The sequence below is a fragment of the Pseudomonas sp. PARCl1 genome (assembly GCF_947311875.1).
GTDB classification, from domain to species: domain Bacteria; phylum Pseudomonadota; class Gammaproteobacteria; order Pseudomonadales; family Pseudomonadaceae; genus Aquipseudomonas; species Aquipseudomonas juntendi.
This window is the reverse complement of record NZ_CAMZMX010000001.1, coordinates 169,911-226,026: the sequence shown is the minus strand read 5'-3', so window position 1 is coordinate 226,026 and position 56,116 is coordinate 169,911. Positions and strand designations below refer to the sequence as shown.

Here is a 56,116-nt window from a genome sequence, read left to right as displayed (position 1 = left end):
CCATCAAGGACAAGCACCTGATCGGCGCTGCCATCGACGTGTTCCCGGTCGAGCCACGCTCCAACGACGAAGAGTTCGAGAGCCCGCTGCGCGGCCTGGACAACGTGATCCTCACCCCGCACATCGGTGGTTCCACTGCCGAAGCCCAGGCCAACATCGGCCTGGAAGTGGCCGAGAAGCTGGTCAAGTACAGCGATAACGGTACTTCGGTGTCTTCGGTCAACTTCCCTGAGGTGGCACTGCCAGCGCACCCAGGCAAGCACCGCCTGCTGCACATTCACGAAAACATCCCGGGCGTACTCAGCGAGATCAACAAGGTATTCGCCGAGAACGGTATCAACATCTCCGGTCAGTTCCTGCAGACCAACGAGAAAGTCGGTTACGTGGTAATCGACGTAGACGCCGAGTACTCCGACCTGGCGCAAGAAAAACTGCAACAGGTCAAAGGCACCATCCGTTCCCGCGTACTGTTCTGAGTTTGCTTGCAGCATGAAAAAGGGAGGCCCTGGTGGCCTCCCTTTTTTTTGCCGGTGGAAGCGGCGTCGCCTGCTCTCACAGGATCACCGCAAACCCGAAGCTTGCGGCCCCCCCTGTGGGAGCGGGCGAGCCCGCGAAAAGCCCAACACCTATTTCACGTCGACAGTAATCTTCTGCGACTCGACGCTCGGCTTGAACGGCACGTGATACTGGTCACCCAGCACCAGTTGCAGGGTGTGCTTGCCCGGGGTCAGGGTAATGCTGGTTTCGGTCTGTGCCTTGCCGAAATGCAGCACCTGCGGCCCGGCTGGCAGTGCGGTGCCGGCCTCTGGCATCAGGCTGGTCGGCAGCGGCATGTCGGCGACGGGCTCTTTGTCCACATCCACCAGCAAGTGGTGGTGGCCGGTGTGCGGGGTCTGGTCACCAGCAGGCTTCAGGCCCATGCCTTCAATGCCGAACTTGACGGTAAAGGTCTTGTCGACGGTGGCACCATCGGCGGGGGAAACGATGAAGACCTTGGCATCCTTGGGCGGCTCCTGGCTCTTCAGGGCGTCTGCGGCACTGGCCAACACCGACGCTCCCATCAGCAAACCGGCAACGGCAGCACGCGAAAATAGGCTGTTCATTCACTTCTCCTGTGATTCACTCATTGACCGCAGCTTGTCATCCAACAGCGGCGGTAGTTCACCTTAGTTGAAATATGCGCCAAGGTGTTCACGTTGCCTGACAGAAAAATTTGAGTCAGGGTTAAACAATGCCGAGGCGCCAAGGTCTTAGGCTGCGTTCGATCATGGCGAGGAATAAAGCCATGACGAAAGTTATTCACCTGTAAAAGAAAAAGGGGCCTTCAATGCGTTCGACCATAGGGGTACTGCTGGCAGTACTGATCAGTCCATTGGCCCAGGCGGAGCTGATCGACGAAATCGCCGACCGGGGCGAACTGCGCATTGCCGTACAAGCCGACAACCCGCCTTATGCGTTCAAGCAAGACGAGCGGCTGAGCGGTTTCGATGTGGAATTTGGCCAGGACCTGGCCCGCGAACTGGACCTGCGTGCCGAATTTGTCGAGGCGCCTGCGGACGAGGTACTGCCAGGTGTGGAAAGCGGCAAGTATGATGTCGCGCTGACCCCAGCGAGCGAAGCACTCAAGAGTGACGGTCCGCTTGACGCGAGCCTGCCGTTTGGCGAGAAGAAGCTGGTGATCCCGTTCCAGAAGGACAACCCGGCGTTTGAAAGTGCCGTTAACAATGCGCTGCAGCGGTTGAAGGACAGTGGCCGCACGGCCGAGCTCGAACAGAAGTGGTTCAAGGGTGTGCAGGAGACTGCGGCCGGGCAATGAGGTTTGTGCGGTCTGTGCCGCCCTCATCGCACTACGTGGCTTATTGATTTGGCAGGCAAGCGCTGACCAGCATCTTGGGCAAATCAGAACGGGTCATTGCCACGCCGCCGGAACCAGCCCGTCAACGACAAGCGCTCACGCCCGGCGGGCAGCACTTCGTGAGGCACCTCACCCGACAGGAACACCACCAGGCAACCTGCCAGCGGCTCGACCAGGGGCTCGGCACCGTCGGCGAGGAACATGCGCAGCTGCCCACCATCCTGCGGCTGCCAGTCTTCGTTCAGGTAAAACACCGCCGAGACCATGCGCCGATCATCGTCACGAAAGCGGTCCAGATGCCGGCGATAAAATGCACCGGGTGGGTACAGGGCAAAATGGCACTCGAAATCCTGCAGGCCGAGAAACAGGCCCTGGTTGATGGCCAGCCGTAACTGGTCCATGGCCGCCAGGTACCGGTCGCAAGCCTCGGCCTGGCCAGGGTCGATCCACTGGATCTGGTCGCCGCGAATGGTTTCGCGTACTTCCTGGGCATCACCGCGCCCCACCCCGGCCGGGTTGAGTTCGCCTTCGGCATAACGGCGCCGGCACTCGACCGCCAACGCGCGCGCAAGGTCGACAGGCAGAAACAGCGCCTGTTGGGACCAGCCATGGGTGGCCAGATCGTCAACGACGGCCGCGAGCATCGGGTTTTCGGGGGAAGTATGCATGGCGCGCATCATATCCATTCGCCCTGGCGGCGCACAGCGCCACTTGGCCGAGAAACACGCACATATCTCGACAAACCGGCGCCGGGCCAAGGACAATGGTCGCCTGCCGACAGGAGTCCTGAATGCGCCGTCTGTTTTCCCTGATTCTGCTGATGATCTGCACCACGCCTGTCTGGGCAGATAACCTGGATCAACTGTACAAGGCTGCCGGCTGGCCCGACCAGCGCGCCCACTTCAACGATGCCCTCACCGCCGCCCAGGCGCGCTACCGCAACAGTTTACCGCCCGCCGTGTACCAGGCGCTGGTCGACAACAGCAACCAGCGCTTCCAGGCCCAGGCGGTAGACCGTCGTGCCCAGGCAAAGCTGCGCGCCAGCCTGGCCAACCCGGCACCGGCCCTGGCGTTCTTCCAGTCGCCGCTGGGGCGCAAGGTGGTAGCCGCCGAGCTCAAGGCCACGCGCAAGGATGAACTGGCCAGAAACGCCAAGGGCTTGCCGAAAATGCAGGCCAGCGATGACCGCCTGCTGATCATTGGCCACCTGGCTCAGGCCTTGCCAGCACGCGAAGCCGGCGCCGAAGTCAGCCTGGCCATCGCCGGCGTGGCGGCCGACAGCCTCAGCTCGATGATCCCCGGCCTGTTGGGCGGCGGCCAGGCGCAAGGCCTGCTCGACGGTCAGCGCCAGCGGCTCATGGGGCAAATTGGCGAAGACCTCAACAATACGTTGCTGTACGTGTACCGCGACCTGTCCGACGCCGAGCTGGAAGAGTTCGCCACCTTTGCCGAGTCGCCCGACGGCAAGGCCTACTACCAGGCGGCACTGGCCGCGGTGCGTGCCGGCCTGGCAGTGGGCCAGAGCAGCAACGAGCTGAGGTGATCAGCCCAGGCGCTGGTCGATGAAATCGAAGTAGCGCTGGCGAATGCCTGGCAGCTCGTTGGCCAGGTGGTGACGCGCGTCGGGCAGCATCAGGATCTGCGGCTCAGCGAACTTGGCCTTCAGCACCTCCAGGTTGTATGGCCAATCCACCGTGCCGTCGGCCTCTCCCTGTACGATCAATGGCCGCCGTGTACTTTTGGGCGCAGCCTCGATGCGTTTGACCCAGGCGATCAGGGCACCCACCCAGGCAGTGGGCAGCCGGCGCGGTTGCAGGGGGTCGGCCTGGAGAAACGGCAGGAAGGCAGGGTCGTTGGTATTCTCACTGAAGCGCCGCTCGATACCATTGACGAAATGGCGCAGCACGCGATAGCTGAACTTGGACCAACGCCAGGCACATGGCCGCACCAGTGGCGCCAGCAGAATGACCTGGCCATCCACAGGGCTATGGGCACCTTGGTACAGCAAATGGTCCACCGCGATCGCCCCACCCGTGCTCTGCCCGCACAAATGCCATGGCCGCGGCAGCTGCAACGCACGCGCCTGTTCGAACAGCGCCTGCAGCACCTGCTGGTACACCGCGAAGTCGCTGATGCTCGCCCGCTCGCCGCTGGACAGCCCATGGCCGGGCAGGTCGCAGCTGATGACCGCAAAACCTTGCCCGAGCGCCCACTCGATCACATGCCGATAGAGGCCCATGTGGTCGTAATAGCCATGCAGCAGGAACAGCGTCGCGCTTGGCTGCTCGGGTAGCCAAGCCTGCCCGGCCAACTCGAACCCCGCGGCCTGGAAACCGCCCAGCCAGCTGTGGGCCGACAGGTTCAGGCCATAGAAACGCTGGTAATCCTGCGCTTGAGTCGACAGCGGATGGCGCGCGGTGAACGGCGCCAGGCTGGCACGCAGGCGGTCGGGCTGAAAGTCAGGGGGCATCGGGTACATCCACAGTGAAGCAAGTATTGATCTGGGATATTCAGCTCTGGCCGGCATCGTGGCAAGCTTCGGCCATGCATTACCTGTACTGGCGCTATCGCCGGCAAGCCAGCTCCCATAGGGATATCACCAGGCCTCAGGCCGTTGACAACCTGTGGGGGCTGCCTTGCGGGCGACAGGGCCAGTGAACCCACCACAAAAATACCAGCAGATATCCATGCAAACCCGCCTCGCCAAACCTGCCCTAATGAGCCTCGCCCTGCTGCTCTGCGCCGCCACCCTTTGGCAGGTCTACACCACCTTCCAGGCCCGCTACCTGCGCCCGTTCGACAACCAGGCCACGCTGTTCGACGGCAGCCAGTTGCAGCTCCCCGCCGAGCTGGCCGGCCCGGGCCCGATCCGCGTGGTGCACTTCTGGGACCCGGCCTGCCCGTGCAACGTCGGCAACCAGCAACACCTAGGCGACCTGGTCAGCCAGTTCGCCAAACAGGGCGTGGCCTTCCACGTGCTGCAAAAGCCCGGCAGCCATGGCCAGCTGCCAGCCAACCTCACCGGGCTGCAACCGCTGGGCAGCCTGCCCGGTAGCGAACACCTGCCCGCCTCGCCGGCCGTGGCTATCTGGGATCGGCGAGGTCACTTGGCCTATTTCGGCCCCTACAGCGAAGGCGCTGTCTGCAATGCCAGCAACAGCTTCATCGAACCTATTCTCAAGGCACTGCTCGACGACCGCCAGGTCAGTGCCTCCAATACCCTGGCGGTTGGCTGCTATTGCCCTTGGGCAGGTTGACGCACCCGTGCAGGGTTACCCACCACCGTGGCACCGGCCGGCACATCCCGGGTCACCACGCTGCCGGCACCAACCACCGCGTTATCGCCAATGGTCACACCCGGCAGAATGACCGCCGCACCGCCGATCCACACATTGTTGCCAATGGTCACGGGGCGCCCGCTTTCCAGCCCGCTGCGCCGCACGTCGGGGTCCAGCGGGTGGTCGGCGGCGTAGATCTGCACATTGGGGCCGACCTGGCAGTCATCACCGATAGACACCGGCACCACGTCGAGCATCACGCAATTGAAATTGATGAAGGTGTTGCGGCCGACGCGGATGTTGTAGCCATAGTCGCAGTAGAAGGGTGGGCGGATCACGGTGCCCTCGCCCACATGGCAAAAATGCTCGCGCAGCAAGCCATGACGGGCGTCGTTAAGCAGTTCCACGCTGTTATTGTAGCGGTGCATCCAGTGCTTGCTGGCGATCTGCTCGGCCTGCAATTCAGGGCAGCCAGCGTGGTAGAGCTGGCCGGTAAGCATCTTCTGTTTTTCGCTGAGTGCCATGGAAACTCCTTCCTGGGGCAGTGCTCGTTCGCGCATCCACCCAAGGTCGGACCCTTTTTTTTCGTAGATTGCTCAAGGAGTCTGCATGAAGCGCAGCCTGACCCTACTGGCCGTGGTTGTTGCCGTGGCCGCTGGCGCTGGTTACTGGTATGCACAGGGCAAGCTGCCACAGCGTGAAGGCGAAGTGGCGATGGCCGGCCTGCAGGCGCCGGTCAGCGTGCGCTACGACAGCCGCGGGGTGCCGCACCTGCAAGCGCAGAACGAGGCGGACCTGTACCGTGCGCTGGGCTATGTGCATGCCCAGGACCGGCTGTTTCAAATGGAGATCATGCGCCGCCTGGCACGTGGCGAACTGGCCGAGGTGCTGGGCGACAAGCTGCTGCCCACCGACACGCTGTTCCGCAGCCTGCGCATACGCGAGCAAGCCGCCCTGATGGCCAGGCGCCAGGACCCGCAATCGCCGGCCGCCCTGGCTTTGCAAGCCTACCTCGACGGGGTCAACCGCTGGCAGGCCAGCCACCCCAAGCCGGTGGAGTTCGACCTGCTCGGTATCACCCCACGCCCGTTCACCGCCGAAGACACCCTGAGTATCGCCGGCTACCTGGCGTACAGTTTTGCCGCAGCGTTTCGCACCGAACCGGCGCTGACCTACATCCGCGACCAGTTGGGCCCTGACTACCTGAACATTTTCGACCTGGGCTGGCAGCCCGAGGGGGCCCTGGGCAAACCGCTGGCGGCGGCCGACTGGCGCAGCCTCGAAGGCCTGGCCCGGCTCAGCCACGAAGCACTGGGCGATGCCGGCATTCCGCAGTTCGAGGGCAGCAATGCCTGGGCCGTCGCCGGTAGCCGCACACGCAGTGGCAGGCCGTTGCTGGCAGGCGACCCGCACATCAGTTTTGCAGTACCGGCGGTGTGGTACGAGGCCGAACTGTCGGCACCCGGCTTCAACCTGTACGGCTACTTTCAGGCGCTCAACCCGTTCGCCCTGCTCGGCCACAACCGCGACTTCGGCTGGAGCCTGACCATGTTCCAGAACGATGATGTCGACCTGATCGCCGAACGCACCAACCCGGCCGACAGCAACCAGGTCATGGTCGATGGCCGGTGGCACACACTGGAAACCACCCAGCAGCAGATTGCGGTAAAGGGTGAAGCGCCAGTCACCCTCAACCTGCGTCGCTCGCCCCATGGCCCCATCGTCAACGATGTACTGGGCAATATCGCCGGCACCACGCCAGTAGCCCTGTGGTGGGCGTTTCTCGAAACCGAAAACCCGATCCTCGAGGGTTTCTACCAGCTCAACCGCGCCGACTCCCTGGGCAAGATGCGCGAAGCCACAGCCAAGGTCCATGCGCCGGGGCTGAACTTTGTCTGGGCCAACGCCCGCGGTGATATCGGCTGGTGGGCGGCAGCGAAGTTGCCGATACGCCCAGCCGGCGTCGACCCGGCGTTCATCCTCGACGGCGCCAGCAGCCAGGCCGACAAGCTCGGTTTCTACCCCTTCAGCGCCAACCCGCAGCAGGAGAACCCGGCCCGCGGCTATATCGTCTCGGCCAATTACCAACCACCGGCGGCGGTGCCGATACCGGGGTACTACAACCTGCCCGATCGTGGCCGCCAGCTCGATCGCCAGCTGGCCAACCCTGAGGTGAAGTGGGACACCCAGAACAGCCAGGCGCTACAGCTGGACACCACCAGCGGCTATGGCCCGCGCACGCTGGCCCCGCTGCTGGCGACCCTGCGCGCCATAGCCGAAGGTGATGAGGAAAAGGAACTGGTGGAACAACTGGCCGCCTGGGCGGGCGATTACCCGCTGGACTCGACCAGCGCCACCCTGTTCAACCAGTTCCTTTACGAGCTGGCCTACTCGGCCCTGCATGATGAACTGGGCGATACCTGGTTCCCGGTACTGATCAGTACCCGCGCCATCGACGCGGCCTTGCCACGGCTGGCGGCGGATGCCGATTCGCCCTGGTGGAATACCCGGGGTGGCAGCCAGCGCACCGACAGGACCCAAGTGGTGCGTACGGCATGGCACAACAGCCTGAAGCACCTGCGCGACACCCTGGGCGACGACCCGTCGCGCTGGCAGTGGGGCAAGGCCCATACCTTGACCCACAACCACCCCCTGGGGGTGAAAAAGCCGCTGAACCTGCTGTTCAACGTTGGGCCATTCGCCGCCCCCGGTACACATGAAGTACCGAACAACCTGTCGGCGAAAATCGGCCCGGCGCCATGGCCGGTCACCTACGGCCCCTCGACGCGGCGGCTGATCGACTTTGCCGATGCCGGGCAGGCGCTGACCAGCAACCCGGTAGGGCAGAGTGGCGTGCCCTTCGACCGGCATTACGCAGACCAGGCCGAGGGGTATGTGCAAGGGCGGTATCAGAAGGCGCAGATGGGGGTGATTCCGGCGCAGAGCACGCTCAGGCTGGTGCCGGCGCAGTGATTGCTCTGGTTGGTATGTCGCTTTGAGATTGCCGGGGCTGCTTTGCAGCCCATCGCGACACAAGGCCGCTCCTACAAGATGGCGCTTTGGTAGGGGCGCTGCGGCCGGAAGCAAAAACGCCGACACATGGGGGTCGGCGTTTTTTCGTTGACTGCTGGCGGATCAGAACGCCGGCAGTACGGCGCCCTGGTACTTCTTGGCGATGAATTCCTTCACTTGCGGGCTGGTCAGGGCCTTGGCCAGTTTCTGCATGGCATCACTGTCCTTGTTGTCCGGGCGCGCGACCAGGAAGTTCACGTACGGCGAGTCGGCACCTTCGATCACCAGCGCATCCTTGGCCGGGTTCAAGCCGGCTTCGAGGGCGTAGTTGGTGTTGATCATGTCCAGGTCCACCTGGTCCAGCACGCGTGGCAGCATGGCCGACTCAAGCTCGCGGAACTTCAGGTTCTTCGGGTTCTCGGCAATGTCCTTGGGGGTGGCCAGGGCGTTCTTCGGGTCCTTCAGGGTGATCAGGCCGGCCTTCTGCAGCAGGATCAGAGCACGCCCGCTGTTGCTCCCTTCGTTCGGAATGGCAACGGTGGCGCCCTCTTTCAGCTCGCTCAGGCTCTTGACCTTCTTCGAATAGCCACCGAACGGCTCGACGTGCACGCCCACCACGGTTACCAGGTGGGTGCCCTTGCCTTCGTTGAAGCTCTTCAGGTAAGGCAGCGTCTGGAAGTAGTTGGCGTCCAGGCGCTTCTGGTCCACCTGCACGTTCGGCTGCACGTAGTCGGTGAAGACCTTGATCTGCAAGTCCACCCCTTCTTTGGCCAGGGTAGGCTTGATCAGCTCGAGGATTTCGGCGTGCGGTACCGGGGTAGCGGCAACCACCAGTTTCTCGGCAGCGGCGGCCAGGCCGGAAAACGCGAGGGCGGCGGCCAGGGCGGTGGTCAGCAGGGTCTTCTTCATGGTGGTCCTTATTCTGAATCTGGGCCATCGGCGATGGCGAATCGGCTGCCCAACCGCTTCACCAGTGGGCGTGAAGCGGACAATACCTAGAATTTTTATTCCGTAACAATATCTTTTATTTCGCTAGTTATTCCAAAAAATACAGTCACTACGGGTTTTGCTTATGAGCCATGGCTAGCCAGGGGTCTTGGCAGGTCGAGGTCATGGGGCAACAGCTCGTCGCTATCATTTACCAGCAGGGCAAAGTGAATGACATTCTCCAGCTCGCGGGTATTGCCCGGCCACGGGTGGGCTTCCAGCACCTGCTGCGCGGCCTCGCTCACCAGGGGCACCGGGCGCTGCAGCCGGGCACTGTAGATACCCACGAAATACTCGGCCAACGGCAGGATATCGCCTGGCCGCTCGCGCAAGGGCGGCAGCTCCAGCGCGCCTTCATGCAGGTAGTGGTAGAGCCGCTCGTGGAAGCGACCGGCACGCACCACCCGAGCCAAGTCGATACTGCTGGCGGCTACCAGCCGTACATCCACCGGCTGTGGCTGTTGCGCCCCAACACGCATCACCTCACGGTTCTCCAGCGCTGCCAGCAGCTTGCCCTGGATGGCCAGCGGCAAGTCGGCGATTTCGTCCAGGTAAAGCGTGCCGCCGTTGGCCGAGCCAAACCAGCCGGCGCGGCTGCTGGCCGTACCGCCATGGCTGCCAGCGCTATAGCCGAACAACTCGGCGTCGGCATAGGTCGGGCTGATGGCCGCGCAGTTGACCGACACGAACAGCCCGCTACGGTCGCTGGTACGGTGGATTTGCCGCGCCAGCAGCTCCTTGCCGGTACCGGTCTCGCCACGAATCAGCACCGGCAAGGGTTGCGGCGCCAGGAGCTCAAGCTCATCGCGCAGCCGCTGCGAGCGTGGGTCGATGAACACCAATGCCTTGGCACGGATGCTCAAGGGGCTTTTGTCCAGTTCAGGAAAGGTCAGCAGCGGCTGGCCAAACGGGTTTTGAAAAGTCATGAAGAAACTCCCGCCCCAGGCCTGAGGTGGCCGGGCGTACAGGGGCCAATCAGGCGCGGCGCAGTGCGCGCTGCTCGACCCGGCTTTGCAAGCGATACAAGTAGGCGAAGCCTTGTTCCCAGCGCTCATGCCCGGACTTGACGTTGATGTGCCCGGCGTTGCTCAGCAACCCCGCTTCGGCACCCCAGGCCTGGGCCAGGTATAACGCCCGCGGCACGCTCACGGCAGGGTCGTTGTCCGAGCTGACAACCTGGCTGGGAAATGGCAACACCCCGAGCGGAATCGGCGCAAAGTTGCGCAGGGCCGACGCACAGGCGGGCCGCTCGACGTCCGCAGGCGCCACCAGCAACGCCCCCCTCACCCGCCGCAGCAACGCCGGGCTGGCCTGCGCGGCCCAATGGGCGACGGTGATGCAGCCTAGGCTATGGGCGATCAGGATGACTGGCGAGGGCTCGGCGGCAATCGCCTGTTCCAGCGCCTGCACCCAGTCCTGGCGTTGCGGGGTCAACCAGTCATGCTGCTCGACCCGCGCGCTGTTGGGCAGGGTGCGCTGCCAGTGGCTTTGCCAGTGGTTGTCTGGCGATCCTTGCCAGCCCGGCACAATCAGGTATCGAATCGACTCATTGCGCATGGGACGCCTCCAGTAAGTTTGCGTGCTTGGAGGCCAGTATAAAGACGGGGTTATATTCGTAAAGGAATAAGAAGCTATTTATTAATAACCAAAATACCAGTATTGGCGTTGCGTTGCGGTGGGCTGCAAAGCAGCCGCGGCAATCTCACAGGTACAAAAAAGCCCGGGACCAACCCCGGGCTTTGCATCAGCCACCGCGACTCAGATATCCGCCACCTTCTCCCAAACCTTCGGCCGGAAGAACAGCGTCTCCCCACGCGCCAGGCCGGTCAGGCTATCGTGGTCCTTGACCACTTCGGCTTCGATCAACTCGCTCTGCCCTTCCACCTTCAGGGTCACCCGGGTAGTCGCGCCCAACGGCCGAATGTCGCGCACTTCGGCCGCATGGTGGCCTTCGGTTTCATGGCGCGACAAAGACACCTCGTGCGGCCGGAACAGCACATGGTGCCCTTCGCTCAACGCCAGGCGGTTGGAGTCACCGAGGAAGTGGTAGACGAAATCGTTGGCCGGTTGCTCATACACCTCGCCCGGCGAACCGATCTGCTCGATCACGCCTTTGTTCATCACCACGATGCGGTCTGCCACCTCCATGGCTTCTTCCTGGTCGTGGGTGACGAATACCGAGGTCAGGTTGATGTCCTCGTGCAGCCGCGCCAGCCAGCGGCGCAGCTCTTTGCGCACCTTGGCATCCAGCGCACCGAACGGCTCATCCAGCAGCAGCACCTTGGGCTCCACCGCCAATGCCCGGGCCAGGGCGATGCGCTGGCGCTGGCCACCCGACAACTGCTCAGGGTAGCGGTCGGACAACCAGTCCAGTTGCACCATGTTCAGCAGCTCATGCACTTTCTCGGCGATCCTGCTTTCGCTGGGGCGCTCGCCTTTGGGCTTCATGCGCAGGCCGAACGCCACGTTGTCGAACACGCTCATGTGGCGGAACAGTGCATAGTGCTGGAACACGAACCCCACGTTGCGGTCGCGCACGTCGCGGCCCGACACGTCCTCGCCATGGAACACGATGTTGCCCTGGTCCGGGGTTTCCAGGCCGGCGATGATGCGCAGCAGGGTGGTCTTGCCGCAGCCGGACGGGCCGAGCAAGGCCACCAGCTCGCCGCTGTTGATGTCCAGGGTGATGTTGTCCAGGGCCTGGAAGCTGTTGAAGCGCTTGCTGACGTTACGAACTTCGATCGACATGAGTCATTCCTCCGCGGCGCCGTGGCGCAGGCGGTTAATACGGTTCTCGCTCCACTGCTTGAGCAGCAGGATGAAGAGCGCCAGGATCAGCAACAGGCTGGCCACGCTGAAGGCTGCGACGTGGTTGTACTCGTTGTAGAGAATTTCCACGTGCAGCGGCAGGGTGTTGGTCACGCCACGAATGTGGCCGGACACCACCGACACCGCGCCAAACTCGCCCATGGCCCGCGCAGTACACAGCACCACGCCGTAGATCAGCCCCCACTTGATGTTCGGCAGGGTCACGTGCCAGAACATCTGCCAGCCGTTGGCGCCGAGCAGCCGCGCGGCCTCCTCCTCTTGCGTGCCCTGCTCCTGCATCAGCGGGATCAGCTCACGGGCCACGAACGGTACGGTGACGAAAATGGTCGCCAGGACGATGCCCGGCAGGGCGAAGACGATCTGGATATCGTGGTCTTGCAGCCACGGCCCGAACAGGCCCTGCGCGCCGAACATCAGCACGTAGACCAGGCCGGCGATCACCGGCGACACCGAGAACGGCAAGTCGATCAGGGTGACCAGGATGCTCTTGCCGCGGAAGGTGTACTTGCTCACGCACCAGGCGGCGCTTACCCCGAACACCAGGTTCAGCGGCACCGAGATGGCCACGGCGAGCAGGGTCAGTTTCAGCGCCGACAAGGCGTCGGGTTCGAGGATCGCCTCGAAGAAGGTGCCAAAACCGTTCTTCAGCGCCTGCGATACCACAATGACCAGGGGCAGCAGCAAAAACAGCACGAACACCAGCCAACCAAGGCCGATCAGGATACGCCGCGAAGTGGCGCTGCCACGGCGGGCGGCGTTGGCGGCCGCGCTTGCACTCAGGGATGAACTGGACATGCCGGCCTCCTTCAAGGGGTTTCGATACGGCGCTGCAGCAGGTTGATCAGCAGCAGCAGGATGAAGGAAACCACCAGCATCAGCACGCCAATGGCGGTGGCCCCGGTGTAGTCGTACTGGTCGAGCTTGACCATGATCAGCAGCGGCAGGATCTCGGTCTTCATTGGCATGTTGCCAGCAATGAAAATCACCGAACCGTACTCGCCCACGCCACGGGCGAAGGCCAGGGCAAAGCCGGTCAGCCAGGCGGGCAGCAGGGCCGGCGCCAGGATGTGGCGGAACACCTGCAGCGGCTTGGCACCCAGGCAGGCCGCAGCCTCTTCCACTTCACGCGGGATGTCGGCCAGAACCGGCTGCACGGTGCGGACCACGAACGGCAGGGTGACGAACGTCAGCGCCAGGGTGATGCCCAGTGGGGTGTAGGCGATCTTGAAGCCCAGGTCGGTGGCGAACTGACCGACCCAGCCCTGGGGGGCGTAAAGCGCGGTCAGGGCAATACCGGCAACGGCCGTGGGCAGGGCGAACGGCAGGTCGATCATCGCATCGATGACCTTACGCCCCGGGAAGGTGTAGCGCACCAGCACCCAGGCCAGCAGGGTGCCAATCACACCATTGATGATGGCCGCGAACAGGGCAGTGCCGAAACTCAGTTTGAGCGCGGCGATTACCCGCGGCGCACTGATGATGTTCCAGAACTGCTCGAAGGTCAGCTGCGAGGCATGGATGAACATGGCCGCCAGCGGTATCAGCACGATCAGGCTGAGGTACACCAAGGTGTAGCCCAGCGTCAGCCCGAAGCCGGGTATGACGGGGGAAATGCGGCGTGACATAAATATCCCTGGTTGAATGCACTCGGCCCAGTATCGATCCGGGGCCGGTACAGGCTTTTGAAGCGAGGTCCTTGTGGGAGCGGGCATGCCCGCGAACACCGGCGTAGCCGGTGCCGGCCACCGCGCTGGATTCTTCGCGGGCACGCCCGCTCCCACAGAGACCGCGTCGCCGTTACTGTGCCTGATAGATCTGGTCGAACACACCGCCATCATTGAAGAATTTCGGTTGTGCAGTCTTCCAGCCACCAAAGTCCTTGTCGATGGTCACCAGGTCCAGTTTCGGGAACTGCTTGCCAAACTCGGCCGCGACCTTTTCATCACGCGGGCGGTAGAAGTTCTCGGCGGCAATTTTTTGCCCGGCTGGGCTGTACAGGTGTTTGAGGTATTCGGTGGCAATCTCGGTATTGCCTTTCTTCTCGGCGTTCTTGTCCACCACCGCCACCGGCGGCTCGGCAAGAATCGACAGCGACGGCACGACGATCTCGAACTTGTCGGCACCGCCGTCTTCCTTCAGTGCCAGGAACGCTTCGTTTTCCCAGGCCAACAACACATCGCCCTGGCCATTGTTGACGAAGGTGATGGTAGAGCCGCGCGCGCCGGTATCCAGCACCGGTACGTGCTTGAACAGTTCCTGCACGTAGGCCTTGGCCTTGTCTTCACTGCCGCCGGCCTTCAGGCCGTAAGCCCAGGCGGCAAGGAAGTTCCAGCGTGCGCCGCCAGATGTTTTCGGGTTGGGGGTAATCACCGACACGTCGTTCTTGATCAGGTCGCCCCAGTCCTTGATGCCTTTCGGGTTGCCCTTGCGCACCAGGAACACGATGGTCGAGGTATAGGGGGTGCTGGCGTCCGGCAGGCGGCTTTGCCAGTTCTCCGGCAAGCTCTTGCCCAGCTTGGCGATTTCGTCGATATCACCGGCCAGCGCCAGGGTCACCACGTCAGCGCGCAGGCCGTCGATCACCGCCCGGCCCTGCTTGCCCGAGCCACCGTGGGATTGCTGGATCTTCACCGTGTCGCCCGGGTGCGCCTGCTGCCAATGCTGGATGAACTCGGCGTTGTATTGCTGGTACAGCTCACGGGTGGGGTCGTATGACACGTTCAGCAGTTCGTAATCCTTGGCGATGGCGGAACCGGCAAAAACGGCACTGGCCAGGGCGGCGAGCGCATAACGGCGGATGGACATGGTGAAGCTCCCGATGGCACTTGTTCTAGTTTTGAAAGGGTGTGGGCTCAGCCGGCCTTGTTTCCCGGCTGTTGCAGACGGAACTTCTCCTTGCGCTCGATCTGCACGACCTGGGCGTTATGCACCGTGATCTCCACCGCGCCAAAGCGCAGGTCGCGCAGGGCGTTCTGGATCTCCCGCAAAAGGCTGGCTTCGTCCTGACCATCGATATTACGCAGCGGTGCACTCATGCTCGTTCTCCTTGGCGTGAGATGCCGGGCGGGGATTTGAAGGGGTATTGCCTGGCTTGAGGGCAATAGTAGCGAGGGGCTTTTATTCTTAAAAATACTATTTAAGAATTTTTATATAACCGTTTTATTTTTCTGGTTCGAGGGCCCTATCGCCGGCAAGCCGGCTCCCACAGGCGTGTCACTGCCTCTCAGTTTTGTGAGGCCCCTGTGGGAGCTGGCTTGCCGGCGATAGAGCCTTGAGCCTTCAGTTTTGCTTCTGTGGCTCGCGGATTTTGTACCAGGCCACGTACAAGGCCGGCAGGAACAGCAGCGTCAGCAGCGTTGCACTGATGATGCCGCCAATCATGGCGTAGGCCATCGGCCCCCAGAACACTTCACGTGCAATCGGGATCATGCCCAGGCTCGCTGCGGCTGCCGTCAGCAGGATCGGCCGGCGACGGTGGTTGGTGGCCTCCACCACCGCGTCCCAAGGGGCATAGCCCTGCGCCTCGAACTCATCGATCTGGGTAACCAGAATCACCGAGTTGCGGATGATGATACCGACCAGCGCCAGGATGCCGAGAATCGCCACGAAGCCCATCGGCGTACCGGTAGGCACCAGCGCCAGCACCACGCCGATCAGCCCCAGTGGCGCCACGCTGATTACCAGGAACAGCTTCTGCACGCTGTGCAGCTGGATCATCAGGAACGTGGCCATGAGGAACAGCATCAGCGGGATGACCTTGGCGATCGGCCCTTGGGCCTTGCCACTCTCCTCCACGGTACCGCCCGTGGCCACTTCGTAGCCTACCGGCAGTTTGCTGGCGAACTCGTCGATTTTCGGCTTCAGTTGCGCCACCAGGTCGGTGGGTTGAATGTCGCCGTTGACCGAGGCCTTGATGGTGATGGTTGGCTTGCGGTCACGCCGCCATACCAGCGGCTGCTCCAGCTCGTAGCGCACGGTGGCAAACGACAGCAGCGGAATCGAGGTGCCGTTGGAGGTCAGGATCTGCAGGTTCTGCAGGGTATCGGGCGAACCACGCTCGCTGTCCTCGGCACGCGCGACCACGTCGATCAGGTAGATGCTGTCGTTGACCTGGGTGATCTGCACACCGCTGACGATGCTGTTCATCACGTTGGCCACATCTTCCGACGACAGCCCCAGCTGGCGCGCCTTGTCCTGGGCAATGTCCACGCGCAGTACTTTGCCAGGCTCGTTCCAGTCGTAGATCATCTCGCCTATGTTGCGGTTCTGGTTGAGCAAGGTCGCCAGGTCGATGGCGTGCTTGCGCACCTCGTCGATACTGGTGCCGCTGACCCGGTACTGGATCGGCCGCCCCACCGGCGGGCCCATTTCCAGCGATTGCACGTTGGTGCCGATGCCGACGAACTCTTCACGCAGGATTTTCTGCAAACGCTCGATCATGCCCTGGCGCTCTTCCAGGCCCTTGCTGACAATCACCAGCTGGGCGTAATACGGGTTTTGCAACTGCTGGTCGAGCGGCAGGTAGAACCGCACGGCGCCCTGGCCGATGTAGGTGCTCCAGTGCACCAGGTCCGGGTCGTCCTTCAGGCGCGCTTCGAAGCGGTCGACCACCTTGCGCGTCTCCTCGATCGAAGCGTTCTGCGGCAGGTTCAGGTCGACCAGGATCTCCGGGCGGTCCGACGCGGGGAAGAACTGGTTCTGCACGAAGCGCATGCTGAACAGCGCCAGGGCAAACAGCAGGATGGTACCGATGATGGTCAGCCAGCGATGGCGCATGCACCACAGCAGCCCACCCTCGAACGCCCTGGCCACGCGCCCAGGCTTGGCTTCGTGAGCCTTGACCTTGCTGCTGCTCAGGATGTGCACCCCCAGCACCGGGGCGAAGAACACCGCCACCACCCAGGACACCAGCAAGGCCACGGCGATTACCGCGAACAGGGTGAAGGTGTACTCGCCTGCAGAACTGGCGTTAAGGCCGATCGGCACGAAGCCGGCCACCGTGACCAGGGTACCGGTAAGCATCGGGAAGGCCGTGGAGGTGTAGGCGAACGTGGCCGCCTGCTCCTTGCTGTCGCCCATTTCCAGCCGGGTGACCATGACCTCCACGGTGATCATCGCATCGTCCACCAGCAAGCCCAGGGCAATGATCAGCGCGCCCAGCGAAATCCGCTGCATGGTGATACCGCTGTATTCCATGAACACGAACACCATCGCCAGCACCAAGGGTATCGAGCAGGCCACCACCAGCCCCGCGCGCATGCCTAGGCTGACAAAGCTTACCGCCAGCACGATCACCACCGCTTCGAACAACGCACTGGTGAAGCCGCCAACCGCCTTCTTGACGACCACGGCCTGGTCCGACACGGTATGCACGCCAACGCCTATCGGCAGGTCCTGGGTTACCTGGTCCATGCGTTTTTTCAGTGCGGCGCCGAACGCCTGCACGTTGCCGCCGGCCTTCATGCCAATGGCCAGACCAATGGCGGTCTGGCCGTTGTAGCGGAACATCGGTGAAGGCGGGTCGACATAACCGCGCTCGATAGCGGCGATATCGGCCAGGCGGAAGAAGCGGTCATTGATCTTCAGGTTGACGGTTTGCAGGTCCTTTTCCGAGGCAAACTGCCCGGAGGTTCGCACCGAGATGCGCTCTGGTCCGGCCTCTATCACCCCCGCCGGGGTGACCGCGTTCTGCGCTTGCAGGGCCTGCATCACCTGGCGCTGGTCAATGCCCAGGGCGGCCAGCTTGCGGGTGGAGAAGTTCAGGTACAGCACTTCATCCTGGGTGCCGATGAACTCGATCTTGCCGATATTGGGTACATCGCGCACTTCTGCACGGGCCTGCTCCACATAGTCACGCAGCTGGCGCAGGGTAAGGCCGTCGGCGGTGAAGGCATAGATCGAACCGAACACATCGCCGAACTCGTCGTTGAACCCAGGCCCCTGGATGCCAGCAGGGAACTGGCCACGGATGTCCTGGATCTTCTTGCGCACCTGATACCAGATTTGCGGGATATCCTCGGCCTTGGTGGTATCACGCAGGTACACGTAGACCGTGGATTCGCCCGGCCGGGTGTAGCTCTTGGTGTAGTCGAGCGAGTCGAGTTCTTCGAGCTTTTTCTCGATACGGTCGGTGACCTGGTACAGGGTCTCGTCCTGGGTCGCACCGGGCCATCGGGTCTGGATGACCATGGTCTTGATGGTGAACGACGGGTCTTCTTCACGGCCCAGGTTGAAGTAGGAAAAAATCCCCATCAACAGGGCAACGAACATCAGGTACCAGACGAACGATTGATGCTTGAGTGCCCAGTCGGACAGGTTGAAGCTTCCTTTCATTGCGCATCCTCGTCGAAAGCGACCTTCTGGCCAGGCTTGAGGCTGTTCACGCCCGCAGTCACCACACGTTCACCAGGCTGCACGCCAGAGGCCACGACGATGCTGTCGGAAGTACGGTCGATCAGGGTCACGTCACGGGTGCCGACCGTTTTCTGCCGGGTGTCGATGACCCACACCTGGGTCTTGCCGTCGCGTTCGAGCAAGGCACTCAAGGGCAGCTCGCTGCGCGGCGACACTTGCGAGGTCAGCGTCACACTGACCGCGGTGCCCAGGTGGAAGGCTGCCGGGGTGTTTGCCAAGGTCAGGCGCGCACGGCGGGTACGGGTCGTGGGGTCGGCCTGCGGCTCCAGCTCGCGCAGGGTAGCGGTGGTGTTGATGGTCGGGTCGAGTTGCGAAGCGACGGTGAAGGTCAGCCCTTTGTCCAGTTGCTCTGCCAGGCTGATCGGCAAGTCGATCACCGCCTCCTTCACATCAGGCCGGGCCAGGGTCACCACGGCCTGCCCGGCGGTGACCGTCTGCCCGGCCTCGGCCTGCCAGGCCGTGATGACCGCTGCATGGTCGCTACGCAGTGTGCTGTAGCCGAGCTGGTCACGGGCCTGGCTGACAGAGGCGCGCGCCTGCTCCAGCGTCGCGCTGGTGGTTTTCAGGTTGGTCTGGGCGACATCCAGCTGCGCCTGGGCACCCACCCCACGGTCGTACAGCTGTTGCTGGCGACGGGCATCGGCCTGGGCATTGATCCATTGCGCCTGCACCCTGGCCAGGTCGCCTTCGGCGGCACGCAGTTGGTTCTGCTGGTCGGTGGGGTCGAGGGTGGCCAAGGTATCGCCCGGCTTGACCTGGGCTCCCACGTCCAGCCAACGCCGGGCAATGCGCCCGGCTACGCGGAAGCCCAAGGTGCTCTCGAAGCGTGCCTCGATATTGCCAGCGAAGCGGCCCAGTTGCGTCTGCACCTGCGGCTCGACCTTCACCGACAGCACCGGCCGGATCGGCTCTGGGGCTTGCTCGTCACCCTCGCAGGCAGCCAGCAGCATGCCGGCTGACAGTATCAGCAGCAGCCGTGTCATAGCTCACCCCCTGGGCGTTTGGCATCCACCTTCTCCACCTGCATGCCGGGGTGCAACAGCTGGCTGCCGTTGACCACCACGGTTTCGCCCGCCTGCAAGCCGCTGGCGATGACCACCTTGCCAGTCAGGTAGCGGCCGACTTCGACCTTGCGCAGTTCGACCTTGTCACCCTCACCCACTACCCACACGGCAGGTGCGTGCAGGGCCTTGGTCAAGGCCGACCACGGCAGCTCGATGCTCGGCCGCCCCACGGTACTGGTGCTGGCCGTCACCGGCGCGCCCAGCTGCATTTCGGCGGGTACATCCTTCAGGGCCACCTTGACCTGTACCGTGCCGCTTTGCGCCGACACGGTGGGCGTGATTTCGCGGATCACGCCGCGCGCCTGGACCTTGGGGTCGTCCAGCAGGCGGACGAGTATTTCGGCGTTGCCGGGCGGTGCCACCAGCAAGGATTCGTACACATTGAACACGGCATCGCGGTCGCCATCGACGGCCAGGCTGAAGATCGGCATGGTCGCCTGCACCACCTGGCCTACTTCGGCCTGCCGCGCGGTGATCACCCCGGCGGCGTCGGAGACCAGCGCGGTGTAGCCGAGTTGTTCATTGGCACTGGCCAGTTGCGCCTGGGCCGCCTTGAGCGCGCTCTGGTTGCTGCGCAGCGCCGCTTCGGCGGCATCGTATTCGCTTTTGCTGGTGTAGCCCTTGGGCAGCAGTTTTTGCTGGCGCACGAAGGCCGCGCGGGTCTGGGTGACCCGCGCCTGCGCGGCAAACACCTCGGCCTTGGCCGAATTCACGTTGTTCTGCAGGTCTTTCGGGTCCAGGCGTGCGAGCACCTGGTTGGCCTTGACGTGGTCACCCACATCGACGCTGCGCGAAATGATCTTGCCCCCCACACGGAACGACAGGTCCGTCTGCACCCGCGCCTGTACATCGCCGGTCAGGGTGACCCTGGCGGCGAAATCGGTGGGTTGAACCTGCTGCACGCCCACCCGCGGCAATGTTTCAGGCACCTCTTCCTTGCTACACCCGGCGAGCATGCACAGCAGCCCCAGGCAAACGACCGACAGCGGACGTATCAACGTCATGCAGGCTCCTTGCTTGCGCACAAATGGTTTGTGGGATGCGACTGTCAGCGTAGTTCAGGGTTCGATAAACATCACTGACGGGGGTCAGTTCGGCAGTTTCGGCGCTTGCGCCGGCCTCTTCGCGGGCACGCCCGCTCCCACCGGGTAAGCGCAAGTCTCAGGGCCTGCGCTTTTCCTGTGGGAGCGGGCAAGCCCGCGAAAGGGCCGGCACAGCCAAGCACGTGCTTCAGTTATATCCGGAAACCACCAACCACCCGGCCACCCCGCTTCAGCCACTACTTTCAAAGGGAGGTTCAACTTCAAGGAAGATCACAATGCCGTTAGCCGAATCCCATCTGCTGCGCCGTGGGCGCTTTTCCGAGCCAGGCAGCTTTACATGCTGACCACCAAAACACACCTGCGGCGGCCACTGTTCAATGACTTCGTCCACGCTCGCCTGGTGGTCAGACACCTGCGGGTATCCGATGGCATCGAGGACTGCCGGTCATTGGCCTGGGTAGTGATGCCGGACCATCTGCATTGGTTGATCGAACTGAAGGAAGTGGCATTGGCGACACTGATGCGCAAGTTCAAATCCCGCACAGCCATTGCCTTGCGCAAGGCAGGTGTCAGGCACAAGCCGATATGGCAACCGGGGTACCACGACCATGCACTGCGGCGGGAAGAGAATGTGGTGCATGTGGCCCGGTACATCGTTGCCAATCCCTTGAGGGCAGGCTTGGTCCGGAGTGTCAGGGATTATCCACACTGGGATGCGGTATGGCTTTGAATCGGTGCTGGGGCCTTGGCGGGCTTGCCCGCTCCTACAGGTACAGCGCAGTCTCAAGGCCTGCGCTGTACCTGTGGGAGCGGGCGTGCCCGCGAAAAGGCCGGATCAGGCCGAAGCCGCCACTTGCGTCGGGCGCTTGACCTGCGGCTGTGAAGCGTTCGCTGCTGCACCCTCTTCGATCGCCTGCTGAATCGCCCGGCGGCGGTTCTCTTCGGCACGGCGGCTGAAGAACCAGACAAAGAAGGTCACCAGCGACACCGACAGCAGAATCAGGCTGGCCACGGCGTTGATCTCGGGCTTCACACCCAGGCGCACCGCCGAGAACACTTCCATCGGCAAGGTGGTCGAGCCAGGCCCGGAAACGAAGCTGGCCAATACCAGGTCGTCCAGCGACAGCGCGAACGACATCATGCCCCCCGCCGCCAGCGATGGCGCGATCATCGGGATGGTGATCAGGAAGAACACCTTCCAAGGCTTGGCACCCAGGTCCATCGCCGCTTCCTCGATCGACAAGTCCAGCTCACGCAGGCGCGCCGACACCACCACCGCCACATACGCGGCGCAGAACGTGGTATGGGCGATCCAGATGGTGACGATGCCGCGCTCCTGCGGCCAGCCGATCATTTGCGCCATGGCCACGAACAGCAGCAACAGCGACAGGCCGGTGATCACCTCGGGCATTACCAACGGTGCGGTGACCAGGCCGCCGAACAGCGTGCGGCCCTTGAAGCGGGTGACGCGGGTCAGCACGAACGCGGCCAGGGTACCCAGCGCCACCGCTGCCACCGCCGTGTAGCAGGCAATTTCCAGCGAGCGCATCACCGAACCCATCAGTTGGGTGTTGTCGAGCAGGCCGACATACCACTTCACCGACCAGCCGCCCCACACCGTCACCAGCTTGGAGGCGTTGAACGAGTAGATCACCAGGATCAGCATCGGCAGGTAGATGAACAGCAAGCCCAGCACCAGCATCAGCTTGGAGAAACTGAAGCGTTTCATGCGCGGCCCTCCATCTCTTTGGCCTGGCTACGGTTGAACAGCAGGATGGGCACGATCAGGATCGCCAGCATCACTACCGCCAGGGCAGAGGCCACCGGCCAGTCACGGTTGTTGAAGAACTCTTGCCACAGCACCTTGCCGATCATCAGGGTTTCAGGGCCGCCGAGCAGCTCGGGGATGACGAACTCGCCCACCACCGGGATGAACACCAGCATGCAGCCAGCGATGATGCCGTTCTTCGACAGCGGCACGGTGATCTTCCAGAAGCTGTTGAAGGTACTCGAACCCAGGTCCGAAGCGGCCTCCAGCAGCGACGGGTCGTGCTTTACCAGGTTGGCGAACAGCGGCAGGATCATGAACGGCAGGTACGAATAGACCACGCCGATGTACACCGCCAGGTTGGTGTTGAGGATCTGCAACGGCTGGTCGATCAGCCCCGTCCACATCAGGAAGCCATTGAGCAGCCCGTTGTTGCTGAGAATGCCCATCCAGGCGTAGACGCGGATCAGGATCGCCGTCCAGGTCGGCATCATGATCAGCAACAGCAGGACCGTCTGCGTTTCCTTCTTGGCGTTGGCAATGGCGTAGGCCATCGGGTAGCCGATCAGCAGGCACAGCAGGGTGCTGAAGAACGCCATCTTCAGCGAACCCAGGTAGGCGGAAATATACAGCTCATCCTCGGTCAGCAAGCCGTAGTTGGCCAGGTTCAGGACCAGCTGGATCTTGTCTTCGACGTAGGTGTAGATCTCGGTGTACGGCGGGATCGCCACGTCGGCTTCGGCGAAGCTGATCTTCAGCACGATGAAGAACGGCAGCATGAAGAACAGGAACAGCCAGATGAACGGCACGCCGATCACCAGGTGCCGCCCCTCCGGGGTTATGCGCTGGAAGGCTCGCTTGAGCTTGCGCAGTTTCATGACCGCAGTACCACGCCGCTGTCGTCTTCCCACCACACATACACTTCATCGCCCCAGGTCGGCCGCGCGCCTTGGCGCTCGGCGTTGGCGACGAACGACTGGACCACCTTGCCGCTGGGTAGCTCGACGTAGAACACCGAGTGGCCACCCAGGTAGGCGATATCGTGCACCTTGCCACGCGACCAGTTGTGCTCGAACTCCGGCTGCTTGGTGGTCACCAGCAGTTTCTCCGGGCGCAGGGCATAGGTGATGTGCTTGTCTTCCACCGAGGTGGTGATGCCGTGGCCAACGTAGATCTTGCGCTCCAGTTCCGGGCTGGCAATGATCGCGTAGCCCTCGGCGTCATCGACCACATCGCCTTCGAACAGGTTGACGTTGCCGATGAACTCGCACACCAGGCGGCTGGTGGGCGTTTCGTAGATATCGACCGGCGAACCGATCTGGGCAATCCAGCCCAGGTGCATGATGGCGATGCGCTGGGCCATGGTCATGGCCTCTTCCTGGTCGTGGGTCACCATCACGCAGGTCACCCCCACGCGCTCGATGATCTCGACCAGTTCCAGCTGCATCTGCGAGCGCAGTTTCTTGTCCAGCGCGCCCATTGGCTCGTCAAGCAGCAGCAGCTTCGGGCGCTTGGCCAGCGAGCGGGCCAGGGCCACGCGCTGGCGCTGGCCGCCAGACAGCTGGTGCGGCTTGCGCTTGGCGTACTGGGTCATGTGCACCAGCTTCAGCATCTCGGCCACGCGGGCGTCGATCTCGGCCTTGGGCATTTTGTCCTGCTGCAGGCCGAAAGCGATGTTCTGCGCCACGCTCATGTGCGGGAACAAGGCGTACGACTGGAACATCATGTTGATCGGCCGCTCGTACGGCGGCATGTCGGTGATGTCGACGCCATCGAGGTAGATCCGCCCTTCGGTCGGGCGTTCGAAGCCTGCCAGCATGCGCAGCAAGGTGGACTTGCCGGAACCGGAGCCACCGAGCAGGGCGAAGATCTCGCCCTTGCGGATTTCCAGGGACACATCGTCCACGGCTACGGTTTCGTCGAATTTTTTCGTGACCCGGTCGATCTTGACCAGCACCTGCTTGGGTTGCTGGCCACCCTCGAGGGCTTTTTTATAGGCACCGGAGGCAACTGCCATGAGTGAAACTCCCAACAAGATTTTTGTGCCCGCGCGGCCTGCCTGGCAGGCGCCGGCGCGGGTCTGGATTGTTACTTGCCCGACTTGACCTTGGTCCAGCTGCGGGTCATCAGCCGTTGCACCTTGGGTGGCAACTCTGAATTGACGAACATCTTGTCCAGCACTTCCTGCGGTGGGTAAACCGCGGCGTCAGTCCTCACGGCCTGGTCCATCAGGTCGCCAGCCTTGGGGTTCGGGTTGGCGTAACCGACGTAATCACTGACCTGGGCGATAACCTCAGGTTTCAGCAAATAGTTGATGAAGGCATGCGCCTCTTTGACGTTCTTGGCGTCCTTGGGAATCGCCAGTACATCGAACCAGAGGTTGCCGCCTTCCTTGGGAATGGCGTAAGCCAGGTTCACGCCCTTCTTCGCTTCTTCAGCGCGGGCCTTGGCCTGGAACACATCACCCGAGAAGCCCGCCGCGACGCAGATGTCGCCATTGGCCAGGTCGGTGATGTACTTGGACGAATGGAAGTAGGTCACGTAAGGGCGCACGGCCAGCAGCTTCTGTTCGGCCTTGGCGTAATCCTTGGGGTTGGTACTGTTGGGGTTCAGGCCCATGTAGTTGAGCACCGCCGGGAGCATTTCGTCCGCCGAGTCGAGGAAGGCTACCCCGCACTTGGACAGCTTCTTCATGTTCTCGGGCTCGAACAGCACGGCCCACGAGTCGATGGTGTCCACGCCCAGGGCGGCTTTCACCTTGTCGACGTTGTAGCCGATGCCGTTGGTGCCCCACAGGTAGGGCACCGCGTACTGGTTGCCCGGGTCGTTCTTTTCCAGGCGCTTCATCAGCGCCGGGTCGAGGTTCGAATAGTTGGGCAGCAGGCTCTTGTCGAGCTTCTGGAACGCGCCCGCCTTGATCTGCTTGCCGAGGAAATGGTTGGACGGCACGACCACGTCGTAGCCGGTATTACCGGCCAGCAGCTTGCCTTCCAGGGTTTCGTTGGAGTCGAATACATCCTGCACGGGCTTGATGCCCGTGGCTTTCTCGAAGTCCGCGAGTGTGGTCGGGCCGATGTAGTCGGACCAGTTATAGAAGTGCACCGTTGGCGCCGCTTGGACGCTGCATGCCAGCGTCAGGCCCGCGCCGGCCAGCAAGGCCTTGCGGAATACAGAAATAGACAAGTGGGTGGTCCTCACAATCAGTGCCTGGGTAGCGACAATGCTGCCGCACACGCAAAACCGGCGCGCAACTTACCTTCGCAGCTTCGATGCCGCAATGAACAATTGCCTTTCAAAGCCTCTGGGCCGGCATTTACCGGCCCGGAGGTACTGCCATCGGGCTTATTTGCCCGATTTGATCTTGGTCCAGCTGCGGGTGATCACACGCTGTACCGAAGCATCAGGCGCGGCGATCGCGTACAGCTTTTTCTTCACGTCGGCAGGCGGGTAGATGCTCGGGTCGCTGGTGATGTCTTTGTCGACCAACGGGGTCGCGGCCTGGTTACCGTTCGGGAAGCGCACGGCGTTGGTGATTTCAGCCATGATTTCCGGCTGCATCAGGAAGTTCATGAACTGGTAGGCAGCGTCCTTATGCTCGGCATCCTTGGGGATGGCGACCATGTCGTAGAAAGTACCGGCGCCTTCTTTCGGAATCACGTAGTCCACTTTGACCTTGTCGCCGGCTTCATGGGCACGGGCCTTGGACTGCTCCAGGTCACCCGAGTAGCCAACGGCCACGCAGATGTTGCCGTTGGCCATGTCGCCAATGTACTTGGACGAGTGGAAGTAGGTGATCGAAGGGCGGATCTTGAGGAACAGGTCCTCAGCGGCCTTCAGGTCATCTTTCTTGGTGCTGTCGGTCGGCAGGCCCAGGTAGTGCAGCGCGGCCGGCAGCATTTCGGTCGGCGCGTCGAGGAAGCTTACGCCGCAGCTTTTGAGCTTGGCGATGTTCTCTGGCTTGAACACCACGTCCCACGAGTCGATTTTGTCCACACCCAGCGCGGCCTTGACCTTCTCCGGGTTGTAGCCGATGCCGATCGAGCCCCACATGTACGGGAAGGCGTGCTTGTTGCCCTTGTCACTGGCATCGCCCACGGCCTTGAGCAGGTCGGGGTCGAGGTTTTTCCAGTTCGGCAGCTTGGAGCGGTCCAGCTCTTCGTACACACCAGCCTTGATCTGCTTGGCCAGGAAGTTGTTGGACGGCACCACGATGTCGTAGCCCGACTTGCCGGCCAGCAGCTTGGCCTCGAGGGTTTCGTTGCTGTCGAAGACGTCGTACTTGACCTTGATGCCTGTCTGTTTCTCGAACTTGGCGATGGTGTCCGGAGCGATGTAGTCCGACCAGTTGTAGACGTTCAACACCTTGTCTTCAGCCTGAACAGCGGAGGCCATGGCGCCCATCAGGGCGGCGGCCAGCAACGTCTTGCCCATTTTCTTCATGCGTAATGCTCCAGAATTTTTGTTTAGCCTTCCGTTCAGCTGCCAGAACCCACGGTGCAGAGCGTGCGGCGACTGAAACAGTCGCTAGTCTGGCAAGTTACCGGGCCCTGTATCAAGGAAAGCAGGGCCTGGTAACGACTTAATGTCACTTCGCTAGCCTAGCAAACGCTCACCGAATCGCTTCGAGTGTCAGGTCCAGGCATTTGCGCGCCTTTTCTACCAGCTCATCAATCTCTGCATGGCTGATCACCAGCGGCGGCGCGATGATCATGGTGTCACCCACAGCGCGCATGATCAGGCCGTTTTCGAAACAGAAGTTGCGGCAGATCATGCCCACACCCTTGCCTTCGTAACGGCTGCGGGTGGCCTTGTCCTTGACCAGCTCGATCGCGCCGAGCAGGCCCAGGCCGCGTACCTCGCCCACCAGCGGGTGGTCCTGCAGCTCACGCAAACGCTTTTGCAAATACGGTGCCGCTTCCGTGCGCGCCTTCTCGACGATGTGCTCGTCGCGCAGGATGCGCAGGTTTTCCAGGCCTACGGCGGCGGCCACCGGGTGGCCCGAATAGGTGAAACCGTGGTTGAACTCACCCCCTTCGCTGATGACCTTGGCCACGGTGTCCCGCACGATCACCCCGCCCATGGGGATGTACCCGGAGGTCAGGCCCTTGGCGATGGTCATCAGGTCGGGCTGCAGCCCGTAGTAGTCGGAACCGAACCACTCGCCGGTCCGGCCAAAACCGCAGATCACTTCGTCGGCGACGAACAGGATGTCGTAACGGGCCAGAATCTCCTTCACCTTCGGCCAGTAGGTCTCAGGCGGGATGATCACGCCGCCGGCCCCCTGGATGGGCTCGGCGATGAACGCAGCAACGTTGTCCTCGCCGACCTCCAGAATTTTCTGCTCCAGCTGTTCGGCAGCCCACACCCCGAATTCGTCCGCCGTCATGTCGCCGCCTTCGCCGAACCAGTACGGCTGCGGGATGTGCACGATGCCCGGAATCGGCAGGCCACCCTGCTCGTGCATGCCGCTCATGCCACCCAGGCTCGCGCCGGCGACGGTCGAACCGTGGTAACCGTTGATGCGGCTGATGATGGTCTGCTTCTGCGGCTTGCCCTGCAGCGCCCAGTAATGGCGGACCATACGCAGCACCGTGTCGTTGCCTTCGGAGCCGGAGCCGGTGAAGAACACATGGGTCATGCCTTGCGGCGCCACCTCGGTGATCGCCTTGGCCAGCTCCAGCGCCGGCGGGTGGGCGGTCTGGAAGAACAGGTTGTAGTACGGCAGTTCACGCATCTGCTTCTCTGCCGCCTGCACCAGCTCTTCGCGGCCATAGCCAACGGCCACGCACCACAGGCCGGCCATGCCATCGAGAATCTTGTGCCCCTCGCTGTCCCACAAATGCACACCCTGGGCCTTGGTGATGATGCGTGGCCCCTTCTCTTTCAGCTGCTTGTAGTCACTGAAAGGTGCCAGGTGATGCTCCCCGCTCAGGGCTTGCCATTCACGGGTTTGCGGGTTGTTGACGCTCATGGGCTTCTCCGTAGTTCGGCCGCCGCGCACCTGCGGCGCCAGGGTTGATCAGACAGCAAACAGCAGGAACTCACGCTCCCAGGAGCTGATTACACGTTTGAAGTTCTCGTGCTCGGCGCGCTTGGTGGCGACATAGCCGGTAATGAATTTCTTGCCCAGGTACTGCACCAGCGCACGGCTGTTCTCCATGCGCTCCAGGGCATCTTCGATGGTCAGCGGCAGGCGCAGGTTGCGCCGTTCGTAACCACGGCCCTGCACCGGCGCACTGGCTTCGATACCTTCGACCATGCCGATGTAGCCACACAGCAGGCTGGCGGCGATGGCCAGGTAGGGGTTGGCGTCAGCGCCCGGCAGGCGGTTCTCGACCCGGCGGCTCTGCGGGCCGGCATCCGGTACACGCAAACCGACGGTGCGGTTTTCTTCGCCCCACTCCACGTTGACCGGCGCCGATGTGTCGGGCAGGAAGCGGCGGAAGGAATTGACGTTGGGGGCGAACAGCGGCAGCGCCTCGGGGATGAACTTCTGCAAGCCGCCAATGTGGTGCAGGAACAGTTCGCTCATGCTGCCATCTGCATTGCTGAAGATGTTCTTGCCCGTGGCCACGTCGACCACGCTCTGGTGCAGGTGCATGGCACTGCCCGGCTCGCCGGTCATCGGCTTGGCCATGAAGGTGGCCGCCACGTTGTGCTTGAGCGCTGCTTCGCGCATGGTGCGCTTGAACACCAGGATCTGGTCAGCCAGGTGCAGGGCGTCGCCATGACGGAAGTTGATTTCCATCTGCGCCGTGCCGTCTTCGTGGATCAGCGTGTCGAGGTCCAGTTGCTGCAGCTCGCACCAGTCGTACACGTCTTCGAACAACGGGTCGAATTCGTTCGCCGCTTCGATCGAGAACGACTGTCGGCCGGTTTCCGGGCGACCGGAACGGCCTACCGGCGGCTGCAGCGGGAAGTCCGGGTCTTCACTGCGCTTGGTGAGGTAAAACTCCATTTCCGGCGCGACGATCGGCTGCCAGCCTTTGTCGGCGTAGAGCTTGAGCACTTTTTTCAGCACGTTGCGCGGCGACAGTTCGACCGGGTTGCCCTTCTTGTCGTAGGTGTCGTGGATCACCTGCGCGGTGGGCTCGATGGCCCACGGCACGAGGAACACGGCGTTTTCGTCAGGGCGGCAGATCATGTCGATGTCGGCCGGGTCGAGCAATTCGTAATAGATGTCGTCGTCGACGTAGTCGCCGGTCACGGTCTGCAGCAGCACGCTCTCGGGCAGGCGCATGCCCTTTTCGGCAATGAATTTGTTGGTAGGCGAAATCTTGCCGCGCGTGATGCCGGTCAGGTCACTGATCATGCATTCGACTTCGGTGATCTTGTGCTCTTTCAACCAATCGGTGAGCTGGTCGAGGTTGTTACTCATAAATACCTCAGGAGGTAAGGTGGTCCGCGACTTGATTCTGGATGGAGAAGATTGCTAAAGCAAAAACCCCCGCGCAGAGCCACAGTGGATACACTGAAATCAGCTGTGTCCGAAATGAGTTCAAAAGGCAGGAAGATGAAACGAAGGGCGGCAAGCCGCTGCGAGGGCAGGTCCGGGAACGCCAAACGTCAATTATTGCGGCCAGGGCGGCAGCAACAGCGACGCAGCTTGCATGAACGGCGGAGGTACCCGATGGCACTGCGCACGCAGTGCTTTCAGGTCGCGGCAAGCGGACCATGTGACCCTCGTATTATTGTGTTCTGGGTTGAGACCGAGCTTAGCCTTGTTCATTTTTTTACACAACACCCGCGTAAAAAATAAAACACGGCACGCTTGAGATAGCTCTTTACCGGGGAAATAGCGGATAATGCCATGCCCCGATTTGCAGCAAATCTGCCGTAGATGGGCCATTTCAGGGCATCATGGGGTTGGCTTGACATCAGTATGGCTTTTCGGTTGACTGGTCTTGCAAGCCCCCCTTGATTGATATTTTTAACAACAAAGGTGTTGCATCATGTCGGTACCCCCGCGTGCCGTTCAGCTTAACGAAGCGAACGCGTTCCTTAAGGAACATCCTGAGGTTCTCTACGTTGACCTTCTGATTGCAGATATGAATGGTGTGGTGCGCGGCAAGCGCATAGAGCGCACCAGCCTCCACAAGGTTTACGAGAAAGGCATCAACTTGCCGGCCTCCCTCTTCGCCCTCGACATCAACGGTTCCACCGTCGAAAGCACTGGCCTGGGCCTGGATATCGGCGATGCCGACCGCATCTGCTATCCGATCCCAGACACACTCTGTAACGAACCGTGGCAAAAGCGCCCCACTGCCCAGCTGCTGATGACCATGCACGAGCTGGAAGGCGAGCCGTTCTTCGCCGACCCGCGCGAAGTGCTACGCCAGGTGGTGAGCAAGTTCACCGACATGGGCCTGACCATCTGCGCCGCGTTCGAGCTGGAGTTCTACCTGATCGACCAGGAGAACGTGAACGGCCGCCCACAGCCACCGCGCTCGCCAATCTCGGGCAAACGCCCGCAGTCGACCCAGGTGTACCTGATCGACGACCTCGACGAATATGCCGACTGCCTGCAGGACATCCTCGAAGGCGCAAAGGAACAAGGCATCCCGGCCGACGCCATCGTCAAGGAAAGCGCCCCGGCGCAGTTCGAAGTCAACCTGCACCACGTGCCAGACCCGCTCAAGGCCTGCGACTACGCGGTACTGCTCAAGCGCTTGATCAAGAACATTGCGTACGACCATGAAATGGACACCACCTTCATGGCCAAGCCCTACCCGGGCCAGGCAGGCAACGGCCTGCATGTACACATTTCCGTGCTGGACAAAGATGGCAACAACATCTTCACCAGCGAGGATCCCGAGCAGAACGCCGCGCTACGTCACGCTGTCGGCGGTGTGCTCGAGACCCTGCCAGCGTCCATGGCGTTCCTCTGCCCGAACGTCAACTCCTACCGCCGCTTCGGTGCGCAGTTCTACGTACCGAACGCGCCAAGCTGGGGCCTGGACAACCGTACCGTGGCGTTGCGCGTACCGACCGGCTCGGCCGATGCTGTGCGCATCGAGCACCGCGTAGCCGGTGCCGACGCCAACCCGTACCTAATGATGGCTGCCGTGCTGGCGGGCGTGCACCATGGCCTGACCAACCAGATCGAGCCAGGCGCGCCGATCGAAGGCAACTCGTACGAGCAACTTGAGCAGAGCTTGCCGAACAACCTGCGCGATGCCTTGCGTGAGCTGGACGACAGCGAGATTCTGAACAAGTACATCGATCCGAAGTACATCGACATCTTCGTCGCGTGCAAGGAAAGCGAGCTGGAGGAGTTCGAACACTCGATCTCCGACCTCGAGTACAACTGGTACCTGCATACCGTGTAAACAAAACGCCGCCGCCAAGATGTTCTGTACACGCTGAGATTGCCGGGGCCGCTTTGCGGCCCTATCGCCGGCAAGCCAGCTCCCACAGGGATCGCCTTAGGGCTGACAGGTGTTTGCCACAAGGTATGGCAGCGCCTGTTAGAGCGAGCGCCGCGCGGGCGGCGCTCGATCTCACAGGCGCTGAAGATGCTCCGGCTACCCTTGCCAGGAACCATAGAATCTCCCACAGGTACTGCACAACCTTCAGGGCTGGCGCTTTCCCTGTGGGAGCCGGCTTGCCGGCGATAGGGCCGGTACAGGTTTACAAAGACTTCTCGAAAATCTTCGAATTACGCTGGTAGTTGTACAGCGATGCCCGCGCTGCCGGCAGCCGCTCCACGCCACTCGGCGCAAAGCCACGTTCGCGGAACCAGTGCGCCGTGCGCGTGGTAAGCACGAACAGGGTACTCAAGCCCATTTGCCGCGCACGGCTCTCGATACGCTCCAGCAATTCGTCGCCCCGCCCACCATGGCGGTACTCCGGGTTGACCGCGAGGCACGCCAGCTCGCCGGCCTCGGAATCGGCAATCGGGTACAGCGCCGCACAGGCGATGATCATGCCTTCGCGCTCGACCACACTGAATTGCTCGATCTCACGCTCCAGCACCTCGCGCGAGCGACGCACCAGGATGCCCTGCTCTTCCAGCGGGCTGATCAGGTCGAGCAAGCCACCGACGTCTTCGATGGTCGCCTCGCGCACCACCTCGAACTGCTCCTGCGATACCAGCGTGCCGCCCCCGCCGCGGGTGAACAGCTCGGTCAGCAGGGCGCCGTCTTCGGCATAACTGACGATGTGGCTACGCGCGACGCCGCCCTTGCAGGCTTCAGCCGCAGCATCCAGCAACTCGCCCTGGTAATCGCTGCCCAGGCGCTGCAGGTGCGGGGCCACCTGTTGTGGGCGCAGCTCGCGTATCAGCTTGCCGTCTGCGTCCAGCAAACCTGGCTCGGCGCCGAACAGCAGCAGCTTGTCGGCACCCAGGTCGATGGCCGCGCGGGTAGCGACGTCCTCGCAGGCCAGGTTGAAGATCTCCCCGGTGGGTGAGTAACCCAAGGGCGACAACAGCACGATGGAGCGCTCGTCGAGCAGGCGGCTGATGCCCTTGCGGTCGACCCGGCGCACTTCGCCGGTATGGTGGTAGTCCACCCCTTCGAGCACACCGATCGGCCGTGCGGTGACCAGGTTGCCGGACGCCACGCGCAGGCGAGAGCCCTGCATCGGCGAGGCCGCGATGTCCATCGACAGGCGCGCCTCGATGGCCAGGCGCAGGGCGCCGACGGCGTCGATCACGCAGTCCAGGGTGGCGGCATCGGTGATGCGCAGGCCGCGGTGGTAATGCGGCGTCAGGCCGCGCTCAGCCAGACGGCTTTCGATCTGCGGGCGCGAGCCGTGCACCAGTACCAGGCGCACGCCAAGGCTGTGCAGCAGGACCAGGTCGTGGACGATATTGCCGAAGTTGGGGTGCTCTACCCCATCGCCAGGCAGCATGACCACGAAGGTGCAGTCGCGATGGGCATTGATGTACGGGGAGGCATGACGCAGCCAGTTGACGTAATCGGGCATGACAGGGCCTGTGGATAAGTGGACGGAGAACGGCGATACACGGGGCGTTCAGGATCATCGTCGGAACAGGCTTGCGGTCACGCGCGGTCTCCTCTAGGCAGGAACGAATCAGTACGATTGACGTTTAGTGCAGGCAATAGTGCCGGATCAGGTCACGCAATAGACGCACGGTAGGCTCGATTCGTGACATTTCAAGGTATTCGCCAGGCTGGTGGGCGCAGGCGATGTCGCCGGGGCCCAACACGATGGTCTGGCAACCCAGCTGCTGAAGATAAGGTGCTTCGGTGCCGAACGCCACCGCTTCGGCGCGATGGCCGGTCAGGCGTTCGGCTACCTGCACCAGCTCGGCATCGGCCGCCTGCTCGAACGGCGGCACCTCCGGGAACAGCGGTGCGTAGTCGATACGGACCTCGTGGCGCTCGGCCAGCGGCTGCAGTTTCTCGCGGATGGCCGACCGCAACTGCTCGGCATCCATGCCCGGCAAAGGCCTAAGGTCGAACTCCAGTGCGCACTGGCCGCAGATACGGTTTGGGTTGTCGCCGCCGTGGATGCAGCCAAAGTTCATGGTCGGGGTGGGCACGCTGAACTGTGGGTTGCGGTAGGTTTGCTGCCATTGCTGGCGCAGGCCCATCAGCTCGCCCATGACCGCGTGCATGGCTTCCATGGCGCTGTGGCCCAGGCTTGGGTCCGAGGAATGGCCGCTGCGCCCCAGGATATCGATGCGCTCCATTAGGATGCCCTTGTGCATGCGGATCGGCCGCAGCCCGGTCGGTTCGCCGATCACCGCCGCTCGCCCCAACGGCTGGCCGGCCTCGGCCAGGGCGCGGGCACCAGACATGGAGCTTTCTTCGTCACAGGTGGCGAGGATCAGCAGGGGCTGCTTGAAATCGTGCTCCAGCAGCGGAATGACGGCTTCGATGATCAGGGCGAAGAACCCTTTCATGTCGCAGCTACCCAGGCCAACCCAGCGCCCGTCGGTTTCTGTCAGCTTCAGCGGGTCACTGCGCCACAGTTGTTCGTCGTAGGGCACGGTGTCGCTGTGCCCCGCCAGCACAAGGCCGCCCGGGCCGGTGCCGCGGCTGGCCAGCAGGTTGAACTTGCCGGGGCTGACCTGCTGAATGTCACACTGGAACCCCAGGTCGCCCAGCCAACCGGCCAGCAGCTCGATGACCTGGCGGTTGGACTGGTCCAGCGCTGGCTGGGTGCAACTGACCGAAGGCGCGGCGATCAAGGCGGCAAACTGGTCTTTCAGCGTCGGCAACGGCATGCGCGTACTCCTGGGAAGCGTTGCCCATCATAACAATGCCTATCGTTCCCAGGGCAAGCGTGTGGGCTTCTTCGCGGGCTTGCCCGCTCCCACAGGGATTTCAATGCCTTCAAGGGCTGCGCTTTGCCTGTGGGAGCGGGCGAGCCCGCGAAGAAACCACCGCGACCCGACAGAGCGCGGCCGACTGCTGTAAACTCCTTGCCAACCACGCCCCCTCCTTCGAGTCTGTGATGCACAAAGAAACCGAACTCAAGCTACGCGCCAGCCGCGAGACCCTTGCCGCCCTGCGCGAGCACCCTCTGCTGAAAAAGCGCAACAAGTCCGGCTGGCAGACCCGCGAACTGACCAACCAGTACTTCGACACCCCCGAGCGTGAGCTGTCCGCCGCGCGCGTGGCCCTGCGCCTGCGTCGCGATGGCGATGTGGTCATCCAGACCCTCAAGTGCCGCGGCCAGAGCGTAGCGGGCCTGTCGGAGCGCAATGAGTACGAGTGGAACCTGGACAAGCCCAAGCTGGACCTGAAAAAGCTCGATGCCACCTGCTGGCCCGAACAACTGGCCGGCCTGGACAAAAAGACCATCAAGCCACTGTTCACCACGGACTTCACCCGCGAGTTCGCCGAAATCGCCTGGGGCCGTGGCAAAAGCAAGGTGGTGATCGAGGCCGCGCTGGACCAAGGCTTCGTGGTCGCCGGCAAGCGCAAGGAAGCCATCTGCGAGCTGGAGCTTGAGCTGCGCGAAGGTGAGCCGCAGGCACTGCTGGAACTGGCCGCCGAGCTGGCCGCCAGCCTGCCGTTGATGCCGTGCGACATCAGCAAGGCCGAGCGCGGCTACCGCCTGCTGGAGCCAGACAGCTATGAGCTGGGCCTGCCAGATGCCGAGCTGGACGCAGAAATGGCCGTGGACGACGCCTACGCCGCCCTGGCCTGGCAACTGCTGGGCAGCAGCCAGCGCCTGGCCGAGCAGTACCGCCACAATGGCCACTGGCGCCTGTTGCAGGACTGGGTCGAGTGCCTGAGCGAACTGCGCGCGTTGACCGCCAGCCTGGGCCAGGCCGCACCGCGTGCCGCTACCCGTGAACTGCGCAGCAGCCTCGACGCCCTGCTGGAAGACTGGCGCCCGCTGGTGCAGGCCGGTAACGACGACGAAGACATCCGCCGCGCCGCGCCCGAGCAGTTTGCCGAAGAGCTGGAAGACGTGCGCTGGGGCCAGTTCTCGCTGGAAACCTCACGCTGGCTGCTGGCCCGCACCTGGACAGTGGAACGCAAGGGCCGTGGCGAACGCCAGGGCAAGGCGCAGCTGGCCAGCTGGATGGGCCATTTGCTGGGTGAAGAAGGCCGTGCACTGAAGCTGCCGCTGTACACCCAGCGCCCCGAAGACCTGGCTGAGCAGCTGCCGCGGATCGAACAACTGCTGGCCTGGCTGCACCACGCCCGCCAGGTGCTGGAAGCACCGCAGATGGACCGCCTGTATGGCGACCTGAAGAAGCTGCACGAGCTGGCCGAACTGCCGATCAGCGATGAAGTGCTGGAAGCACGCATCGACCAGGCTCGGGCAGTCGACCAGAGCCGTGGCTGGAAGCACCTGCTCAAGGCCTGATGCGGCCCTGTAGGAGCGGCCTTGCGTCGCGAAAGGGGTGCGAAGCGCCCCCGGGATCTGCGCTTCAAGCACATACTGCCGGGGCCGCTTTGCGGCCCTTTCGCGACGCAAGGCCGCTCCTACACGAAACCACGTCAGCGAGTCTTGAGCGGCAGGCTGGTCGTGGACTTGATCTCTGAAAGCGCCACAATCGAGTTCACTTCCTGAATCCCCGGCACGTTCGACAGCTTTTCGAAGAAGAACCGCTCATAGGCCTCGATATCCGAGGTAACGATGCGCAGCAAAAAATCCACCGCGCCCATCAGCACATAGCATTCCAGCACCTCCGGGAAGCCGCGAATGGCCTCGGTGAATTCGGTGAAGTTGGAGCGCCCGTGGGCATTGAGCTTCACCTCGGCGAATATCTGGGTGTTCAGGCCGATCTTCTTGCGGTCGAGCAAGGTCACCTGCCCACGAATCACCCCCTCGTCCTTCAAACGCTGGATACGCCGCCAGCACGGTGACTGTGACAGCCCCACACGCTCGGCAATCTGCGCGCTGGAAAGCGAAGCGTCCTCTTGCAGCAGTTCAAGAATGCGCCGATCGTAGGCGTCCAGCTCGCTATGCATTGCTGTTTCTCCATAGTGGGTGCTGACGAATTGCTCAATTCGACAGCCAAGCAAAATGGTCAAATCATAGCGAATAAAGGCTGCCTAATGCCTGTCAGTTAAGCGTTACTGGGGCTGCTTTGCAGCCCTTCGCGGGCACGCCCGCTCCCACACATTAGGCGCTGAACTCAAGAAATGCGCGATCCCCTGTGGGGCGTGCCCGCGAAGGGTCGCAAAGCGGCCCCAAATTACTTAACTGACTGGCATTGGCCTATAGCCTCGCGGAATGCCTCTACACCGTACGTGTAAAACCCCGAAACCCTTCCCCCGTGATGCCCGCGCCCCGCCCGGCTAGCCTGATCGGCACATTCCCGATCAGGCACGGACGCCCAGCATGCATAGCCCCCACACAATGACCCTCGACCTTGAACGCGTGCTCGCCGCCCTGGTCGCCGACCAGCACCTGCACGCCAACGACGCCGAGCACGTGCTCGACAACGCCGCCGCCCACCCCGCTTGCCATCCGCTCGAACAGATCGCCGCCTGCAGCCTGGAACACCGCCAACAGCCTGGCCAGCAGCTGGACCTTGAGCACCTTTGCCAATGGCTGGCCCGCAAGGTCGGCCAGCCTTACCTGCGCATCGACCCCATGCAGCTCGACCTGCCCCAGGTCAGCGGCCTGATCGCACCGGCCTTCGCCCAGCGCCACGGCATCCTCATCGTCGCAGCCGACGCCCTCGGCGTTACCGTCGCCAGTGCCGAGCCCTACCAGAACGACTGGCAGGCCGACCTGGCCCGCAGCCTGGGCCGGCCGATTCGCCGGGTGCTGGCCAGCCCGTTGCAGATCCGCCAGGCAGGGCAGTCGTTCGAGCACCTCGCCCAGTCGGTAAAAGGCGCGCAATACCAGCAGGCCGCCGGCCTGGGCGAACTCGAGCAACTGCTGGAACTGGGCAAGCGCCAGGCCGAAGCCAGCGCCGACGACGCGCACATCGTGCACATCGTCGACTGGTTGCTGCAGTACGCTATCGAACAACGTGCCAGCGACATTCACCTGGAACCCCGCCGCGATCAGGGCCAGTTGCGCTACCGCATCGACGGCCTGCTGCATAACGTGTACGCCTTTCCTGCCGGCGTAACCTTGGCACTGGTCAGCCGCCTCAAGCACTTGGGGCGCATGGATGTGGCGCAAAAGCGCCGGCCGCAGGACGGCCGCCTGCACAGCCGCCTGCCCGGCGGCGGTGAGGTCGAGCTACGGCTGTCGACCCTGCCAACCGCCTACGGCGAAAAGCTGGTGCTGCGCCTGTTCGACCCGCAGCAACTGCACGAGGGCTTCGACCGCCTCGGCCTGCAAGGCCAGCAACTGGCCCAGTGGCAGCGCCTGCTGGGCAAGCGCCAGGGCATCATCCTGGTGACCGGCCCCACCGGCTCCGGCAAGACCAGCACGCTGTATACCAGCCTCAAGCTATTGGCCACGCCACAGGTCAACCTGTGCACCATCGAAGACCCCATCGAGCGCCTGGAGCCGGCGTTCAACCAGTTGCAGGTGCAGCCCGCCCTGGACCTTGGTTTTGCCGCCGGGGTACGCGCCCTGCTGCGTCAGGACCCGGACATCATCATGATCGGCGAAATACGCGACCGCGAAACGGCCCTGGTGGCGGTACAGGCCGCCCTTACCGGGCATTTGGTGCTGTCTACCCTGCACACCAACGATGCCTGCGCGGCCATCACCCGCCTGCAGGAACTGGGCGTGGCCGACTACCTGATCAAGGCGACGCTGGTCGGCGTCCTGGCCCAGCGCCTGGTGCGCACCCTGTACCCGGACTGCCAGGCGAATACCTGCGCCCATTGCCGTACCTGCCGAGGCACCGGCTTTCATGGCCGCACCGGTTTGTTTGAACTGCTCGAGCCCAGCGACAAGCTGCGCGCGCTGATCGGCCGGGATGCCGACCTGACCATTCTGCGGCAACAGGCCCGGGCCGATGGCCTGGTGGACCTTCGCCGTTGTGGCGAGGCCAAGGTGACCACTGGGCAGACCTGCATGCATGAGGTGTTGCGCGTGTGCGGCTGACGAAAAGCCCCGGCATTCAGGAACTTGCCCCATTGGAAAAGATCCAACGGCGCATCTTCAACCCCCACCCTTCGAGGTGTTTCAACATGCGTCTCAAAACTGCCGTTGCCGCCGCTGCCCTGCTCTCGCTGCCTATGGGCTCGGCCATGGCTGATACCTTTTGGCGTAACGTGATTTCTTCCGGGGCAACGACTGGTTCGACCTACCTGACGTCGCGGGACCACAAGCTTGTCCTCGCCGCACAGGACGACGCCAGCAGCTTCGTTGCCAGCGAAGGTGCGATTCGTGGGCCGTTCCTGGAAGCCGCCATGCACCAGGCACGGGCCGAGAACCCGGGGCTGCAGGCCTCGGACATGGAGCTGGCCAATGCCATCCTGGCCAAGAATGCGGTAGCCGAGTAAAACCCCGGGGCGCGCGCTGCGCGCCCAATCGGTCACCCCTGCGCTATCAGCGATAAGCCTCCACCGGCACACAGGCACAGAACAGGTTGCGGTCCCCATACACGTTGTCGACCCGGTTAACCGCCGGCCAGTACTTGTGTTGGCGCACATGCGCAGCCGGTGCCACCGCCTGCTCCAGGCTATAGGGCCTGTCCCATATGCCCAGGACATCGGCCAAGGTATGCGGCGCATGCCTGAGCGGGCTGTTCTCTGCCGGCCACTTGCCATCCTGAACGTCCGCGATCTCCGCGCGAATTGCCAGCATCGCTTCGATAAAGCGGTCCAGCTCCGCCTTGGACTCACTTTCGGTCGGTTCCACCATCAGCGTACCCGGCACCGGGAACGACATGGTCGGTGCATGGAAGCCGTAGTCCATCAGGCGCTTCGCCACGTCCTCCTCGCTGATGCCCGTCAGCGCCTTCAACGGCCGCAGATCGAGTATGCACTCATGGGCCACGCGCTGGTTACGCCCGCGGTAGAGCACCGGGAAGGCCCCAGCCAGCTGGCTGGCCAGGTAGTTGGCAGAGAGGATCGCCACCTCGCTGGCGTCAGCCAGTTGCGGGCCCATCATGGCAATGTACATCCAGCTGATCGGCAGAATGCTGGCGCTGCCCCAGGGCGCAGCGCTGACCGCACTGTTGTTCGGATCCAGGCCGGGGACCGGTACCACCGGGTGGCTGGCGACGAAGGGTTGCAGATGAGCGCGAACACCGATCGGCCCCATGCCCGGACCACCGCCGCCGTGGGGGATGCAGAAGGTCTTGTGCAGGTTCATGTGCGACACATCGGCACCGATGTCGGCAGGGCGCGCCAACCCCACTTGGGCATTGAGGTTGGCGCCGTCCATGTACACCTGGCCGCCGTGCTGGTGCACCACGTCACAGATTTCGCGAATGCCCTCTTCGTACACACCGTGGGTTGAGGGGTAGGTGATCATCAGGCACGACAGGCGCTCACCGGCTGCACCGGCCTTGGCCTTGAGGTCTGCCAGGTCGACGTTGCCGCCCTGATCGCAATCGACTATCACCACCTCCATGCCAGCCATCTGTGCCGACGCTGGGTTGGTGCCGTGGGCCGACGACGGGATCAGGCACAAGGTACGCTGCGGTTGCTGGCAGCTGCGGTGGTAGCGGGTAATCGCCATCAGGCCAGCGTACTCACCCTGGGCCCCGGAGTTGGGCTGCATGCAGATGGCATCGAAGCCGGTAATGGTGCACAGCCAGCTTTCCAGCTCGTCGATCATCGCCTTGTACCCGACGGCCTGCCCCGCCGGGGCGAACGGATGCAGCTGAGCGAAAGCAGGCCAGGTGATCGGGATCATCTCGCTGGTAGCATTGAGCTTCATGGTGCAGGAGCCCAGCGGAATCATCGACTGGTTCAGCGCCAGGTCCTTGTTCTCCAGCTGCTTGAGGTAGCGCAGCATCTCGGTTTCGCTGTGGTGCAGGTTGAACACCGGGTGGGCAAGGAACGGCGAATGCCGCACCAGGCTGGGCGGAATGCCTTCGGCCAGGGCCGACTGGTCAAGCGCGGCGATGTCCAGCCCGTGGTCAACCCCCACGAAAATGTCCAACAGGCGCAGCACTGTCTGCTCGTTGCAGGTTTCATCCAGGCTCACGCCCAGGTGGCCGCGGCCCAGTATGCGCAGGTTGACCTGTGCGGCTTCAGCGCTCTCGATGATGGCTGCCTGTGCGCCACCCACGTCGAGGGTAAGGGTGTCGAAGAAGTGCTGGTTGAGGCGCTTGATGCCTTTGGCCGCAAGGCCGGCCGCCAGAATGACCGTCAGCCGGTGCACGCGCTGGGCAATGCGCTGAAGGCCTTGCGGGCCGTGGTAGACCGCGTAGAAGCCGGCGATGTTGGCCAGCAGCACCTGCGCCGTGCAGATGTTGGAGTTGGCTTTTTCACGGCGGATATGCTGCTCGCGGGTTTGCAGGGCCATGCGCAGCGCGGTGTTGCCACGGGCATCACGCGACACGCCGATGATGCGCCCGGGCATGGCCCGCTTGTAATCGTCGCGGCAGGCGAAATACGCCGCATGTGGCCCGCCGTAACCCATCGGTACACCAAAGCGCTGGCTGGAACCCAACACCACATCGGCGCCCAGCTCGCCGGGCGGCGTGAGCAGTACCAGGCTGAGCAGGTCGGCAGCCACGCAGGCCAGGGCGTGCTGGCCATGCAAGTGCTCGATCAGCGGGCGCAGGTCGCGCACCTCGCCGTGGGTATCGGGGTACTGCAGCAAGGCGCCGAATACCGCATGCGTGTTCAGGTTATCCACAGAGTCGATGATCAGTTCGAAGCCGAAGCCTTCGGCGCGGGTCTTGAGCACTGACAGGGTTTGCGGGTGGCAGTGCTCATCGGCGAAGAATGCATTGCTCTTGCTGCGCGCCACGCGCTTGGCCAGGGCCATGGCCTCGGCGGCGGCAGTCGCCTCGTCCAGCAGCGAGGCATTGGCCAGGGCCAGCCCGGTCAGGTCGATGACCATCTGCTGGTAGTTCAGCAGCGCCTCCAGCCGGCCCTGGGCTATTTCAGGCTGGTAAGGCGTGTAGGCGGTGTACCAGCCGGGGTTTTCCAGCACGTTGCGCAGGATGACCGTGGGGGTGATGGTGCCGTGGTAGCCCATGCCGATCAGGCTGGTCCATACCTGGTTTTGCGCAGCATAACCCGCGAGTTTGGCCAAGGCCGCCTGCTCGTCGAGTGCCGGTGGCAGGTCGAGGGGGCGCTTCAGGCGGATGCCTGGCGGAACGGTTTGCTCGATCAGCTCGGCGCGGCTCGCCACGCCCAGTGCATTGAGCATGGCCTGCTGCTCGGCGGCATCCGGGCCCAGGTGGCGACGCAGGAACGGGTTGAGCTCTTGCAGTTGATGCAGGGACGGCGACTGGGACATGACCACGCTCTCTTCCTGGAACAGCTCTCATGGAGACTACAAGTCTAGGAAGGGATTGCCGGTTGTGCGGGGAAAGTTGGTTGCAGGCCCGGCCTCTTCGCGGCTAAAGCCGCTCCTACAAGGGGTCGCGCAAGACGCAAGGGCCATGCAATACCTGTAGGAGCGGCTTTAGCCGCGAAGCAGGCGACGCGGTCTTACTCGCCGATCGCAGCCTTGTAACCAGCAGCATCCAGCAGCTTGTCCAGCTCGGCCTTGTCGCTTGGCTTGAGCTTGAAGATCCACGCCCCGTAAGGCTCTTCGTTGAGCAGCTCCGGGCTGTCAGCCAGCGCTTCGTTCACCGCGATCACTTCGCCACCCACTGGGGCATAGATGTCCGAAGCGGCCTTGACCGACTCGACCACACCGGCAGCGTCGCCCGCGGCGAACACCTTGCCGACTTCGGCAAGTTCGACGAACACCACGTCACCCAAGGCCTCCTGGGCGTGGTCGCTGATGCCCACGGTGACGCTGCCGTCAGCTTCCAGGCGGGCCCACTCGTGGCTTTCGGCGAAACGCAGTTCGGCGGGGATATTGCTCATGTCTTGAATTCCTCGATTGGCTCAGCGGTACGCCCGCCGGTAAATAATGGTTCAGATCAGGATCTTGCCGTGGCGCACGAAGGTCGGTTTGACCACCCGCACCGGGTACCACTTGCCGCGAATTTCCACCTCGGCCCGGTCACCAGTGGCCATGGGCACGCGCGCCAAGGCAATGGACTTGCTCAGCGTAGGCGAGAAACTACCACTGGTGATCTCCCCTTCGCCAATACCGGCGACACGCACGACCTGATGGGCGCGCAGCACGCCGCGCTCTTCCAGTACCAGGCCGACCAGTTTTTCCTGCACACCGTGCTCGATTTCCGCCAACAGGGCAGCGCGGCCAATGAAGTCACGCTCGGCAGGCTCCCAGGCAATGCTCCAGCCCAGGTTGGAGGTAAGCGGGGTGTGCTGCTCGTCAATGTCCTGGCCGTACAGGTTCATGCCGGCTTCCAGGCGCAGGGTGTCGCGGGCGCCAAGGCCGCTGGGGGCGATGCCAGCACCCACCAGGTCGTTGAAGAAGCCCACGGCCTGGTCGCCAGGGAAGATGATCTCGAGGCCGTCTTCACCGGTATAACCGGTGCGGGCAATGAACCAGTCGCCTTCGGCAAAGCCCTCGAATGGGCGCAGTTCGCGGATCAGCGCGGCACGCGCGGCGCTAAGCAGGGGCGCAACCTTTTCTCGGGCACGCGGGCCCTGGATGGCAAGGATGGCCAGGTCGGGGCGGACCTTGAAGTCCACGGCAAAACCGTCACGCTGCTGCTGCAGCCAGCCCAGCACCTTGGCGCGGGTGGCGGCGTTGGTGACCAGGCGATAGCCATGTTCCGTGCGGTATACGATCAGGTCGTCGATCACTCCGCCCTGCGCCTGCAGCAGCGGGCTGTATAGCGCTTTGCCAGTGTCGACGAGGCGGGCCACATCGTTGGCCAGCAGGCGCTGCAGCCAGGCGGTGGCATCGCTACCATCGACATCGATCACAGTCATGTGGGAGACATCGAACACCCCGCAATCGCTGCGCACCTGATGGTGCTCCTCGACCTGCGAGCCATAGTGCAGGGGCATGTCCCAGCCACCGAAATCGACCGTTTTGGCGCCTAGCGCCAAGTGCAGGTCGTACAAAAGCGTGCGCTGTCCCATGGGTTTCTCCTTCCGGGCGTGGCGAAGCGGCGGCGGTCGATGACGTTGCGCGTCAGCTCTTGTTGTTTGACACCCGCCGCGCGAATGCCGCGCATTGTAGCCGCAAGCCCGCGCGCTGGCACCCTCAGTGACCGTGGCAGGGTCGACGGGCCGAACGGCGGATCAGGCCGATGACCGGCAACAGGCCCACCAGCACCAGCGTCAGGGCGGGCAACGACGCTCTCGCCCATTCGCCTTCACTGGTCATCTCGAAAACCCGCACAGCAAGCGTGTCCCAGCCGAACGGCCGCATCAGCAAGGTGGCCGGCATTTCCTTGAGTACGTCGACAAACACCAATAAGGCGGCGCTGAGGGCGCCAGGCAGCAACAGCGGCAGGTAGACCTTGAGGAACAACCTGGCACCGCCGACACCCAGGCTGCGTGAAGCCTCGGGCAAAGAAGGCCGAATGCGCTCCAGGCTGCTTTCCAGTGGCCCGTAAGCCACGGCGATAAAGCGCACCAGGTAAGCCAGCAGCAAGGCCGACAGGCTGCCCAGCAGCAACGGTTTGCCGGCCCCGCCCAACCAGCCGGACAACGGGATGACCAGCTGGTTGTCCAGGTAACTGAAGGCCAGCATGATCGACACCGCCAACACCGAACCGGGCAAGGCATAGCCCAGGTTGGCCAGGCCGACCCCGGCGCGTATGCCGGCGCTCGGCGCCTGGCGCCGGGCGAAGGCCAGCAGCAATGCTGCGCTCACGGTGAGCAGCGCGGCCATGGCGCCCAGGTACAAGGTGTGCGACACCAGGCCGACATAGCGCTCGTCCAGGTCATGCCGCCCGCGCTGCCAGAACCACACCAGCAGTTGCAGCAGCGGGATGACGAAGGCGCAGGCGAACACCAGCAGGCACCAGCCGCTGGCCAGCAACGCCTTCAGCCCGCGCAAGCGGTACAGCGCCTGCCCGCGTGGCCGCTCGTTGCCACTGCGGCTGGCGCCGCGGGCACGGCGCTCGCCGTACAGCACCAGCATCACCGCCAGCAGCAAAAGGCTGGCCAGCTGGGCTGCGCTGGACAGGCTGAAAAACCCGTACCAGGTCTTGTAGATGGCTGTGGTGAAGGTGTCGAAATTGAACACCGCCACCGCGCCGAAATCGGCCAGGGTTTCCATCAGCGCCAGGGCGACACCGGCGCCGATCGCCGGCCGCGCCATGGGCAGCGCCACCCGCCAGAAGGCCTGCAAGGGTGATAACCCAAGCACCCGCGCGGCCTCCATCAAGCCTTTGCCCTGTGCCAGGAACGCCGTGCGCGCCAGCAGGTAGACATAGGGGTAGAACACCAGCACCAGCACGATGATGACCCCGCCGGTAGAGCGCACCCGGGGCAGGCGCATGGGGCCGAATACCTCGCGCAGTGCGGTCTGCACCGGGCCCGCGAAGTCCAGCAGGCCGACGAACACGAAAGCCAGCACATAGGCGGGTATGGCGAACGGCAACATCAGCGCCCAGTCCAGCCAGCGCCGGCCGGGGAACTCACAGAGGCTGGTGAGCCAGGCCAGGCTGACGCCCAGCACGGTGACGCCGATGCCCACCCCCAGAACCAGCGTCAGGGTGTTACCCAGCAGGCGGCTCATCTGGGTGTCGAGCAGGTGCGACCAGATCTGCACGTCTATGGATTGCCACGACAGCAGCAGCACGCTGAGGGGCAGGAGCACCAGGGCAGCGATCAGCGATACCGGCAAGTACCAGCGGCGTTGGGGGGTGTGGGACAAGGTGAATGTCTCTATGGCTGGTTTGCGACCGCTTTGCGGTCGTTCGCGGGCTCGCCCGCTCCCACAGGGACTGCCCAAATCTCAAGGGCAGTGCAGATCCTGTGGGAGCGGGCGACCCCGCGAAGAGGCCCTTTCAGGCCCCGAGAGGATAAAGCCCGGCGCTTAATTCCAGCCAGCCCGATCCATCAGGCGGATGGCTTCAGCCTGGCGTTTGCCGGCAATTTCCACCGGAATGCTGTCTGCCTTGAAGCTGCCCCACGCTGCCACTTCTTCCGATGGCCTGACCTTCGGGTTGGCCGGGAATTCCTGGTTGATGTCGGCGAACAGCTTCTGCGCTTCTTCACCCGTCATCCACTCCACCAGCTTGGTCGCCGCCTCGGGGTGCGGTGCATGTTTGGTCAGGCCAATGCCCGACAGGTTCACGTGCACGCCACGGTCGCCCTGGTTGGGCCAGAAGAGCTTCACCGGCAACTGCGGGTTCTGCTTGTGCAGGCGGCCGTAGTAGTAGGTGTTGACGATGCCCACGTCGCACTGGCCGGCCTCGATGGCCTGGATCACCGCGTTGTCGTCGGAGAACACATCGGTGGACAGGTTGTTGACCCAGCCTTTGACGATTTGCTCGGTCTTCGCCTCGCCATGGGTTTCGATCAGGGTGGCGGTCAGCGACTGGTTGTAGACCTTTTTCGCCGTGCGCAGGCACAGGCGGCCTTCCCATTGCTTGTCGGCCAGGGCCTCGTAGGTGCTCAACTCTGCCGGTTTGACCCGCTCGCTGGAGTAGACGATGGTGCGCGCGCGCAAGCTGAGGCCGGTCCAGTCATGGGACGAGGCGCGGTACTGCGGCGGAATGTTCTGGTCGATGGTGGCGGACTTGATCGGCTGCAGGATGCCCATTTGCTCGGCCTGCCACAGGTTGCCGGCATCGACGGTCAGCAGCAGGTCGGCCACGCCATTGTCGCCCTCGGCCTTGATGCGCTGCATCAGCGGCGCTTCCTTGTCGGTGATGAACTTGATCTTGACGCCGGTTTTGGCGGTATAGGCATCGAACACCGGCTTGATCAGCTCATCGATGCGCGAGGAGTACACCACCACTTCTTCCGCTGCCTGGGCGGTGCCGCCGAACAAAGTCAGGGCCAGGGCGGCCAGTAGGGGCTTGCGTGGCAACATGGAAAGCGCTCCTCGGAAGGTATGAGAGGCGCAAATGGTAGTGAATCCCATTTTCTTGCTCATCCATTGAGCCGTTACCGGATGTTGCAGAGGGGCCGCAAAGCGGCCCCGGCCATCTCAAGCCCTGGCCAATTCCGGCAAATCCCCGGACAGCCCCAACGCCTGGCGCACGAACATCGCCTTGGCTTCGGGCATCTGCTGCACCAGCTTCAGCCCACTGTTGCGCAACCAGCGCAACGGCAGCGGGTTGGCCTGGAACAACCGCTCGAACCCTTCCATCGCCGCCATCAGCGCCAGGTTATGCGGCATGCGCCGGCGCTCGTAACGGCTCAGTACCTTCACATCCGCCAGCCGTTCGCCACGCTCGCAGGCCTTGCCCAGTACGTCGGCCAGCACCGCCGCATCCAGAAACCCCAGGTTGACGCCCTGCCCGGCCAAGGGGTGGATGGTGTGGGCCGCATCACCCACCAACGCCAGGCCGTGCTCCACGTAGCGCTTGGCGTGTCGCTGACGCAGCGGTACACACACACGTGGGTCGGCCTGCAACACGCTCCCCAGGCGCCCCTCGAAGGCCCGCTCCAGGGCCTGCACGAAGGCAGCGTCATCCAGCGCCATCAACCGCTCGGCCTGCTCCGGCGTGGTCGACCAGACGATCGAGCACCAGTCTTGCTGGCCATCCCGGGTCAACGGCAGGAAGGCCAGCGGCCCCTCATCGGTGAAGCGCTGCCAGGCTGTGGCCTGGTGCCCGGCGCTGCAACGCACGCTGGTCACGATGGCGTGGTGCAGGTAATCCCATTCGCGGGTGTCGCAACCGGCCAGCCGCCGCACGGCCGAATGGGCGCCATCGGCCGCGACCACCAGCGGCGCGCGCAGGCGCCGGCCATCGGCCAGGGTCAGCAGCCAGTCATCGCCAGAGCGGCGCAGTTGTTCCAGCCGCGCGTTGGCCAGCAGGCCGACATCGCTGTCGTGCAGGCGCTCCAGCAGGCTGTCCTGCACCACGCGGTTCTCGACGATATGGCCGAGCACCTGGGCGTGCACGCTGGCTGCCGAAAAGTGGATCTGCCCGGTGCCGCTGCCGTCCCACACATGCATGTCGGAATACGGCGTGGCACGCCGCTGGGCGATGCCTTCCCAGGCCCCGAGGCGTTCGAGAATGCGCTGGCTGGCGGCCGACAATGCGCTGACCCGCGGTTCGAACGGCGCCTGGGCATCGAACGGCTTGACCGTCAGCGGGCCGCCGTCGAGCAAGAGGATTTGCAAGCCACTGTGGCGTAACGCCAGGGCCAGGGCGCTGCCGACCATACCGGCACCGACAATCAACAGATCTGCGCGCATTTCCATGCCTACGCCAGCCTCGCTTGCGGCTTGAGCCGCACATATAGGGTTTTATCGACCCGCGCCACCAGTTCGCCGGCGCCATCGCGGATATCGACCTGCACACGCGGCAGGCACTTCTTGCCGGTAGCGGTCTGCTGGCGAATGTCGTCCAGCAGCGCGTCATCGACGTGGAATTCGGCAAACACCGGGCCTTTGCCCGGCGCGATGAAATCGATGCTGGCGGCCTTGTCCCAGACAATGTAGTCGCGCCCCAGCTGCTCGATCAGCAACAGCATGTAGAACGGGTCGACCATGGCATACAGGCTGCCGCCAAACTGGGTACCGACGTAATTGCGGTTCCAGCGCGTCAGCTTCATCGCCACCTTCACGCTGCGCAGGTCCGGGCTGATGTGCTGCACCCTGATACCTGCCCCCAGGTAAGGCGGGTAAAGGTTCAACAGCCAGCGCAGCATGCGCGCCCGGCGTGCGCGTTTACGGGGGTTGCTCATGCCTGGCCCTGCCGGTCGGGGCGGGTGCCCAGGCCCATGGCCTGGCGAGCGAACCAGCTTTTGGCCGGTGGCAGCAGGTCGAGCCCGAGCAGGCCCAGGTTGCGCCCGGCGGCCAGCAACGGCTGCTGGCTGCCGAACAGGCGGGTGACCTGGTCGGAGAAGCCGATGGTCATGGCCTGGTCCAGGCGCTGGCGCTGGTGATAGGCCTGCAGCGTGGCCAGGTCGCCCGGGCGCTGCGGGCCGGCAAGCAGCGCCTCGGCCAACGCCTGCACGTCACGCAACGACAAGTTGAACCCCTGCCCGGCAATCGGGTGCAAGCTGTGCGCAGCGTTGCCCAGCACCACCAACTGTGGCCGCACCTGCTCCTGGGCTTCGATCAACGACAGCGGGTACAGATGCCGTGCACCCACCTGGCGCAGCGCGCCCAGCCGGTAGCCGAACACCCCCTGCAACTCGCGCAGGAAACTGCGCTCGTCGATCGCGGCCAGGCGTTTTGCGTCCATGCCCTGGCGGGTCCATACCAGCGCGCAGCGGTTATCCGGCAATGGCAGCAGGGCCATGGGGCCGTCTTCGGTGAAGCGCTCGAAGGCCTGGCCGCCATGGGCCTCGCCAGGGCTGATGTTGGCGATCAGGGCGCTTTGCTGGTAGGGCGTATGGCGTACCTGGATGCCCAGTTGCTCGCGCAAACCAGAACGGCCGCCGTCGGCCAGCACTGCCAGGTCGCATTGCAGCTGGGTGTCGTCGTTCAAGCGCAGCTGGTAGCCACCGTCGACCGCCTGCAGCGCGGTCACTTCTGCCGGGCAGCGCCAGCTGACCACCTCGCGGTCCAGGCCTTGCCACAGGCACTGGCCCAGCCAGGCGTTCTCCACCACGTAACCCAGCGCCGGCACGCCTTCTTCCTGGGCATCCAGGCGGGTGGCGCCAAAGCGGCCACGGTCGGAGACGTGAATCTGCCGGATCGGCTCGGCGCGCTGGCCAATGGCCTGCCACAGGCCCAGTTGCTGGTAGATCTGCTGGGTGCCGAAGGACAAGGCCGAAGAGCGGGCATCGTAGCTGGGCTGGTAACTGTCGCCAGGGGCGAACGGCTCGATCAGCAGGATTTTCCAGCCTCTGGCCTTGGCCCCGGCCTGCAAGGCCAACGCCAGGCTGGCACCCACCAGGCCGCCACCAATGATTGCCAGGTTTACCCGGTTCATGCGGCGTCCTTGCGTGCAGCCTGCATCAGCGCCTCGATCTCGGCGACCGTGCGTGGCACGCCCGAAGTGAGGATTTCACAACCTTGCCTGGTCACCACCACGTCGTCCTCGATCCTTACGCCAATGCCGCGCCACTTCTTGGCCACGGCCTGATTGTCGGCACCAATGTAGATACCCGGTTCGACGGTCAGCGCCATACCCGGTTCCAGCACCCGCCATTCACCCCCCACCTTGTACTCGCCCACATCGTGCACATCCATGCCCAGCCAGTGGCCGGCGCGGTGCATGTAGAAGGCGCGGTAGGCTTCGCTGTCGATCAGCGCCTGCACATCGCCTTCCAGCAGGCCCAGTTCCACCAGCCCGGTGGTGATGACCCGCACGGTCGCCTCATGGGCATGGTTCCAGTGCTTGCCGGGGGCGATTTCGGCGAACGCGGCCGCCTGCGCCTTGAGCACCAGCTCGTAGATAGCCTTCTGCTCGGGTGAAAAGCGCCCGCTGACCGGGAAGGTGCGGGTGATGTCACTGGCGTAGCAGTCGATTTCGCAGCCGGCGTCGATCAGCACCAGGTCGCCCTCCCTGAGCGGTGCGTCATTCTGCTGGTAGTGCAGGATGCAGCCATTGCGCCCAGCGGCAACGATGGAACCGTAGGCCGGCATCTTCGCCCCGCCCTTGCGGAACTCGTAGTCCAGCTCGGCTTCCAGGCTGTATTCGTACAACCCGGCCCGGCAGGCCTGCATGGCCCGCACATGGGCACGCGCAGAAATGTCTGCAGCTGCGCGCATGACCTTCACTTCCGCTGCCGATTTATACAGGCGCATGTCATGCAGCAGATGATCCAGCGCAACGAACTCGTTCGGTGGCTGGGCACCCAGCCGGGCCTTGGAGCGGATCACGTTGATCCAGTCCATCAACCGGCGGTCGAATTCAGGGTTGCTGCCCATGGCGCTGTACACCCGCTCGCGGCCTTCGATCAGGCCAGGCAGGATTTCGTCGATGTCTGCGATGGGGAATGCATCGTCGGCGCCATAATCACTCACCGCGCCTTCCTGGCCGGCGCGCAGGCCATCCCACAGCTCCCGCTCGGGGTTGCGCTCTCGGCAGAACAACACGTACTCACCGTGCTCACGCCCGGGGATCAGGGCAATGACCGCCTCTGGCTCGGGGAAGCCGCTGAGGTACTGGAAGTCGCTGTCCTGGCGGTACACGTGCTCGACGTCGCGGTTGCGGATGGCAACCGCGGCGGCGGGCAGGATGGCGATGCTGTTGGGGACCATCTGCGCCATCAGCGCCTTGCGCCGCCGGGCATACTCGGCCTTGGGAATGTGGCTCATGGGCAGACTACCCCTGGTTGATCAGTGCAGCGATGGCTTGGGCGCGGGTGCGGAAGGCTTGGCCAGCTCGGAGAACAGCAGCAGCGGCGCAACGCGCAGGTACTCCATGACTTCCATGTAGTCGCTCTCGCCGTCCTCGGATTCTTCGAGGGCTTCCTGCACCTGGGAAATGGCCACCAGGTCCTGCAGCACTTCCTTGGCCTCGTCGGACAAGTCGTTGCCGCCGGCGTTCAGGCCAAAGCCGGTGATGAAGCCCTGGCACCACTGCCCCAGCGCGGTGGCGCGGTCGGCCAGCGCGGCATCGTCGGAAGGCAGCAGCAGAACGATGGCCATGTCGTCGCTGGTGAGCTCGCCCTTGACCATTTCCTGCAGGCCAACCAGGGCGTTACGCACGGTGTCACCGGGCTCGGTTTCCAGCAGTTGGGCCGCGTCGGCCAGCCAGCCGTCGGCATCGAAGCCGGCACCGGCGCAGCTGCGGCCAATCAGCAGGCCGTGCAGTTCGGCCGGGGTGACAGGGTGGCCATTGCTGGACAGCAGCATGGCGAAAGCGATGTAGGGCGATTGGGTATTGGGCATGGGCAGCTAGGCGCCAGACGGCGCAAATGACTAGAATGAGGCCTTGTATCCTAGCACCGGCAGGCGCGCCAAGACCATCGGCACTGGCCGTCGCCACCCAGGGAGAGGCATCATCGCCAGGTGACCGAACGACGGAGCGAATCGAGTGCAACCCACGCAAGAGAACGACCTGCAGGCACTGATGAGCCGTTTCGAGCTGCTGATCGAACGTGTCGAGCAACTAAAACGGCAAAATGCACTCCTAGTAGCTCAGGAAAAGTCCTGGCGCGAAGAGCGCGCCCACCTCATCGAAAAAAACGAGATAGCCAAGCGCAAGGTCGAGTCGATGATTTTACGCCTCAAGGCTCTGGAGCAAGACTCATGAGTTCAAGCAATAGCGTCACCGTGCAGATCCTCGACAAGGACTACTCGATCATCTGCCCGCCGGAAGAGCGCAACAACCTGGTCAGCGCAGCCCGCTACCTGGACAGCAAGATGCGCGAGATCCGCAGCAGCGGCAAGGTGATCGGCGCCGACCGCATTGCCGTCATGGCCGCGTTGAACATCACCCACGAGATGCTGCACCGCCAGGAAGACCGCAGCGCGGCGCCCGTCAGCGGCACCAACCGCGAACAGGTGCGCGACCTGCTGGATCGGGTAGACAAGGCTTTGTCCGACGACACGGATACCAAAATCGGCTGAGATTGGTATACTGGCGCCACTCCCTGGGGGATGCGCCAGTCGGTTATGTCCCTGAGCCGATACGCACAACCACGGGGGTTGCACGCTGGGGCCGGTGTGCATGTCCGCCCGACGGAAAGCCTTAACGCCCCCTGCAATCTCCACCTTGAACTTTCGGGTTCAAGGGCTACACCGATAGCGGTCTTATCGGGGAGCCTGAATTCCTTGCCCGCCCCCTGTGGCGGGCAATTCGTTTGTGCCGCGTCTGGCGGCCAGCACCCCTGGGATCGCCTGTGCCATGACCGACACCGCGCCGCTTACCCGCCCTCAGCTTCGCCGTTTGCTGCGCAATGCCCGTCGCGCCCTCACCCCCGCCCAGCAACGCCAGGCGGCCCGTGGGCTGTACCGGCAACTGGCCCAGCACCCCCTATTCCGCCGCGCCAGGCACATTGCCCTGTACCTGCCCAACGACGGCGAAATAGACCCGCGCCTGTTATTGCGTGAAGCCCAGCGCCGCGGCAAGCGCACCTACCTGCCGGTACTGCATGCCTGGCCGCGCACGCGCATGGTGTTCCAGCGTTTCGAGCCAGGGGAAAAACTGCGACCCAACCGTTTCCGTATCCCCGAACCGGTTATCGAGCGCAAACGCCAACGGCCCATCTGGGCACTGGACCTGATTCTGTTACCGCTGGTGGGCTTTGATGAGGTGGGCGGCCGCCTGGGCATGGGTGGCGGCTTCTATGACCGCAGCCTGGCCTACCAGGGGCGCCGGCAAAGCTGGAAAAAACCGTTGCTGCTGGGCTTGGCGCATGAGTGCCAGAAGGTCGAGCGGCTGGCGCAGGCCAGTTGGGACGTACCGTTGCAGGGCACGGTCTCGGACCGTGGCTGGTACCTGGCGCCGCGGTAATCGGCGCCAGCAGGGGGCATCAACGTTGTGGCTGGCTGGCGTCTGCCGACGTTTGGTAGGCGTTGTCCAGCTTGCGCTCCCATAGCCCTTGCGCATAACCGGTAGTGACCACACCCAGGCCAAAAATAAACACCAGGACCCACAGCAGATCCGGTTTTTTACGTTGATACATGGAAGATTGCCCCCCAAGGCAAACTGTTCAGGCTCGGCGGCTTTCTGAGTGCCGCCGGAGCATCGCGCATTAAACGGGGCGCATTTTCCGACAACCTGCGTCTGCAAGCAAACCTTGACGCCAACCGGCTGTCGGTTTCGTGCAACAGGTTATTACAAACCTTTTCAGGAGCAACACGCATGGCCTACTGGCTGATGAAATCCGAGCCCGACGAACTCTCCATCGAAGCGCTGGGGCGCCTGGGCGAAGCGCGCTGGGACGGCGTGCGCAATTACCAGGCGCGTAATTTCCTGCGGGCCATGAGCGAGGGTGACAGGTTCTTTTTCTACCATTCCAGCTGCCCGCAGCCTGGCATCGCCGGTATTGGCGAAATCATTCGTGCGGCTTACCCCGACCCGACTGCCCTGGACCCGCAAAGCCCATACCATGATGCCAAGGCCACAGCCGAGAAGAACCCGTGGAGCGCAGTGGACGTGGCGCATGTGCAAACCCTGCCACGGGTACTGGAGCTGGGCCAGCTGAAGCAGCAGGCCGGCCTGGCCGAACTGCCGCTGGTGCATAAGGGCAGCCGCCTGTCGGTCATGCCGGTAACCGCCGAGCAATGGGCGGTGATTGTCGCGTTGCGCTGAAACCGCGCGCCAGCGGCGCCGTTTACTGCACGATCAGGTTGTTGAACAGCAGGTCCTCAACGATCGGCTTGCCCTCTTCGGCTTCCATCACCTGCTGCACTTGTTTCAGTGCCTCCTGGCGCAGGTGCTCCTTGGCCTCGACATTGCTCATGCTGTCGACAGTCTGTTGGGTGAACAGCGCCACCAGCTGGTTACGGATCAGCGGTTCGTGGTGCTGAACGGCCTTGGCGGCTTCATCACCGGTCACACGCAGGGCCACATCGGCCTTGTACACCCGCAGGCGGGGGCCGCCATCCAGGGCATAGTTGCCGACAAAAGGCGGGCTCAGGGTGATGTAGGCAACCTTGGGGGCACCCTCCTTGGCTTCTTCGGCCATGGCCGCAGTTGGCAGCAACAGCGCCAGTACCATCAAGATCCACGCTTTCACGAATTCGCTCCTCATTCCAATTGGCGCCAGCTTACCCAGCGCTGCGCGCAAACCCAAGCCCAGGCTCACGCCGCCGCTTATGCCTGCCCATCAGGGCGGGCCATGCTCGTTGACCCGGTACGCCGCCCTCCTACACTTATCGGCCACGACCCGCAAAGGAATAGCCCCAATGAAAGCTGTGTTGTGCAAAACCCTTGGCCCGGCGGGCAACCTGGTGCTGGAAGAAGTCGCCAGCCCACTGCCGAAGAACAACGAAATCCTGCTGGACGTGCAGGCTGCCGGGGTCAACTTTCCTGACACGCTGATCATCGAAGGCAAGTACCAGTTTCAGCCACCGCTGCCGTTCTCCCCCGGTGGTGAGGCGGCCGGTGTGGTAGCCGCGGTCGGGGAAAAGGCCGGCGCCTTCAAGGTCGGTGACCGGGTCATGGCGCTGACCGGCTGGGGGGCGTTTGCCGAGCAGGTGGCAGTGCCGTTCTACAATGTGCTGCCGATCCCGGCGAGCATGGACTTCACCACGGCAGCGGCGTTTGGCATGACCTATGGCACCTCGATGCATGCCCTGCGCCAGCGTGGCCAATTGCAAGCGGGTGAGACCTTGCTGGTGCTGGGCGCGTCCGGTGGCGTCGGCCTGGCAGCGGTGGAGATCGGCAAGGCCATGGGGGCACGGGTAATCGCGGCCGCCAGCAGTGCCGACAAACTGGCGGTGGCCAAGGCAGCCGGGGCAGATGAGCTGATTGACTACAGCCAGGCCAGCCTGCGCGAGGAAATCAAGCGCCTGACCAACGGCCAGGGGGTGGACGTGATCTACGACCCGGTCGGTGGAGAGCTGTTCGAGCAGGCGGTACGCGGGCTGGCCTGGAATGGCCGATTGCTGGTGGTGGGGTTCGCCAGTGGCACCATTCCACAGCTGGCAGCCAACCTGGTGCTGCTCAAGGGCGCGGCGGTGCTTGGGGTGTTCTGGGGTGCGTTTGCCCAGCGCCAGCCGCAGGACAATGCGGCCAACTTCCAGCAGCTGTTTGCCTGGCATGCCCAAGGCAAGTTGAAGCCGCTGGTGTCGCAGACTTATCCACTGGCCGAGGCCGGGGCTGCCATTGAGAAACTGGGGCAGCGGCAGGCTGTGGGTAAGTTGGTGGTGCTGGCCAGGTAAGGCTTTAGATCTTCATCTGCCGCTGCGGCCTTTTCGCGGGCGCGCCCGCTCCCACAGGTTCAAAAAGCATGGATTCCTGTGGGAGCGGGCGTGCCCGCGAATAGGCCGGCACTGGCTGATCAAACCTCGCGCGGGTTATGGCAACGGCGGAACCGCGCCTCCAGGTTGCGATCAGGCATCTGGTGGCTGCGCAGGGCCTGCAAGGTCTGTTCGACATAGTCGCGGGTGGTGCCGTAGCGCCCTTTGGCGCTGGCCAGGATATGGCTGAGCAAGGTATCCGGCAGATCGCCGGCATAGCAGGGTAAATGCCGCTCCAGCACAAAGCCCAGCGCCTGCACTTTGGTGCCATCGCCCAGCCGGCAGTTGAGCCAATGCGGCCGATAGGCCGGGTAAGGCATCTCGCGTTGCCACAGGGCCATGAGCGAGTCGTCCAGGTTGCTTTCATCCAGCCGGTAGGCAAAGCCACTGCAGGACCCGCCACGGTCCAGGCCGAATACCAGCCCGGGGGTTTCCGGGGTACCGCGATGCTCATGCGACCACAAGTAGAGCCCCCGGTGATAACCATGTACGCGTGCGCGCTGGCGCTCCACCGAATTGCACTC

General features: G+C 63.4%; 52 protein-coding genes, 1 other RNA gene and 1 pseudogene (2 of these 54 only partly in view). 16 read left to right on the top strand and 38 right to left on the bottom strand.

Annotated features, from left to right (window positions below):
- A protein-coding gene (gene serA / locus QME24_RS01060) for a phosphoglycerate dehydrogenase (protein ID WP_009683687.1) crosses the window boundary here: on the top strand, positions 1-476 show its end. It extends 754 nt beyond the left edge of the window; only the last 476 of its 1,230 coding nucleotides appear in the window; its start codon lies beyond the left edge, outside the window; it ends in the stop codon at positions 474-476.
- Positions 477-626: 150 nt separating this feature from the next.
- Here serA and QME24_RS01055 read toward each other — a convergent pair whose 3' ends face one another.
- On the bottom strand, positions 627-1,103 hold the full coding sequence (locus QME24_RS01055) for a DUF4399 domain-containing protein (protein ID WP_054905149.1): 477 nt from the start codon (positions 1,101-1,103) through the stop codon (positions 627-629).
- 224 nt (positions 1,104-1,327) lie between these two features.
- Between QME24_RS01055 and QME24_RS01050 the strand changes: the two genes are divergently transcribed.
- The gene (locus tag QME24_RS01050) at positions 1,328-1,816 is read left to right on the top strand and encodes a transporter substrate-binding domain-containing protein (RefSeq protein WP_009683689.1); all 489 of its coding nucleotides are present in this window, start codon (positions 1,328-1,330) and stop codon (positions 1,814-1,816) included.
- Positions 1,817-1,899: 83 nt separating this feature from the next.
- Here the strand turns inward: QME24_RS01050 and QME24_RS01045 are convergent, their stop codons facing one another.
- Positions 1,900-2,532, bottom strand: coding sequence for a 2OG-Fe(II) oxygenase (locus tag QME24_RS01045; protein ID WP_054905165.1), 633 nt, complete (start codon positions 2,530-2,532; stop codon positions 1,900-1,902).
- A gap of 113 nt (positions 2,533-2,645) precedes the next feature.
- Between QME24_RS01045 and QME24_RS01040 the strand changes: the two genes are divergently transcribed.
- Positions 2,646-3,398 (top strand): DUF2059 domain-containing protein, encoded by a 753-nt coding sequence (locus QME24_RS01040; RefSeq protein ID WP_054905150.1) that lies wholly within the window; start codon positions 2,646-2,648, stop codon positions 3,396-3,398.
- Here the strand turns inward: QME24_RS01040 and QME24_RS01035 are convergent, their stop codons facing one another.
- On the bottom strand, positions 3,399-4,325 hold the full coding sequence (locus QME24_RS01035; protein WP_054905151.1) for an alpha/beta hydrolase: 927 nt from the start codon (positions 4,323-4,325) through the stop codon (positions 3,399-3,401).
- Positions 4,326-4,542: 217 nt separating this feature from the next.
- On the opposite strand from QME24_RS01035, the gene QME24_RS01030 reads away from it, so the two are divergent.
- Positions 4,543-5,112 carry a DUF6436 domain-containing protein gene (locus QME24_RS01030; protein WP_054905152.1) on the top strand — a complete coding sequence of 190 codons (570 nt, stop codon included), beginning with the start codon at positions 4,543-4,545 and terminating at the stop codon, positions 5,110-5,112.
- Here QME24_RS01030 and QME24_RS01025 read toward each other — a convergent pair.
- Complete coding sequence (locus QME24_RS01025; RefSeq protein ID WP_054905153.1) at positions 5,091-5,657, bottom strand: sugar O-acetyltransferase; 567 nt, start codon at positions 5,655-5,657, stop codon at positions 5,091-5,093. The two genes, QME24_RS01030 and QME24_RS01025, sit on opposite strands and share 22 nt — an antisense overlap.
- Positions 5,658-5,742: 85 nt before the next feature.
- Here QME24_RS01025 and QME24_RS01020 point away from each other — a divergent pair, with 85 nt between their 5' ends.
- Complete coding sequence (locus QME24_RS01020) at positions 5,743-8,106, top strand: penicillin acylase family protein (protein WP_054905154.1); 2,364 nt, start codon at positions 5,743-5,745, stop codon at positions 8,104-8,106.
- Positions 8,107-8,268: 162 nt separating this feature from the next.
- On the opposite strand, the gene QME24_RS01015 is transcribed toward QME24_RS01020, so the two are convergent.
- From QME24_RS01015 to QME24_RS00965, 11 genes are all read right to left on the bottom strand, one after another.
- Positions 8,269-9,054: a MetQ/NlpA family ABC transporter substrate-binding protein gene (locus tag QME24_RS01015; RefSeq protein ID WP_054905155.1), complete on the bottom strand. Its 786-nt coding sequence runs from the start codon at positions 9,052-9,054 to the stop codon at positions 8,269-8,271.
- Positions 9,055-9,215: 161 nt separating this feature from the next.
- Positions 9,216-10,058 (bottom strand): sigma 54-interacting transcriptional regulator, encoded by an 843-nt coding sequence (locus QME24_RS01010; protein ID WP_054881744.1) that lies wholly within the window; start codon positions 10,056-10,058, stop codon positions 9,216-9,218.
- Between the two features lie 49 nt (positions 10,059-10,107).
- Complete coding sequence (locus QME24_RS01005; RefSeq protein WP_054905156.1) at positions 10,108-10,689, bottom strand: alpha/beta hydrolase; 582 nt, start codon at positions 10,687-10,689, stop codon at positions 10,108-10,110.
- 201 nt (positions 10,690-10,890) lie between these two features.
- On the bottom strand, positions 10,891-11,880 hold the full coding sequence (locus QME24_RS01000; protein WP_054905157.1) for a sulfate ABC transporter ATP-binding protein: 990 nt from the start codon (positions 11,878-11,880) through the stop codon (positions 10,891-10,893).
- Between the two features lie 3 nt (positions 11,881-11,883).
- Entirely contained in the window at positions 11,884-12,756 is an 873-nt protein-coding gene (cysW, locus tag QME24_RS00995) for a sulfate ABC transporter permease subunit CysW (protein ID WP_009683703.1), read from the bottom strand.
- An 11-nt stretch (positions 12,757-12,767) separates the two neighbouring features.
- Positions 12,768-13,586, bottom strand: coding sequence for a sulfate ABC transporter permease subunit CysT (cysT, locus tag QME24_RS00990; RefSeq protein WP_009683704.1), 819 nt, complete (start codon positions 13,584-13,586; stop codon positions 12,768-12,770).
- 172 nt (positions 13,587-13,758) lie between these two features.
- Positions 13,759-14,766, bottom strand: coding sequence for a sulfate ABC transporter substrate-binding protein (locus QME24_RS00985; protein ID WP_054905158.1), 1,008 nt, complete (start codon positions 14,764-14,766; stop codon positions 13,759-13,761).
- Between the two features lie 47 nt (positions 14,767-14,813).
- On the bottom strand, positions 14,814-14,996 hold the full coding sequence (oscA, locus tag QME24_RS00980) for a sulfur starvation response protein OscA (protein WP_009683706.1): 183 nt from the start codon (positions 14,994-14,996) through the stop codon (positions 14,814-14,816).
- A gap of 244 nt (positions 14,997-15,240) precedes the next feature.
- A complete protein-coding gene (locus QME24_RS00975) occupies positions 15,241-18,294 on the bottom strand; it encodes an efflux RND transporter permease subunit (protein WP_054905159.1) in 3,054 nt (1,017 codons plus the stop codon).
- A complete protein-coding gene (locus tag QME24_RS00970; protein WP_054905160.1) occupies positions 18,291-19,358 on the bottom strand; it encodes an efflux RND transporter periplasmic adaptor subunit in 1,068 nt (355 codons plus the stop codon). The genes QME24_RS00975 and QME24_RS00970 overlap by 4 nt, the downstream gene beginning before the upstream one ends.
- Positions 19,355-20,443 carry an efflux RND transporter periplasmic adaptor subunit gene (locus tag QME24_RS00965; RefSeq protein ID WP_054905161.1) on the bottom strand — a complete coding sequence of 363 codons (1,089 nt, stop codon included), beginning with the start codon at positions 20,441-20,443 and terminating at the stop codon, positions 19,355-19,357. The genes QME24_RS00970 and QME24_RS00965 overlap by 4 nt, the downstream gene beginning before the upstream one ends.
- Before the next feature lie 314 nt (positions 20,444-20,757).
- Here QME24_RS00965 and QME24_RS00960 point away from each other — a divergent pair.
- A pseudogene (locus QME24_RS00960) lies at positions 20,758-21,212 on the top strand (transposase).
- 105 nt (positions 21,213-21,317) lie between these two features.
- Here QME24_RS00960 and QME24_RS00955 read toward each other — a convergent pair.
- The 7 genes from QME24_RS00955 to QME24_RS00925 all read right to left on the bottom strand — a co-directional run bounded on the left by QME24_RS00955 (position 21,318) and on the right by QME24_RS00925 (position 29,628).
- Positions 21,318-22,211: an ABC transporter permease subunit gene (locus QME24_RS00955; protein WP_054905162.1), complete on the bottom strand. Its 894-nt coding sequence runs from the start codon at positions 22,209-22,211 to the stop codon at positions 21,318-21,320.
- Entirely contained in the window at positions 22,208-23,128 is a 921-nt protein-coding gene (locus QME24_RS00950) for an ABC transporter permease subunit (RefSeq protein ID WP_009681714.1), read from the bottom strand. The genes QME24_RS00955 and QME24_RS00950 overlap by 4 nt, the downstream gene beginning before the upstream one ends.
- Positions 23,125-24,267 carry a polyamine ABC transporter ATP-binding protein gene (potA, locus tag QME24_RS00945; RefSeq protein WP_009681715.1) on the bottom strand — a complete coding sequence of 381 codons (1,143 nt, stop codon included), beginning with the start codon at positions 24,265-24,267 and terminating at the stop codon, positions 23,125-23,127. The genes QME24_RS00950 and potA overlap by 4 nt, the downstream gene beginning before the upstream one ends.
- A gap of 71 nt (positions 24,268-24,338) precedes the next feature.
- Positions 24,339-25,433: a polyamine ABC transporter substrate-binding protein gene (locus QME24_RS00940; RefSeq protein ID WP_009681716.1), complete on the bottom strand. Its 1,095-nt coding sequence runs from the start codon at positions 25,431-25,433 to the stop codon at positions 24,339-24,341.
- Positions 25,434-25,592: 159 nt separating this feature from the next.
- Entirely contained in the window at positions 25,593-26,690 is a 1,098-nt protein-coding gene (locus QME24_RS00935; protein WP_009681717.1) for a polyamine ABC transporter substrate-binding protein, read from the bottom strand.
- A 169-nt stretch (positions 26,691-26,859) separates the two neighbouring features.
- Positions 26,860-28,221, bottom strand: a complete 1,362-nt coding sequence (locus tag QME24_RS00930) for an aspartate aminotransferase family protein (protein WP_054905163.1) — start codon at positions 28,219-28,221, stop codon at positions 26,860-26,862.
- Between the two features lie 48 nt (positions 28,222-28,269).
- A complete protein-coding gene (locus QME24_RS00925; RefSeq protein WP_009681719.1) occupies positions 28,270-29,628 on the bottom strand; it encodes a glutamine synthetase family protein in 1,359 nt (452 codons plus the stop codon).
- Between the two features lie 574 nt (positions 29,629-30,202).
- Between QME24_RS00925 and QME24_RS00920 the strand changes: the two genes are divergently transcribed.
- Complete coding sequence (locus QME24_RS00920; protein WP_009681720.1) at positions 30,203-31,579, top strand: glutamine synthetase family protein; 1,377 nt, start codon at positions 30,203-30,205, stop codon at positions 31,577-31,579.
- 301 nt (positions 31,580-31,880) lie between these two features.
- On the opposite strand, the gene argA is transcribed toward QME24_RS00920, so the two are convergent.
- Together argA and argE are read right to left on the bottom strand one after the other, a co-directional pair.
- Positions 31,881-33,179, bottom strand: coding sequence for an amino-acid N-acetyltransferase (gene argA / locus QME24_RS00915; protein WP_029888017.1), 1,299 nt, complete (start codon positions 33,177-33,179; stop codon positions 31,881-31,883).
- A gap of 124 nt (positions 33,180-33,303) precedes the next feature.
- On the bottom strand, positions 33,304-34,446 hold the full coding sequence (gene argE, locus QME24_RS00910) for an acetylornithine deacetylase (protein WP_029888016.1): 1,143 nt from the start codon (positions 34,444-34,446) through the stop codon (positions 33,304-33,306).
- 230 nt (positions 34,447-34,676) lie between these two features.
- Here argE and QME24_RS00905 point away from each other — a divergent pair, with 230 nt between their 5' ends.
- Positions 34,677-36,044: a CYTH domain-containing protein gene (locus QME24_RS00905; protein ID WP_054905210.1), complete on the top strand. Its 1,368-nt coding sequence runs from the start codon at positions 34,677-34,679 to the stop codon at positions 36,042-36,044.
- Between the two features lie 134 nt (positions 36,045-36,178).
- Here QME24_RS00905 and QME24_RS00900 read toward each other — a convergent pair whose 3' ends face one another.
- Positions 36,179-36,652, bottom strand: coding sequence for an Lrp/AsnC family transcriptional regulator (locus QME24_RS00900; RefSeq protein ID WP_054905209.1), 474 nt, complete (start codon positions 36,650-36,652; stop codon positions 36,179-36,181).
- A 373-nt stretch (positions 36,653-37,025) separates the two neighbouring features.
- Here QME24_RS00900 and QME24_RS00895 point away from each other — a divergent pair, with 373 nt between their 5' ends.
- Positions 37,026-38,699, top strand: coding sequence for a GspE/PulE family protein (locus QME24_RS00895; protein ID WP_280091450.1), 1,674 nt, complete (start codon positions 37,026-37,028; stop codon positions 38,697-38,699).
- Between the two features lie 86 nt (positions 38,700-38,785).
- Positions 38,786-39,100, top strand: coding sequence for a DUF2388 domain-containing protein (locus tag QME24_RS00890; RefSeq protein WP_009684128.1), 315 nt, complete (start codon positions 38,786-38,788; stop codon positions 39,098-39,100).
- 46 nt (positions 39,101-39,146) lie between these two features.
- Here QME24_RS00890 and gcvP read toward each other — a convergent pair whose 3' ends face one another.
- From gcvP to QME24_RS00840, 10 genes are all read right to left on the bottom strand, one after another.
- Positions 39,147-42,020, bottom strand: coding sequence for an aminomethyl-transferring glycine dehydrogenase (gene gcvP, locus QME24_RS00885; protein WP_054905395.1), 2,874 nt, complete (start codon positions 42,018-42,020; stop codon positions 39,147-39,149).
- A gap of 194 nt (positions 42,021-42,214) precedes the next feature.
- Positions 42,215-42,598, bottom strand: a complete 384-nt coding sequence (gcvH, locus tag QME24_RS00880) for a glycine cleavage system protein GcvH (RefSeq protein WP_054905396.1) — start codon at positions 42,596-42,598, stop codon at positions 42,215-42,217.
- 51 nt (positions 42,599-42,649) lie between these two features.
- Positions 42,650-43,732: a glycine cleavage system aminomethyltransferase GcvT gene (gcvT, locus tag QME24_RS00875; RefSeq protein ID WP_009684131.1), complete on the bottom strand. Its 1,083-nt coding sequence runs from the start codon at positions 43,730-43,732 to the stop codon at positions 42,650-42,652.
- 124 nt (positions 43,733-43,856) lie between these two features.
- Positions 43,857-45,479, bottom strand: a complete 1,623-nt coding sequence (locus QME24_RS00870) for an iron ABC transporter permease (protein ID WP_054905397.1) — start codon at positions 45,477-45,479, stop codon at positions 43,857-43,859.
- Positions 45,480-45,641: 162 nt separating this feature from the next.
- Positions 45,642-46,643, bottom strand: a complete 1,002-nt coding sequence (locus QME24_RS00865) for an extracellular solute-binding protein (protein ID WP_047150145.1) — start codon at positions 46,641-46,643, stop codon at positions 45,642-45,644.
- Positions 46,644-46,760: 117 nt separating this feature from the next.
- A complete protein-coding gene (locus QME24_RS00860) occupies positions 46,761-47,978 on the bottom strand; it encodes a 2-octaprenyl-3-methyl-6-methoxy-1,4-benzoquinol hydroxylase (RefSeq protein ID WP_166524963.1) in 1,218 nt (405 codons plus the stop codon).
- An 8-nt stretch (positions 47,979-47,986) separates the two neighbouring features.
- The gene (locus QME24_RS00855; protein ID WP_009684137.1) at positions 47,987-48,469 is read right to left on the bottom strand and encodes a DUF4442 domain-containing protein; all 483 of its coding nucleotides are present in this window, start codon (positions 48,467-48,469) and stop codon (positions 47,987-47,989) included.
- Positions 48,466-49,665 (bottom strand): 2-octaprenyl-6-methoxyphenyl hydroxylase, encoded by a 1,200-nt coding sequence (gene ubiH / locus QME24_RS00850; RefSeq protein WP_054905399.1) that lies wholly within the window; start codon positions 49,663-49,665, stop codon positions 48,466-48,468. The genes QME24_RS00855 and ubiH overlap by 4 nt, the downstream gene beginning before the upstream one ends.
- Positions 49,662-50,996: a Xaa-Pro aminopeptidase gene (gene pepP / locus QME24_RS00845; RefSeq protein ID WP_009684140.1), complete on the bottom strand. Its 1,335-nt coding sequence runs from the start codon at positions 50,994-50,996 to the stop codon at positions 49,662-49,664. The genes ubiH and pepP overlap by 4 nt, the downstream gene beginning before the upstream one ends.
- Positions 50,997-51,017: 21 nt before the next feature.
- Positions 51,018-51,572 carry a YecA family protein gene (locus QME24_RS00840; RefSeq protein WP_280091451.1) on the bottom strand — a complete coding sequence of 185 codons (555 nt, stop codon included), beginning with the start codon at positions 51,570-51,572 and terminating at the stop codon, positions 51,018-51,020.
- Positions 51,573-51,753: 181 nt separating this feature from the next.
- Here QME24_RS00840 and QME24_RS00835 point away from each other — a divergent pair, with 181 nt between their 5' ends.
- The 4 genes from QME24_RS00835 to QME24_RS00820 all read left to right on the top strand — a co-directional run bounded on the left by QME24_RS00835 (position 51,754) and on the right by QME24_RS00820 (position 53,139).
- Positions 51,754-51,936: a TIGR02449 family protein gene (locus QME24_RS00835; protein WP_029886233.1), complete on the top strand. Its 183-nt coding sequence runs from the start codon at positions 51,754-51,756 to the stop codon at positions 51,934-51,936.
- Entirely contained in the window at positions 51,933-52,253 is a 321-nt protein-coding gene (locus QME24_RS00830; protein WP_009684142.1) for a cell division protein ZapA, read from the top strand. Before QME24_RS00835 ends, QME24_RS00830 begins: the two co-directional genes overlap by 4 nt.
- A 17-nt stretch (positions 52,254-52,270) precedes the next feature.
- Positions 52,271-52,450, top strand: a non-coding RNA gene (ssrS, locus tag QME24_RS00825) — 6S RNA.
- An 80-nt stretch (positions 52,451-52,530) separates the two neighbouring features.
- Entirely contained in the window at positions 52,531-53,139 is a 609-nt protein-coding gene (locus QME24_RS00820) for a 5-formyltetrahydrofolate cyclo-ligase (RefSeq protein ID WP_009684143.1), read from the top strand.
- Between the two features lie 19 nt (positions 53,140-53,158).
- Here the strand turns inward: QME24_RS00820 and QME24_RS00815 are convergent, their stop codons facing one another.
- Positions 53,159-53,311, bottom strand: a complete 153-nt coding sequence (locus QME24_RS00815) for a hypothetical protein (protein ID WP_009684144.1) — start codon at positions 53,309-53,311, stop codon at positions 53,159-53,161.
- Positions 53,312-53,490: 179 nt separating this feature from the next.
- On the opposite strand from QME24_RS00815, the gene QME24_RS00810 reads away from it, so the two are divergent.
- The gene (locus QME24_RS00810) at positions 53,491-53,940 is read left to right on the top strand and encodes an EVE domain-containing protein (RefSeq protein WP_192441263.1); all 450 of its coding nucleotides are present in this window, start codon (positions 53,491-53,493) and stop codon (positions 53,938-53,940) included.
- A gap of 22 nt (positions 53,941-53,962) precedes the next feature.
- On the opposite strand, the gene QME24_RS00805 is transcribed toward QME24_RS00810, so the two are convergent.
- Positions 53,963-54,367: a flagellar basal body-associated protein FliL gene (locus tag QME24_RS00805; protein ID WP_009684146.1), complete on the bottom strand. Its 405-nt coding sequence runs from the start codon at positions 54,365-54,367 to the stop codon at positions 53,963-53,965.
- A gap of 169 nt (positions 54,368-54,536) precedes the next feature.
- Between QME24_RS00805 and QME24_RS00800 the strand changes: the two genes are divergently transcribed.
- The gene (locus tag QME24_RS00800; protein WP_009684147.1) at positions 54,537-55,514 is read left to right on the top strand and encodes an NADPH:quinone oxidoreductase family protein; all 978 of its coding nucleotides are present in this window, start codon (positions 54,537-54,539) and stop codon (positions 55,512-55,514) included.
- 119 nt (positions 55,515-55,633) lie between these two features.
- Here the strand turns inward: QME24_RS00800 and QME24_RS00795 are convergent, their stop codons facing one another.
- Positions 55,634-56,116, bottom strand: partial view of a gamma-glutamylcyclotransferase gene (locus QME24_RS00795; RefSeq protein WP_009684148.1) — the 3' portion only. Its footprint extends 168 nt past the window's final position; 483 of the gene's 651 nt are visible here — the last part of the coding sequence; its start codon lies beyond the right edge, outside the window — the gene reads right to left on this strand; its stop codon occupies positions 55,634-55,636.

What these genes read in the sequence shown, in the direction of transcription:
- gcvP (WP_054905395.1), bottom strand. Translation starts at nt 42,020, where the DNA reads ATGTCCCAGTCGCCGTCCCTGCATCAACTGCAAGAGCTCAACCCGTTC.
- QME24_RS00835 (WP_029886233.1), top strand. Translation starts at nt 51,754, where the DNA reads ATGAGCCGTTTCGAGCTGCTGATCGAACGTGTCGAGCAACTAAAACGG.
- QME24_RS00900 (WP_054905209.1), bottom strand. Translation starts at nt 36,652, where the DNA reads ATGCATAGCGAGCTGGACGCCTACGATCGGCGCATTCTTGAACTGCTG.
- QME24_RS00975 (WP_054905159.1), bottom strand. Translation starts at nt 18,294, where the DNA reads ATGAAAGGAAGCTTCAACCTGTCCGACTGGGCACTCAAGCATCAATCG.
- QME24_RS00840 (WP_280091451.1), bottom strand. Translation starts at nt 51,572, where the DNA reads ATGCCCAATACCCAATCGCCCTACATCGCTTTCGCCATGCTGCTGTCC.
- QME24_RS00955 (WP_054905162.1), bottom strand. Translation starts at nt 22,211, where the DNA reads ATGAAACGCTTCAGTTTCTCCAAGCTGATGCTGGTGCTGGGCTTGCTG.
- gcvT (WP_009684131.1), bottom strand. Translation starts at nt 43,732, where the DNA reads ATGGGACAGCGCACGCTTTTGTACGACCTGCACTTGGCGCTAGGCGCC.
- pepP (WP_009684140.1), bottom strand. Translation starts at nt 50,996, where the DNA reads ATGAGCCACATTCCCAAGGCCGAGTATGCCCGGCGGCGCAAGGCGCTG.
- QME24_RS00815 (WP_009684144.1), bottom strand. Translation starts at nt 53,311, where the DNA reads ATGTATCAACGTAAAAAACCGGATCTGCTGTGGGTCCTGGTGTTTATT.
- QME24_RS01010 (WP_054881744.1), bottom strand. Translation starts at nt 10,058, where the DNA reads ATGACTTTTCAAAACCCGTTTGGCCAGCCGCTGCTGACCTTTCCTGAA.
- QME24_RS00895 (WP_280091450.1), top strand. Translation starts at nt 37,026, where the DNA reads ATGCATAGCCCCCACACAATGACCCTCGACCTTGAACGCGTGCTCGCC.
- QME24_RS00860 (WP_166524963.1), bottom strand. Translation starts at nt 47,978, where the DNA reads ATGCGCGCAGATCTGTTGATTGTCGGTGCCGGTATGGTCGGCAGCGCC.
- QME24_RS01020 (WP_054905154.1), top strand. Translation starts at nt 5,743, where the DNA reads ATGAAGCGCAGCCTGACCCTACTGGCCGTGGTTGTTGCCGTGGCCGCT.
- QME24_RS00865 (WP_047150145.1), bottom strand. Translation starts at nt 46,643, where the DNA reads ATGTTGCCACGCAAGCCCCTACTGGCCGCCCTGGCCCTGACTTTGTTC.
- QME24_RS00890 (WP_009684128.1), top strand. Translation starts at nt 38,786, where the DNA reads ATGCGTCTCAAAACTGCCGTTGCCGCCGCTGCCCTGCTCTCGCTGCCT.
- QME24_RS01055 (WP_054905149.1), bottom strand. Translation starts at nt 1,103, where the DNA reads ATGAACAGCCTATTTTCGCGTGCTGCCGTTGCCGGTTTGCTGATGGGA.
- QME24_RS00830 (WP_009684142.1), top strand. Translation starts at nt 51,933, where the DNA reads ATGAGTTCAAGCAATAGCGTCACCGTGCAGATCCTCGACAAGGACTAC.
- cysT (WP_009683704.1), bottom strand. Translation starts at nt 13,586, where the DNA reads ATGTCACGCCGCATTTCCCCCGTCATACCCGGCTTCGGGCTGACGCTG.
- QME24_RS00970 (WP_054905160.1), bottom strand. Translation starts at nt 19,358, where the DNA reads ATGACACGGCTGCTGCTGATACTGTCAGCCGGCATGCTGCTGGCTGCC.
- QME24_RS00810 (WP_192441263.1), top strand. Translation starts at nt 53,491, where the DNA reads ATGGCCTACTGGCTGATGAAATCCGAGCCCGACGAACTCTCCATCGAA.
- QME24_RS01015 (WP_054905155.1), bottom strand. Translation starts at nt 9,054, where the DNA reads ATGAAGAAGACCCTGCTGACCACCGCCCTGGCCGCCGCCCTCGCGTTT.
- argA (WP_029888017.1), bottom strand. Translation starts at nt 33,179, where the DNA reads ATGCCCGATTACGTCAACTGGCTGCGTCATGCCTCCCCGTACATCAAT.
- QME24_RS00855 (WP_009684137.1), bottom strand. Translation starts at nt 48,469, where the DNA reads ATGAGCAACCCCCGTAAACGCGCACGCCGGGCGCGCATGCTGCGCTGG.
- gcvH (WP_054905396.1), bottom strand. Translation starts at nt 42,598, where the DNA reads ATGAGCAATATCCCCGCCGAACTGCGTTTCGCCGAAAGCCACGAGTGG.
- QME24_RS00925 (WP_009681719.1), bottom strand. Translation starts at nt 29,628, where the DNA reads ATGAGTAACAACCTCGACCAGCTCACCGATTGGTTGAAAGAGCACAAG.
- oscA (WP_009683706.1), bottom strand. Translation starts at nt 14,996, where the DNA reads ATGAGTGCACCGCTGCGTAATATCGATGGTCAGGACGAAGCCAGCCTT.
- QME24_RS01045 (WP_054905165.1), bottom strand. Translation starts at nt 2,532, where the DNA reads ATGCGCGCCATGCATACTTCCCCCGAAAACCCGATGCTCGCGGCCGTC.
- QME24_RS01000 (WP_054905157.1), bottom strand. Translation starts at nt 11,880, where the DNA reads ATGTCGATCGAAGTTCGTAACGTCAGCAAGCGCTTCAACAGCTTCCAG.
- QME24_RS00905 (WP_054905210.1), top strand. Translation starts at nt 34,677, where the DNA reads ATGCACAAAGAAACCGAACTCAAGCTACGCGCCAGCCGCGAGACCCTT.
- QME24_RS00935 (WP_009681717.1), bottom strand. Translation starts at nt 26,690, where the DNA reads ATGAAGAAAATGGGCAAGACGTTGCTGGCCGCCGCCCTGATGGGCGCC.
- QME24_RS01030 (WP_054905152.1), top strand. Translation starts at nt 4,543, where the DNA reads ATGCAAACCCGCCTCGCCAAACCTGCCCTAATGAGCCTCGCCCTGCTG.
- argE (WP_029888016.1), bottom strand. Translation starts at nt 34,446, where the DNA reads ATGCCGTTGCCGACGCTGAAAGACCAGTTTGCCGCCTTGATCGCCGCG.
- QME24_RS00950 (WP_009681714.1), bottom strand. Translation starts at nt 23,128, where the DNA reads ATGAAACTGCGCAAGCTCAAGCGAGCCTTCCAGCGCATAACCCCGGAG.
- cysW (WP_009683703.1), bottom strand. Translation starts at nt 12,756, where the DNA reads ATGTCCAGTTCATCCCTGAGTGCAAGCGCGGCCGCCAACGCCGCCCGC.
- QME24_RS01035 (WP_054905151.1), bottom strand. Translation starts at nt 4,325, where the DNA reads ATGCCCCCTGACTTTCAGCCCGACCGCCTGCGTGCCAGCCTGGCGCCG.
- ubiH (WP_054905399.1), bottom strand. Translation starts at nt 49,665, where the DNA reads ATGAACCGGGTAAACCTGGCAATCATTGGTGGCGGCCTGGTGGGTGCC.
- QME24_RS00820 (WP_009684143.1), top strand. Translation starts at nt 52,531, where the DNA reads ATGACCGACACCGCGCCGCTTACCCGCCCTCAGCTTCGCCGTTTGCTG.
- QME24_RS00985 (WP_054905158.1), bottom strand. Translation starts at nt 14,766, where the DNA reads ATGTCCATCCGCCGTTATGCGCTCGCCGCCCTGGCCAGTGCCGTTTTT.
- QME24_RS00920 (WP_009681720.1), top strand. Translation starts at nt 30,203, where the DNA reads ATGTCGGTACCCCCGCGTGCCGTTCAGCTTAACGAAGCGAACGCGTTC.
- QME24_RS01050 (WP_009683689.1), top strand. Translation starts at nt 1,328, where the DNA reads ATGCGTTCGACCATAGGGGTACTGCTGGCAGTACTGATCAGTCCATTG.
- potA (WP_009681715.1), bottom strand. Translation starts at nt 24,267, where the DNA reads ATGGCAGTTGCCTCCGGTGCCTATAAAAAAGCCCTCGAGGGTGGCCAG.
- QME24_RS00930 (WP_054905163.1), bottom strand. Translation starts at nt 28,221, where the DNA reads ATGAGCGTCAACAACCCGCAAACCCGTGAATGGCAAGCCCTGAGCGGG.
- QME24_RS00800 (WP_009684147.1), top strand. Translation starts at nt 54,537, where the DNA reads ATGAAAGCTGTGTTGTGCAAAACCCTTGGCCCGGCGGGCAACCTGGTG.
- QME24_RS01025 (WP_054905153.1), bottom strand. Translation starts at nt 5,657, where the DNA reads ATGGCACTCAGCGAAAAACAGAAGATGCTTACCGGCCAGCTCTACCAC.
- QME24_RS01005 (WP_054905156.1), bottom strand. Translation starts at nt 10,689, where the DNA reads ATGCGCAATGAGTCGATTCGATACCTGATTGTGCCGGGCTGGCAAGGA.
- QME24_RS00965 (WP_054905161.1), bottom strand. Translation starts at nt 20,443, where the DNA reads ATGACGTTGATACGTCCGCTGTCGGTCGTTTGCCTGGGGCTGCTGTGC.
- QME24_RS01040 (WP_054905150.1), top strand. Translation starts at nt 2,646, where the DNA reads ATGCGCCGTCTGTTTTCCCTGATTCTGCTGATGATCTGCACCACGCCT.